34 protein-coding genes and 3 pseudogenes (1 of these 37 only partly in view) are annotated in these 41,284 nt (G+C 56.8%); 20 read left to right on the forward strand and 17 right to left on the reverse strand.

All coding sequences use genetic code 11. The features are described from left to right. Together SFC07_RS05545 and SFC07_RS05550 are read right to left on the reverse strand one after the other, a co-directional pair. Positions 1–1,355: the 5' portion of an AbgT family transporter gene (locus SFC07_RS05545; RefSeq protein ID WP_411207235.1), read on the reverse strand. It extends 253 nt beyond the left edge of the window; the window shows 1,355 of its 1,608 coding nt (coding positions 1–1,355); its start codon is at positions 1,353–1,355; its stop codon lies beyond the left edge, outside the window. Between the two features lie 201 nt (positions 1,356–1,556). Next, positions 1,557–5,069 carry a proline dehydrogenase family protein gene (locus tag SFC07_RS05550; protein ID WP_411207276.1) on the reverse strand — a complete coding sequence of 1,171 codons (3,513 nt, stop codon included), beginning with the start codon at positions 5,067–5,069 and terminating at the stop codon, positions 1,557–1,559. Between the two features lie 392 nt (positions 5,070–5,461). On the opposite strand from SFC07_RS05550, the gene SFC07_RS05555 reads away from it, so the two are divergent. Further along, positions 5,462–6,766, forward strand: coding sequence for an MFS transporter (locus SFC07_RS05555; RefSeq protein ID WP_411207236.1), 1,305 nt, complete (start codon positions 5,462–5,464; stop codon positions 6,764–6,766). A 1-nt stretch (position 6,767) separates the two neighbouring features. On the opposite strand, the gene SFC07_RS05560 is transcribed toward SFC07_RS05555, so the two are convergent. From SFC07_RS05560 to SFC07_RS05585, 6 genes are all read right to left on the reverse strand, one after another. Beyond that, complete coding sequence (locus tag SFC07_RS05560; protein ID WP_411207237.1) at positions 6,768–7,223, reverse strand: RNase H family protein; 456 nt, start codon at positions 7,221–7,223, stop codon at positions 6,768–6,770. Beyond that, complete coding sequence (locus SFC07_RS05565; RefSeq protein WP_411207238.1) at positions 7,205–7,648, reverse strand: hypothetical protein; 444 nt, start codon at positions 7,646–7,648, stop codon at positions 7,205–7,207. The genes SFC07_RS05560 and SFC07_RS05565 overlap by 19 nt, the downstream gene beginning before the upstream one ends. Positions 7,649–7,755: 107 nt before the next feature. Then, entirely contained in the window at positions 7,756–9,417 is a 1,662-nt protein-coding gene (locus SFC07_RS05570; RefSeq protein WP_411207239.1) for a (2,3-dihydroxybenzoyl)adenylate synthase, read from the reverse strand. Between the two features lie 24 nt (positions 9,418–9,441). Next, on the reverse strand, positions 9,442–11,244 hold the full coding sequence (locus SFC07_RS05575) for an acetate--CoA ligase family protein (RefSeq protein ID WP_411207240.1): 1,803 nt from the start codon (positions 11,242–11,244) through the stop codon (positions 9,442–9,444). 2 nt (positions 11,245–11,246) lie between these two features. Continuing rightward, positions 11,247–12,773 carry an FAD-dependent monooxygenase gene (locus SFC07_RS05580; protein ID WP_411207241.1) on the reverse strand — a complete coding sequence of 509 codons (1,527 nt, stop codon included), beginning with the start codon at positions 12,771–12,773 and terminating at the stop codon, positions 11,247–11,249. Positions 12,774–12,891: 118 nt separating this feature from the next. Next, the gene (locus SFC07_RS05585; RefSeq protein WP_411207242.1) at positions 12,892–13,704 is read right to left on the reverse strand and encodes a PaaX family transcriptional regulator C-terminal domain-containing protein; all 813 of its coding nucleotides are present in this window, start codon (positions 13,702–13,704) and stop codon (positions 12,892–12,894) included. Between the two features lie 152 nt (positions 13,705–13,856). Here SFC07_RS05585 and SFC07_RS05590 point away from each other — a divergent pair, with 152 nt between their 5' ends. Further along, a complete protein-coding gene (locus SFC07_RS05590) occupies positions 13,857–15,221 on the forward strand; it encodes an MFS transporter (RefSeq protein WP_411207243.1) in 1,365 nt (454 codons plus the stop codon). A gap of 100 nt (positions 15,222–15,321) precedes the next feature. On the opposite strand, the gene SFC07_RS05595 is transcribed toward SFC07_RS05590, so the two are convergent. The 3 genes from SFC07_RS05595 to amn form a co-directional block, all read right to left on the reverse strand. After that, a complete protein-coding gene (locus SFC07_RS05595) occupies positions 15,322–15,651 on the reverse strand; it encodes a hypothetical protein (RefSeq protein WP_411207244.1) in 330 nt (109 codons plus the stop codon). 134 nt (positions 15,652–15,785) lie between these two features. Next, complete coding sequence (locus tag SFC07_RS05600) at positions 15,786–17,252, reverse strand: aldehyde dehydrogenase (protein WP_411207245.1); 1,467 nt, start codon at positions 17,250–17,252, stop codon at positions 15,786–15,788. Positions 17,253–17,505: 253 nt separating this feature from the next. Then, positions 17,506–18,954 carry an AMP nucleosidase gene (gene amn / locus SFC07_RS05605; protein ID WP_411207246.1) on the reverse strand — a complete coding sequence of 483 codons (1,449 nt, stop codon included), beginning with the start codon at positions 18,952–18,954 and terminating at the stop codon, positions 17,506–17,508. A gap of 87 nt (positions 18,955–19,041) precedes the next feature. Here amn and SFC07_RS05610 point away from each other — a divergent pair, with 87 nt between their 5' ends. From SFC07_RS05610 to SFC07_RS05620, 3 genes are all read left to right on the forward strand, one after another. Next, complete coding sequence (locus SFC07_RS05610; RefSeq protein WP_411207247.1) at positions 19,042–19,635, forward strand: MarR family winged helix-turn-helix transcriptional regulator; 594 nt, start codon at positions 19,042–19,044, stop codon at positions 19,633–19,635. Between the two features lie 126 nt (positions 19,636–19,761). Then, positions 19,762–20,664 (forward strand): esterase/lipase family protein, encoded by a 903-nt coding sequence (locus tag SFC07_RS05615; RefSeq protein WP_411207248.1) that lies wholly within the window; start codon positions 19,762–19,764, stop codon positions 20,662–20,664. Positions 20,665–20,774: 110 nt separating this feature from the next. Further along, the gene (locus SFC07_RS05620; RefSeq protein WP_411207249.1) at positions 20,775–21,761 is read left to right on the forward strand and encodes an esterase/lipase family protein; all 987 of its coding nucleotides are present in this window, start codon (positions 20,775–20,777) and stop codon (positions 21,759–21,761) included. On the opposite strand, the gene SFC07_RS05625 is transcribed toward SFC07_RS05620, so the two are convergent. Then, positions 21,758–22,684, reverse strand: a complete 927-nt coding sequence (locus SFC07_RS05625) for a Sir2 family NAD-dependent protein deacetylase (RefSeq protein ID WP_411207250.1) — start codon at positions 22,682–22,684, stop codon at positions 21,758–21,760. The genes SFC07_RS05620 and SFC07_RS05625 overlap by 4 nt on opposite strands. Positions 22,685–22,814: 130 nt before the next feature. Here SFC07_RS05625 and SFC07_RS05630 point away from each other — a divergent pair, with 130 nt between their 5' ends. The 3 genes from SFC07_RS05630 to SFC07_RS05640 all read left to right on the forward strand — a co-directional run bounded on the left by SFC07_RS05630 (position 22,815) and on the right by SFC07_RS05640 (position 25,391). Next, a complete protein-coding gene (locus tag SFC07_RS05630) occupies positions 22,815–23,333 on the forward strand; it encodes a hypothetical protein (protein WP_411207251.1) in 519 nt (172 codons plus the stop codon). Between the two features lie 85 nt (positions 23,334–23,418). Further along, on the forward strand, positions 23,419–24,027 hold the full coding sequence (locus tag SFC07_RS05635) for a hypothetical protein (protein ID WP_411207252.1): 609 nt from the start codon (positions 23,419–23,421) through the stop codon (positions 24,025–24,027). A 116-nt stretch (positions 24,028–24,143) separates the two neighbouring features. Further along, positions 24,144–25,391: an amidohydrolase family protein gene (locus tag SFC07_RS05640; RefSeq protein WP_411207253.1), complete on the forward strand. Its 1,248-nt coding sequence runs from the start codon at positions 24,144–24,146 to the stop codon at positions 25,389–25,391. A 564-nt stretch (positions 25,392–25,955) separates the two neighbouring features. Here the strand turns inward: SFC07_RS05640 and SFC07_RS05645 are convergent. Further along, positions 25,956–26,561, reverse strand: coding sequence for a cadmium resistance transporter (locus SFC07_RS05645; RefSeq protein WP_411207254.1), 606 nt, complete (start codon positions 26,559–26,561; stop codon positions 25,956–25,958). Then, the gene (locus SFC07_RS05650; RefSeq protein ID WP_411207255.1) at positions 26,561–26,920 is read right to left on the reverse strand and encodes an ArsR/SmtB family transcription factor; all 360 of its coding nucleotides are present in this window, start codon (positions 26,918–26,920) and stop codon (positions 26,561–26,563) included. The genes SFC07_RS05645 and SFC07_RS05650 overlap by 1 nt, the downstream gene beginning before the upstream one ends. On the opposite strand from SFC07_RS05650, the gene SFC07_RS05655 reads away from it, so the two are divergent. Together SFC07_RS05655 and SFC07_RS05660 are read left to right on the forward strand one after the other, a co-directional pair. Continuing rightward, a complete protein-coding gene (locus tag SFC07_RS05655; protein WP_155268199.1) occupies positions 26,921–27,064 on the forward strand; it encodes a hypothetical protein in 144 nt (47 codons plus the stop codon). Positions 27,065–27,286: 222 nt separating this feature from the next. Continuing rightward, positions 27,287–27,913: a recombinase family protein gene (locus tag SFC07_RS05660; protein ID WP_411207256.1), complete on the forward strand. Its 627-nt coding sequence runs from the start codon at positions 27,287–27,289 to the stop codon at positions 27,911–27,913. A gap of 637 nt (positions 27,914–28,550) precedes the next feature. On the opposite strand, the gene SFC07_RS05665 is transcribed toward SFC07_RS05660, so the two are convergent. Both SFC07_RS05665 and SFC07_RS05670 read right to left on the reverse strand, forming a co-directional pair. Further along, the gene (locus tag SFC07_RS05665) at positions 28,551–30,032 is read right to left on the reverse strand and encodes a multicopper oxidase domain-containing protein (RefSeq protein ID WP_411207257.1); all 1,482 of its coding nucleotides are present in this window, start codon (positions 30,030–30,032) and stop codon (positions 28,551–28,553) included. A 70-nt stretch (positions 30,033–30,102) separates the two neighbouring features. Beyond that, positions 30,103–30,678 (reverse strand): CueP family metal-binding protein, encoded by a 576-nt coding sequence (locus SFC07_RS05670; protein WP_411207258.1) that lies wholly within the window; start codon positions 30,676–30,678, stop codon positions 30,103–30,105. A gap of 403 nt (positions 30,679–31,081) precedes the next feature. Between SFC07_RS05670 and SFC07_RS05675 the strand changes: the two genes are divergently transcribed. From SFC07_RS05675 to SFC07_RS05700, 6 genes and pseudogenes are all read left to right on the forward strand, one after another. Beyond that, the gene (locus SFC07_RS05675) at positions 31,082–31,804 is read left to right on the forward strand and encodes a response regulator transcription factor (protein WP_411207259.1); all 723 of its coding nucleotides are present in this window, start codon (positions 31,082–31,084) and stop codon (positions 31,802–31,804) included. Continuing rightward, positions 31,801–33,000, forward strand: coding sequence for a sensor histidine kinase (locus tag SFC07_RS05680; protein ID WP_411207260.1), 1,200 nt, complete (start codon positions 31,801–31,803; stop codon positions 32,998–33,000). Before SFC07_RS05675 ends, SFC07_RS05680 begins: the two co-directional genes overlap by 4 nt. A gap of 59 nt (positions 33,001–33,059) precedes the next feature. Next, positions 33,060–33,392 (forward strand): heavy-metal-associated domain-containing protein, encoded by a 333-nt coding sequence (locus SFC07_RS05685; RefSeq protein ID WP_006284595.1) that lies wholly within the window; start codon positions 33,060–33,062, stop codon positions 33,390–33,392. 50 nt (positions 33,393–33,442) lie between these two features. Further along, the gene (locus SFC07_RS05690) at positions 33,443–35,662 is read left to right on the forward strand and encodes a copper-translocating P-type ATPase (protein WP_411207261.1); all 2,220 of its coding nucleotides are present in this window, start codon (positions 33,443–33,445) and stop codon (positions 35,660–35,662) included. 53 nt (positions 35,663–35,715) lie between these two features. Beyond that, entirely contained in the window at positions 35,716–36,378 is a 663-nt protein-coding gene (locus tag SFC07_RS05695; protein ID WP_411207262.1) for a DUF305 domain-containing protein, read from the forward strand. Between the two features lie 87 nt (positions 36,379–36,465). Beyond that, a pseudogene (locus tag SFC07_RS05700) lies at positions 36,466–36,591 on the forward strand (type II glyceraldehyde-3-phosphate dehydrogenase); the annotation flags it as partial. Between the two features lie 8 nt (positions 36,592–36,599). On the opposite strand, the pseudogene SFC07_RS05705 reads toward SFC07_RS05700, so the two are convergent. After that, positions 36,600–36,857, reverse strand: a pseudogene (locus SFC07_RS05705) (IS6 family transposase); the annotation flags it as partial. A gap of 196 nt (positions 36,858–37,053) precedes the next feature. Between SFC07_RS05705 and SFC07_RS05710 the strand changes: the two are divergent. From SFC07_RS05710 to SFC07_RS05725, 4 genes and pseudogenes are all read left to right on the forward strand, one after another. Next, positions 37,054–37,821 (forward strand): annotated as a pseudogene (locus SFC07_RS05710) (ISL3 family transposase); the annotation flags it as partial. Between the two features lie 427 nt (positions 37,822–38,248). Continuing rightward, complete coding sequence (locus SFC07_RS05715) at positions 38,249–39,076, forward strand: DUF2382 domain-containing protein (protein ID WP_411207263.1); 828 nt, start codon at positions 38,249–38,251, stop codon at positions 39,074–39,076. 137 nt (positions 39,077–39,213) lie between these two features. After that, positions 39,214–40,413 carry a YihY/virulence factor BrkB family protein gene (locus tag SFC07_RS05720; protein ID WP_411207264.1) on the forward strand — a complete coding sequence of 400 codons (1,200 nt, stop codon included), beginning with the start codon at positions 39,214–39,216 and terminating at the stop codon, positions 40,411–40,413. A 333-nt stretch (positions 40,414–40,746) separates the two neighbouring features. Beyond that, positions 40,747–41,145, forward strand: coding sequence for a low affinity iron permease family protein (locus SFC07_RS05725; protein WP_411207265.1), 399 nt, complete (start codon positions 40,747–40,749; stop codon positions 41,143–41,145). Positions 41,146–41,284 lie beyond the last annotated feature (139 nt).

Here is a 41,284-nt window from a genome sequence, read left to right on the forward strand (position 1 = left end):
CCCAGCAAGGCAAACATCGGCACAAATACTGCTGCCATAAGAGTCCACATTGCCGAGCCAGAGATAATGAGCAGGTTCAAACACGAGGCCAAAATAATAAAGGCCAAGATTGCCGGGAATCCCGTCAAACCAATAGCTTCCAAACCGGCGGCACCTTGTACTGCAGTCCAGGTTCCAATGCCAGTCCAGTTAAAGAGCGCCACAAACTGACCCAGAATAAAGGCCAGTACCAAGAAGCCGATCATGTCTTTGATGGATTCACCCATCATGTCCACAACATCATCCATCTTCTTAATGTTGCCGAGCACCATGCCATAGGCCAGGCCCATGACCACAAAGAAAATACAGACAATAAAGACCACTGCATTAAGCAATGGAGATTTAGGCAAAAATCCGCCATCTTCATTGCGCCATGGGGAGTTCGGGATAAGCACCACAATTAGAACAATGATGGCGGTGAACAAGGTTGCCCACAGTGAAACTGCCAAGGCGCGGTTTTCCTGTGGGGAAAGGGTTGCAGAAATCTCTTCTGTTTCCGGCTTTGAGTCCTCAGTAGCCGCATATTCAGTGGTTACTTTTTGCTTCCACAAACGCGGTTCCAGCACCCTATCGATAATAAAACCACATAAAACACCCAAAACAATTGAAGATGCAATGTTGAAGTAGTAATTGGAAACCGGGTTTACTTCGGTGGTTTCAATTCCTGGCAGGGTCTGCATTACTGCATTAGTAATTCCCGCAAAAAGCGCATCCAGGCTGGTGGGAACCAAGGCCGTGGAATAACCAGCACCCACGGCAGCAAAACCACCAAGCAAACCGGCAATTGGGTGTCTACCTGCAGCTTTGAAAACCATGGCTGCCAGGGGTGGCACCACCACAAAAGCAGCATCAGCCATAACAGAGGCTGTCACACCGATAACACCCACGGCATAGGGCAGGACAACTTTCTTGGCCGAGCCAAAAAGTTTGCGGATCAAAGCCGAAAGCATGCCCGAGCGTTCAGCAATACCCACTGCAAGCAAAATGGGCAGGACGGTGAGCAAAGGTGGGAAGCCAATATAGTTGGCGCCCAAATTGGTGGTTAACCACACCAATCCTTCAGCGGTGAATAGTCCTTTTACAAAGAGCTCTTCTTCAGATCCTGGCACAATCACCGAGACATTCATCCACGCCATAATCGATGAGACAAGGGCAGTGATTAGGAAAAGAATCAGAAAAAGTGAAAACGGCGTGGGCAGCTTATTTCCAAGCTTTTCCACACCGTTGAGGAACTTATCGCTCCATTTTCCTAAAGTGCTGCTGGGCGCAGCGATATTGTCCCCTTGGGGTTCTTTTATAACGGTGTTCGAGCTCATATCCCGGACCTTCCGATCGTGCGGGACATCTCGGTTCGATGTCCCGGCGATGAAGCCAGACTAAAAGTTCGAAGAGGAAGAAAACATGCTTCCAGGAAACCGTAATCGGAATGTTATGCCCAGATTCACCCCCACCTGAGACCCTCTTAGTCTTTTTTAAGGTTTAAAGCCCAGGTAGGGGGTGAAAAGGTGTTGGGGGTACTAATGTTCCTTCTTTAATTCAGCTGCGAGCTCATGGAATGCGGCAACTGGATTGCCAAAACGGTGCAAAGACATCGAGACTGCCTGCTCTTTTAGCCAGTTGCGTAATTCCACTCGTCCAGACGCGGTAAAAGGATCATCAAGCAGCGCGATTTCGGGCCGTACAGCTAGCCTTTCCCGCAGCATTGCGCGTGGAGTTCCGATATAACGAATGCGCACGCTGGCTCCATCGTCATAGTCACCACGAAGCAGCTTAGACATAAAGACATCATCCTCCACTGTTTCAACTGTGGCATTGGCTTTAGCAAGCACGTCTCGCACAGCCTCAGATACTCCTGCGGTTTGCAGCACCTGCACCTTGCTCTTGGCCCGGCGCGCAGCCAAAATAGCGCGAGCAACATCGCGCGCAGTGGCATCACTATCAATACGCACTACGACGGTAGCGGGACGGTAGCGGAAGATATTTGCTTCTGCCTGAAGTCCAGAAGGATCGCGTGGGGTTCCAAATTCCGAGCTCCAGGCGGCTTCATCACTTGCATTGGCCTTTTCCAACCACTCCAGCTCAGTAGCTGAAAGATCAAGGCGCTTAAGCAGTGGGCTCTCCAGATGTGGTGCATCAATTTCTGGTTTATCGTGCCAGGTTCCCATGAGCATCACATAGTTGGGTCCGCCTGCTTTAGAGCCCAGGCCAACCGAAGACTTCTTCCACCCGCCAAATGACTGGCGTTGCACGATGGCACCGGTAATACCGCGGTTAACGTAGGCATTTCCCACGTCAACCTGATCCAACCAAGTCTTGATTTCAGCAATATCAAGTGATTGCAAACCGCCGGTGAGGCCGTAGTCATTGCCATTTTGGTAGTTGATGGCTTCTTGTAAATCCTTAGCCTTCATCAGCCCCAGCACTGGTCCAAAAACCTCGGTGAGGTGGAAGAAGGTTCCAGGTTTTACACCTTCTTTAATGCCCGGTGACCACAAACGTCCGGAGTCATCAAGCTGGCGTGGTTTAAGCAACCAGCTCTCGCCCTCCTCCAAGGTGGTCAATGCATGCTGGAGTTTATCGCTGGGGAGCTCGGTAAGTGGTCCCACGGTAGCAGCGGGGTTGGTGGGCCAATCCACAATAAGTGAGGAGGCAGCATCCACCAATTGTCGACGGAAACGCTCAGAGTCATAAACACTGCCCACCAAAATGCCTAGCGATGCAGCCGAACACTTTTGACCAGCATGTCCAAAGGCGGATTTCACCAGGTCAGCAACGGCGAGGTCGCGGTCTGCTGAAGGGGTGATCACAATGGCATTTTTGCCGGAGGTCTCACCGTTAATGCTGAGCTCAGGACGCCAGGAAGAAAACATGGCGGCAGTTTCAGAGGATCCGGTAAGAATCACGCGATCCACACCCTCATGGCTGATCAAGGTTTTACCAGTGCTGCGGGTAGTTGGGTATACGCAGTGCAAAACCTCGCGGGGAACACCAGCATCCCACAGGGCTTCCACCACGGCAGCAGAACAACGCTGGCTGGGCTTGGATGGCTTGTGGATTACACCGGCACCAGCTGCCAGAGCCGCAAAGGTGGAACCAGCCGGAATGGCAATGGGGAAATTCCACGGCGGGGTAACAACAACCACGCGATCAGGTTCAAAGGTGGCATTGTCCACATCATCAAGCTGTAGTGCCAGATGTGCATAGTAGCGAGCGAAGTCAATGGCCTCGGAAATTTCGGGATCGCTTTGTTCAACGGCTTTGCCTACTTCAGCAGCAGCGATTGATACCAGGTGGCCACGGCGCACACTCAAAATTTCGGCGGTGCGGTAGAGAATGCGTGCTCTTTCAATGGCTGGCACTGCAGCCCATTCACGGGCAGCTTCCTGAACTTGCAGAACCAGCGGATCTACCTCTGCTTGTGCCAAGGGTGCAGGTGCTGCTTGAGCTTCCAACCAGCCGGGTTCTGTTGCCCGTGCTAGTGCGTGAGTGGCCCATTCTTGGTTTTGGAGCAGCGCTGGGTTGGTGTCTGGTTCATTGGCAAAAGGTGTAATTTCAACCGTTTTATTTTCGAGTGTTTCCTCGGCAGCACGGTTTTGGGTGTGGTTGGGACCCGGGAGGGGTGCGTCGAGAAGCGTAGAAAGCTCAGCCACTGAGGCGCGGAAGCGACCCTCCTCGCGGGCGAACGCGGCGTTGTTGCTGTCCAGGTCAAAAATGGCGGACATGAAGTTTTCGCTGGCGGCGTTTTCTTCAAGGCGGCGCACCAGATAGGAAATTGCCACGTCGAATTCGGCGGGGCGCACGGCGGGCACATAAAGCAGCAGGTCACCGACGTCGACACTGAGCGCGCGGGCTTGATCGGTGGCCATGCCGTGCAGCATTTCGAACTCCACGCGCTCGGCTACGCCACGCTCCACAGAGAGCAAATGAGCGAAGGCGATATCAAAGAGGTTGTGGCCGGCCACGCCCAATCGCAGGCCTTCCATATTTTCCTTGCGCATGGTCCAGTAAAGAACGCGCTTATAGTTGGCGTCGGTGGCCTGTTTGCTGGGCTCGGTGGCAAGTGGCCAACCCGCAATTTCCGCGTGGACCCGCTCCATCGCCAGGTTTGCACCCTTGACCAGGCGTACCTTGATGCCGGCGCCACCTGCTTGAATGCGCTGGCGGGAGAATTCGACAAGCTCCTGTATGGCTCCCAACGCATCGGGCAAATAGGCCTGCAGCACAATGCCAGCTTCCAAGCCCTTGACCTCTTCAAGGGAAAGCAGGCGCTTAAACACCTCCATGGTCAGGCGCAGATCGCGGTACTCCTCCATGTCAAGGTTGATAAATTTGGTGCCTTGGGGCGCGCGAGCAGCTTCGGTATAAAGCGGGGTGAGCTGCTTTACAACATTGGTAACAGTATCCTCAAAGCCCCACATGGAAATTTGGGAGGTTACCGAGGACACCTTGATGGAGACATAATCCACATCGGGGCGACGCAATAAACGCACGGTATCATCCAAGTGCTTTTGGGCTTCCTTAGTACCCAGCACTGCTTCACCCAAGAGGTTGATGTTGAGACGGTGTCCATCGGACTGGATTTCAGAAACAGCCTTGGCAAAAGGCTTATCGCAGGCATCAACAATCATGTGCCCCACCATCTGGCGGATACGCGCACGAGCGGCTGGCACCACTACTTTGGGAAGCCTGCGACCGAGCAAAGAACCTGCCTGAATTTGAGCACGATCCAAAAAGGACATGGTGGTGGGCATAATTTTGCCCAGTTCATAAAGAGCGCGAGCTGCTGCGTCAGTATCCTCAGTACGCACCACACGGTCTACAAAGCCGACCGTAAATTCCAAACCATTGGGATCTTGCAGGACTGTTGCCAGCCTTTGGGCATCCGCGTTGGGCACACTTTCCTTCTTGCTGTACTCCAACCACTCGCGCACTTTGTGCACCGCTTGATCTGTGAGAGTGGCCAGCTCAACGGGCAGATTCAGGGATGTTGCTGCATTGTGTGACACTTTGGCAAAACTCCTTTTCTTCATGGCAAGGACCATTGCTGCATTGTGTGACAACAAGAATCCTTATCCAGATCTTGAACACGGTGCTTCAGGGGTGTGCGCACCAACATAACCCCAAAAAGGGCTTGGGGAACACCCCTCCCCCACCCACCGGCACCCAAAAATTGGCGTTTATGCAGCGCATAAAGCTGTCAACATATGCGGTCCTACCCCCTTTTCGGCACCCAAAAGCAGATTTTATGCCCGCTGCCCCGCCTTAAGGGCTCGTTCAAATCACGTGCACATCCCGCTCGTTTAGGCAGGGATTGAACTCTGTATAAAACCCCTTGGTTAATTCAGGCTTTGTTGCACAGGTGCGGTAAATGTTAAACCCGTCACCATCCCTGAAATCGCACCTAGAGGCCCGAAAGGCACATATGGACATTAGACAAGCAATTGATACCACCGCCATGAGTAAATACCAGTGGTACATCGTTGCACTGGCAACATTTCTCAATGCACTCGATGGCTACGATGTGCTCGCACTCGCCTTCACTGCCAATCCCGTCACGGAAGAATTTGGCTTGAATGGCAGCCAACTTGGCCTCTTGCTTAGTGCTGGCCTCATCGGCATGGGTATTGGTGCGCTAATTTTAGGTCCGCTTGCCGATCGCTTCGGACGCCGCCGCATCCTCATGTTGGCGCTGGCTATTAGTTTCCTTGGCCTAGCGCTTTCAGCTACTGCTGGATCTGCCACCCAATTGGGCCTGTGGCGAGTAATTACCGGTATTGGCATCGGTGGCATTCTAGCCACTGTCACCGTGATTACCAGTGAATATTCCAATAACCGCAATCGCGGCATGGCGGTGAGCATCTACTCCGCAGGTTATGGTTTGGGCGCTACCTTGGGTGGCCTTTTGGCAGCGCAGTTGATCCCAACTTTGGGCTGGCGTTCCGTTTTTGTTGCCGGTGCAGCAGCCACCGCTGTTGGTTTGCTTTTAGTGGCTTTTACCATTCCTGAATCCGTGGACTACCTGCGCACTAAGCGCCCTGCGGGGGCTGAAGAAAAAGCCCAAAAGATTGCCCAACGTCTGGGCAAGGATGCAAGTGCTGGTTTGGGTGCCGTTAGTGCGGACAATTCCACCAACGCCCGCCTCGTTGATCTTCTCACCAGCCCTTATCGATCCACCACGCTCAAACTCTGGGCTGCTTTCATCTTCATCATGTTCGGCTTCTATTTTGCCAACTCCTGGACACCAAAACTGCTGGTAGAATCCGGCATGAGCCAGAACCAAGGCATTATCGGCGGCCTCATGCTCACCCTCGGCGGCACCTTCGGCTCCCTCATTTATGGTGTGCTGACCACCAAATTTAATGCCCGTCGCACGCTGATGGTGTTCGCTGTGCTCTCCGCAATCACGCTGGTCATCTTCATCACCACCACTTCCATCCCCGCTTTGGCATTTGGCAGCGGAGTGCTCGTCGGCATGCTTATTAATGGCTGCGTTGCTGGCCTGTACACCGTCACCCCTGCTTCATACCCGTCCGCGTTGCGGACTTCCGGCGTGGGCTGGGGAATCGGCGTGGGCCGCTTCGGCGCCATCTTTGCGCCCATCACCGTCGGGGCGCTTCTCGACGCCGGCTGGTCGCCTTTGGCCCTTTACTCTGGCGTAGCCGTTGTTGTGGTTTTCGCAGCTCTTGCCCTAATTGGCATTCGCCCCATGTTGGGTGAAAAGGCCTAAACTAAGCAGCCACGTGCTGTTGAAGGAGCCACTGTTGTGGTTCAATTCCCTGGATCTCCGAGTGCAATTCTGCTCGGAGATTTTTTAATAACTGGGCTTTATTGTCAGTGCCAAATTGTGCACAACGACGCGCAATTACTGCTGCTCTGTCAGCATAGGAATTAAGCACATGCCCATTGTGGCCGCGCACCCAAGAAACAGAAACCTCAATACCAAGGGTGGCTAGTTCATCCATAGCTTTCTTCAGGGACTCCCCCACCTCAGATTTCAGTCTGGTTCTGCCTTGGACATATTGCACGGCTTTTTGTGGGTCAGTGAGAATTTCAAAGCGCTGTGCACGTTTAGCAAAGCTGGTGAGAGCCAAATGAATGGCCGCCAGTTCTCCGTCTAAAATGCTTTTTAGCTCCAGTTCGCGGGCCCGGATGTGTCCCTCGGCCGTCACCGCTGAAATGCCCACGGTTTTCTTGTTTTTCCCCTTTGAGGCATCGGTAGCAACCACCAACAGCGTTGCCAGCGTTTTTCCACCACTGCTGGCTGCGGGCGCTGAGCTTCATGCTGCTGTGAATGGGAGTTGCGGCATACCGTCCAGGTTTCTTGGAAGCGCTTTCCGATAATCACGTCGCGTACTTGCAGGCCAGGAAAAGCCTCACTTTGTTCTTTCAGCAGACGGCTAATGGTGCGGTCTGAAACATAAATAATAAGGCCATTGGCACCGTGAGCATTCCAAATGTCGAGGAAAGCATCAACAATATCCGAACGCATGCTGGCATCAGTAGGGTGCGAACTCCAGCGATCAAAAAGCACCTGGCCATCTACCGCTGCGAAGATCAGAGTTTCGCCATCGCTATAACGGAAATGGTGGATGACAGCAATGGCACTCATGCTGGTCTCCTCTTGAAGTTTTTCTTAGCGCGTGTGCTTCCAGTATGAACCATCACCTGGACACTGGCACGCACGCTGTTCGAAAAACTCTCGAAAACCTCTAAAAACTAGCTGAGCTGCTTGGCTACAAAATCACGCAGTGACTTTTTATCGATCTTGTCGATCTTGGTCATGGGGATATGATCAACCACGATGATCTTGGCTGGGTGTTTAAAGCGAGCTACACCAAAGGCATCAAGGTGATCGGTAACCTCGGAAACTGTGAGTTCTTGCCGTCCCGTTAATTCCACTACCAGGCAGACATCCTCATGCAAGATGGGATGATGCATGGCAACAACAGCTGCCCGCGAAACTCCTTCGATGTAGTAAATGAAGGATTCCACTTCCTCAGCAGAAATCTTTTCACCACTACGGTTAATGATGTCTTTGTTGCGGCCATGAACCACTAAGTTGCCATCTGGGCGGCGGTGTACAACATCGCCGGAGCCGTACCAACCATCATGGAAGGACTTGGCATTGGCTTCGGGTGCAGCGAAATAACCACGGGGAGTATAGGGGCCACGGGTCAAGATTTCGCCTTCTGCACCTGGCGCTACATCTTTATAGTTCTCATCAACCACACGGACTTCATCTGCAGGTGAGATTGGGCGACCTTGGGTGGTGTTAATAACCACTTCTGGATCAGTAAGCCTGGTCATATTCACTAAGCCCTCAGCCATGCCAAAGACCTGCTGCAAATGAGCACCAAGCACACCATTTACTTTGATAGCTAGGGAGTCTGGCATACGAGATCCACCCACCTGCAAGGTTTCCAATGTAATCAGGTCTTTGGTGTGGTTGAGGTGCTGATAATCAATCCATGATTGCGCCACTGCCGGCACAAGTGCCGTATGGGTTACTCCATACTTGGCGATAATCGGGAAAACTTTTACCGGATTGGGGCTTGCAGTAATCACTGTTTTAGCACCAACCAGCAAGGCGCCAAGAACACCGGGGCAAGCCAATGGGAAGTTGTGGCTTACTGGCATAACAGCCAAAAACACATCTGTTTCCAGGAACTCATTTACTGCCAATGAAGCCTTGACGTTGTACACATAGTCATTGTGGGTGCGCACAATAAGTTTTGGAACTCCGGTGGTACCACCCGACAATAGGAATAATGCTGGTTGACTCGCTGGTGGATCAAGCGCATCAAAACGCTTACGCAAAGGCTCAATTTCGGCGGGCTTTGGTGGCGCCAAAAGGTCCATTAAGTCTATTTGACCTGCTAGTGGCTCACCTTCAATGATGATCATCTCCAGGCTAGGAGCCTCTTCTTGGAGGCGTTTGCCGAGGTCACGGTGATCACAGCCTCGCACCACATCGGATGCGATATAGGCGCGAGCACCGGAAGCTATAGCTAAAGTTTTTAATTCAAAGTGGCGGTGGCTTGGCAGAGCAAGTACCGGCAAGACGCTGGCGCGCAACATACCCAACAGCAAAATAACAAAGGATGCTGTGTTGGGTAAGGCAACAATTGCGCGGTCACCGGGTTGGAAACCCAGCGCTAATAAACGTGCCGCTGCTGCGTCGGCGCGTTGGCATAACTGCGCGAAGGTTAATTCCAACCCAGTGTCAGGATCAATAACCGCAATACGATCTGGAAATTGGTCAGCGACGGCAAAAATCTGCTCTCCGAGGCTGCGGTTCTCCCAATAGCCTGCTTCTACATATGCTTTTTCCAGCTCAGCAGGCCAGCGGGTGATACCAGCTTCCAGATCCTCCATCATTGCGTTTAAAGCTCCTTCATTGTGCTAGTCCAGTTTGTTGGTAACTTCTGCGGCCCCAAACTTGAGGCCTTCAGCAGTTACAGCAACTGGCTTGAGCGTAATCTTTTCTACACTCTCATTATCCGCAATATGCTTGCCCAGGGTAGCCAAAATTTCAGCCAGTTCTGCTGGGTCAACCTTGGAGTTACCTTCTGCATCATGCAAAAGTGCTGCACCTGGGATTGTACGGATAACTCGGTCGGCATCAGCCAAAGAAACTTCAGCCAAATGAATGACTGGTTCAGAGACAACTTCGGCAGTTCCGGCCAGACCACAAGTCACAACAGGTCCAAAAACTGGATCGCGGTGTGCGCCGAGAACTAGCTGTACCTCTGCTGCTGCGTCGGTGTTTTCGGCAGTGGCAGCGTCGAAAAGCTTAGCTGCGAGCTCTGCAGATGCAGCAACTGCTGGCTGTGCAATTGCCCACTGTGCGTGGCCATCGCGGGCCAAGGCCTTTACGCCACGTGCAACGGCGGTTGGTCCGAGCACCATTGGGATACCCTTTGCACGTGCATCAGCGATGACCTTGTCGGTGGAGCTGGTGATGGAGTCAGTGCCGAGCACAACGGGGAGCTTGCCCAGGGCGCCGGATTCTTCCACTGCGGTTGGCAGGTGCACGAGGGATTCCACGATGCTGTAGACACCAAGCGCGCTCACACCTGGATCTTCGGTAACAGCCTTCATAACTTCCCAGAAGTTGATGGCCGGGCGACCGGTATCAACAGGGTTGTGCTGGAAGGTCATTGGAGGCAGCAGGGATTCGATCTGTGCGATGGTTTCAGGCTGCAGCTCGGTGAAGCGTGCCTCTGCGTTGAGCAGGTGATCGTGCATGATCAAGCCGGTTCCAGCCTGGCCGGTGAGCAGTGCAATGCCTGGATCGCGCTGCTCAGCGATGCGCTGATGCTCCAGGGCGATGGCCATCTCCACCATTTCCTGCTCATCTTCAGCAATAACAGCGCCAGCCTGCTCCAAAATGGAGCGGGTTGCATGCCAGGAGGTGGCCAAAGATCCGGTGTGGCGCTCGGCGAATTCCTTCACGTCATGCTTGCCGATAACCATGCCAATCACTGGCTTCTTCTGAACTGCGCGGCGTACCGATGCAGCCAGACGAGGGCCATCTGGGATGGTCTCGAGGTGCAGGATGATGACTGAGGTGTTGTCATCTTCGGCAAGGTAATCAACAACATCTGCGGAGTTCACGCCCACGCCGCCACCGATTCCGACGCCGAGGCTGATGCCTACTCCGGCACGCTGCAAACGGAAGCAGGTGGAGTGGTTAACGCCACCGGAAGCGGAGACCACGCCGATTGCACCGGTAGGGATTTCAGCAACACCTGGCACGAAGCTGGCGTGCAGGCCAATTCCTGGCACAAAGTAGCCTGAGGTGTTTGGTCCCAGAATGATAATTCCGGTTTCCTTAGCTGCCTGCTGCATTTCTTCTTCGTACTGGTAGCCTTCGCCCTGCGCTTCGGCGAAACCGCCGGCGCATAGCAGTGCAGCCTTAACGCCGCCCTTGGCACAGTCTGCCAAAGATGCTGCGGTGAAGGCTGCGGGGATGCACAAGATTGCCAGGTCAATGGGGTGGCCTGCGGCTTTGGAGGCTTCTTCAACGCTGGTGTACATGCCTTCGCCACCGCGAGGGTTGATCAAAAATACTGGTGCATCGTAGTCAGACATTGCTTCTGCCATGACGGAGCCAAGCTTGCCTGGGCTCTTGGATGCGCCAATGATCGCCACGCTGCGTGGCGCGAACACTGGCTGGAACTTTTCAGTTACTGAAGCAGTCATGATTAGATTTCTCCCTGGGCGACGGCGTCTGCACGGCCGGAAAGGACAGCGGTAATTGCGGCATCTTCATCCGCTTCTTCAACAAGTACAACGGTGAGCTTGCGCGCAAAGCGCGCTTCTTCAGCCAAGAGACGACGGTTAAGTGCGTCGCCACCATGAATCACAACAGTGCCGGTAGCAGGAAGCTTTTCGACGTCTGCATCGATGCTCTCAGCAGCATCAGGAGCTGCGAGAATAGTGATTCCTTCAGCATCGAGTGCAACCTTGACATCGCCTGCTACAAGCGCGTTATCTGCAACCTGGAAAATACGGCTTGGGAACTCAGTACCAGCGATGGTGATCGGAGTTGCCTCAACATCAGCGCCGTACTTGTCCTTCCATGCAGCTTCAGTCTTGGCTACCAACTCAGGATCGCGCTGGGCAATACGAGCGCGGTTGATGGAGCGGGAGAAGAAGTGGAAGGTGAACTGTACTGGATTCAGGTTGTCGTAGTAGCGACCGAAGTGCTCCCACCAGCTCAAACTTGGACGGGCTGCATTTTGGACCTTGGCTACAGCTGGCTTACGAATATCCTGGTAGGCCTGCAGTGCAGCTGGGATATTGTCTGGCTGCTTGGCGACTTCCTGGGCCAAGATGATGGCATCTTCCATAGCCATCTTGGTGCCGGATCCGACAGAGAAGTGAGCAGTGTGGATGGCGTCGCCCAGAAGTGCAACATTGTCCTTGAACCAGGTCTTGGTGCTGCGGGTGTTGAAGTTTGCCCAACGCGAGTTGTTAAAAACAATCTCGTGGCCTTCAAGCTCTTCAGCAAAAAGTGCCTCGACATATTCCTTGGACTTCATATCTGAAGGACCAGGGGTCTGGGTGACATCAAATTCATCCAGGCCGGCTGCACGCCAGGTTGCCTCATCGGCTTCGACGATGAAGGTGGAGAGTTCATCGCTAATTGGGTAAGCGTGAGCAGCGAAGCTGCCGTGCTCGCTCCTGCGGTGCAGGAAGGTCAAGCCATCAAAAATGCGGGTGGTTGCAAACCAGATGAACTTTGCGCTGGCTTGAACAACCTCGTGTCCGAGCACGTCCTCGCCGATTTCCTTGCGGGTGGCGGAGTTGGTGCCGTTAGCAGCAACGATCAGGTCAAAGCCTTCAAGTTCCTTGTAGGAAGCAATGTTGGTGGCAAACTTTAGCTCCACGCCAGTTTCGGCAGCTTTTGCCTGCAGTGCGCGCAACAATGCCTTGCGGTGAATTGCGGACATGCCATTGCCTGCGAAGGAGTGCTTCTCATCCTTGCTCCAGACCTCAATGGCATCCCAGTGGCGACCCTTTTCCTTAAGGACGTCATCCAAAACTGGGTCAGCCTCGGTGATGCGGCGCAGGGTGGCATCAGAGAAAACGACGCCAAAGCCGAAGACATCTTCTTCGCGGTTGCGCTCGAAGACAACAACTTCTGCGGTTGGGAGGTAGCGCTTGATGAGGGTCGCGGTGAAGAGGCCACCTGGGCCGCCACCGATGCAGGCAACACGAATGCTCATTTGATCAACTTTCTTCTTAGCCTCAAATAGTTTAGATCACGAGCTTTAATGCCCGGTGATCCAAGTCACCTCATAAATATAACAACCTAAGCCCAATTCGTCCATCTTTTGTTACAAATTATTTTTCAGCAGATTCCTCAAACAACACTTCCGCCACAGCCTCCATCGCTAGAGGACCCAAATCACGGTGCATATCGGTGAGGAAAGAAAAGGCCTCATCTCCACACCAATCTTCAGGCAACAGAGCCTTGGGCATCATGGGATCACGGTAGATAAAAGAGCGATATTCATTAACCATACGCACGCGGACAATAAGAGCTTGTTCAGCACTTAGAGATTCAATTCCGCCGGCCAATTTCCGTTCCCAGCGCTCAATGAAGTTTTTATAGACTTCGGAAATTCCCGTCAGATCCCAGCAGGTTTCCGCCAAACGCTTATCTTCATCAAGCGATCCGCTCCACAAATTGGCCACAAAAACAGAGCCATCTTTAGTGGCATATTTAGCACGAATTCTTTCCCTCACATCGCGTGGACAAATCCAGCTACTACCATTGAGCTGGGCAAATCCCTCCCACTGCAAGCCAGTAGTAAGCAGTTTAGATTCCACCTTCCCCAGCGCAGCAGCATCAAAAATCACCGTGGTCCACCTGCCCACCCAAACAGGCTGCGCCTTGGAGAAAATGCGTTCGCGGCCATCTTCCAGAATCTGCATCAGTCGGTCGGTGGCATGGTAGGAAATCTCACGGCCATGGCGCTCAGTTTCAAACCAACCATCTTTACGCATACGGGAAATGGTTACGCGCGCCGTCGCTGGTTCCACCTCAAAAAGCTCGAGAAGTTGGGTAAGTTGCCCCACCCGAATACTGCCCCCCATATAGCGCACATAGTCGCCAAAAAGGTCCATAACCAGATCTTTAGGCTTGGCCATCATTTGCAGTTCCTCCGCTTTTTATAAATCTTTTCCACAAAAGACTTGTGAAACACTTGATATTCTGATTTCATCATTCATGTTACATGTTGCACTAATCACAGTTTGGTGTTGATTAGAGCCACCTCATTGCCCCCTTCTTGTTTGGAGCACTCATGACGATATCCCCTGAGAATACGACACAGACACCATCATCCACACACAACAAACCCAAAAAATCTGCGGCTTGGGTTATTGTCCTCTGCTTTGTCACCATCATCTTTGATGGCTACGACTTGGTGGTTTATGGAGCTATTACTCCCGCCCTGCTGAAATACGAACCATGGGGACTAACCCCAGTGGAAACCGGTGCATATGGCAGTTACGCCCTCGCTGGTATGTTCCTCGGCGCCATTTTGGTTGGTTACCTCACAGATATCATCGGCCGAAGGAAAGTTCTACTCTTTAGCATCACCGCTTTCTCCCTTCTTATGCTGGGATCAGCACTTGCTCCAACTCCAGTCATTTTCGGTATTTTCCGCTTCTTGGCAGGTATTGGCCTGGGTGGCGTTATTCCTACCGCTATCGCAATTACCGTTGAGTTCTCCAAGCCACATCGTCGAAACTTCAACAATGCACTGATGTTCTCCGGCTATGCGTTCGGCGGCATCATGGCGGCGTTGCTTGCAATGGCACTTTTGCAGCACATCGGATTCCGCGGCATGCTGGCAATCGGTGCACTGCCTGTGGTAACCATCGTTCCGCTTATTTTCTTCCTCATGCCTGAATCCCCTGCATTCTTGCGTGCACGTGGTCGAATTGCAGAAGCTGAAAAGGTGGAAGATGAATATGGACTTGCACATGCAAGCCCCGCTCCTATTGCTAACGCTGCGGCAGAGCCACGTCGAGAAGCTAAAAAAGGTCGCCTGGCCACCATGTTTAGCGGCGTGACCGCGCTTGCCACCATCTTGTTCTGCCTAGCTGGCATTGCAGGCCAGACCTTGGTTTATGGCCTTAATACGTGGATGCCACAGCTTATGATCCTGGCGAACTACTCCCTGGCGTCTTCACTGAGCTTCTTGTTGACCGTGAATATCGGTGCGGTAGTTGGTGTGGTTATTACTTCCTACCTGGCCGATCGCTTTGGACCGCGCATTATCACCTTCTTCTCTTTTACCTCCTCCGGTTTAGCATTGCTGATCATGTCCACTGGCGTGGTACCACTAGTTGGTATGTACGCACTGGTTGCTGTTGTTGGCTTCGGTTCCATCGGCGCTCAGATCCTACTTAATGGCTTTGTGGCTACCTATTACGACAACGAAACTCGTGCTTCTGCACTGGGCCTCACCCTCGGAATTGGCCGTATCGGTGCGGTGCTGGCAATTGCCCTTGGCGGTGTGCTGGTTGCTGCTGGTTACCCAACCTTCGTGAACTTTGCAGTCTGGTCTGTGCCTGCAGTTGTCGGCATGATTGCCGTCGGCCTGGTACCTCGCCGTAAAGGTGTAGTTGGCAGGCAGCCGCTAGACCTATCTCACCACTAAAGCTCCACAAACCACTCCCCGGAAGTAGCCTAAAAATAGGCACTGTCCGGGGAGTTTTTGCTGCGCGCACGGAGTTCAGGTGGTCGACGTGAAAATGAAATCATCCACGACGTAAATCACGCACACCAGCCCAGTAGAAGATGACCCCACCAATTACTGATGCCGCCAAAGCCCCTATGGCACCTGCATCTCTAAACGACAGAGGTAAAACAAGGGCAGAAAAGATAATCAGCAGTACATCCAAGCCCTTGTGTTCACCAGTGGTGAGGGCTCCATTCTTTTGTCTGGCTTTATGCCAGTTGACCCCTGCGATAACCAGTACCAGCCCCAGAGTTAAAACTGAGAGCAACTGACCGAGTTGTAGCCACCGCAAGCGCGCTTGCGAAGATGAGAGATAGCAGCAGAAGTTGAAAGAGGTTCCGAGTTTCACGCTTGCTCCCATTCAAAAGCCCCATGCCAATTCACCGTAGCAAAAGTAGAGGGCATGATCTCGAAAATGCTTCGAGACCATGCCCTCTAAACGCCCCACCTAAAGGTGGAACTTAAGCAGAACTACCTACTTATTTACAGTGCGTACTGCTGCTTTGGATCTTCAATGGTGATCCACTTTTCTTCGGTGAATTCACGGTAGACGGTGCGACCATCAAAGCGACCATAACCACTGTTCTTCATGCCGCCATAAGGAGCGTTGGCATCATTTTGCACGGTGGCGCCATTGATGTGGACGTGGCCGGCATCAATAGACATTGCAGCCTGGAGGGTGCGGAAAGAATCGGTGCCGTGAACTGCTGCAGCCAGGCCGTATTCGGTGTCATTAGCCTTCTCAATTGCCTCATCGTAGCCATTAACGCGGATGATAGCGGTGATTGGAGAGAAGGTCTCCTCGCTGTAAATCTGCATTTCTGGGGTGACGTGGTCAAGGACGGAAGGTCGGTGAGCTGCGCCATCAGCATGGCCGCCAACTGCGATGGTGGCACCCTTTGAAACGGCATCATCGATCATCGCGTTGATACGCTCGCCGTTGCCAGCGTGGTAGACGTAACCGATTTGGACGGAAGGATCCTTGATTGGATCGCCAGTCTTGAGCTGAGCTACACGAGCTGCGAACTTTTCGACGAATTCATCAGCGATCTTCTCATCGATAACGATGCGCTCGGTAGACATGCAGATCTGGCCTTGGTACATGAATGCACCAAATACTGCAGCATTAACTGCGCCATCAACATCTGCGTCATCAAGAATTACCAGCGGAGCCTTGCCACCGAGTTCAAGAAGCACTGGGGTGAGGTTACGAGCTGCCTTTTCAGCGATGATGCGGCCAACCTTGGTGGAACCGGTGAAGTTCACACGACGCACAGCAGGGTGCTCGATCATGGCTTCAACAACCTGATCGGAATCCTCAGGACGGTTGGTAATGAAGTTGACTACACCAGCTGGCAGGCCTGCATCGATAAGAACCTCGACGAGCATTTCGTGGGTGCGAGGGCTGCCCTCGGAAGCGCGGAAAACAACAGGGTTTCCGCAGACCAGAGGATAAGCCAAGGCGCGCATACCCAAAACGCCAGCACCATTCCATGGTGCCATGCTCAAAACAACACCAGCAGGCTGGCGCACAGTCATAGACAACACACCGCGATCATTTGGCATGGTCTCACCCATAAGCTGGGATGCCATACCAGCAGCTTCACGCAGCACCTGGGTGGTGAGATATACGTTGAACCCAGACCAATCGGGAGCAGCGGAAACCTCGGCGGTCATGGTGGCGATGAATTCTTCAGCGCGCTCTTCTAGAAGATCAGCGGCCTTTAGCAAAATGCGACGACGCTCAGTTGGGCCGGTCTTGGCCCAGCCTGGGAAAACCTTGGCGCAGGATTCAACAGCAGCAATGGCATCTTCGACGGAAGCTGCAGCACCAGTAGTGACAACGTGGCCATCCTGTGCATGCAAACGATCAAAGGTGGCGCCATTGCTGGCTGGACGCTTTTCATTGTCAATAATGAGTTGGGATTTCATTGGTTGAGCAGTGGTCACAGTGTCTCCCTTTCCAAGGAAATGTATAACAGAGAACGAGTTTCCAACGATTCTAGCGTTACATCACACTAATGTACATGACGTGTTTCAAGTTACAAACTTATTATTTTTAACCGTAAAAGTCCTGGCCAATCTTTAAATCAGTAGTTATTTATAAATAAAAATTAGTCTTTATCCACCAACCAATGTCACATGTTGAGATGTCAACCTCACTACTTTCAGACGCTAAAAGGCGACGTCGAAAAGCATCTTTTTAGCGGAAGGGCACCTCGCCGAGCGTGCGACGCAACTTGCGGGTGCGCAGGCGCTCAGGGTCAACCGCCAGGTATTCCATGGCGCGAACAGCGCACATCAGGTGCGCCTCCTTGGAATTTGAGTAAAAGGCCTGAGCCTGCGCAGGCAGCTTGGGAACCGCATGCAAAGGCAAATCCGACACACTCAACAAGGTGCCATAGGGAATTCGGTAGCGGTAGCCATTGGTGGCAAGTGTTGCAGATTCCATATCCACGGCTACGGCAGTTGAACCCTTAAGCCAATTCCACAGGTTGCGCGGGGTATGCCACTCCCAGTTGCGGTCATCGGTGGAAAGCACGGTTCCGGTACGCATGAGCTCATTATCATCGCCGTAAATTTCATTCACACTTGATTCCAGTGCTTTTTGTACCTCAGGAATGGCCGGGATGGGATTGCCCAAAGGAATGCGATTATTCAAAATATGATCTTCACGCTGGTAGGCGTTGCCGAGGATGAGGTCGCCGATTCGCATGCGCGCATCAAGACCAGCGCAGTGGCCGATCATTACCCACGCCTCGGGGCGCAAAACGGCAAGGCAGTCGGTGATTGTCTTCGCGTTAGAGGGGCCGACGCCGATATTGATAATGGTGATGCCATCGCCTGCCTCGGTGATCAGATCATAACGGGGCATTTGGAAACGGCTCGCCAGATCAAGGGCGCCAGCTCCGCCTTCTTCCTGCAAGGACACAGCGGTTTCTGCATCAATCAGCTGGCCATTGGGCAAAGACAGCGCCACATAACGTGAGCTGCCAGATGACAGTTCATTCATGGCAAAATGCACAAACTCCGTGGTGTGCATGGCGTAGTTAGTAAATAAGATGTACTTCTGTACGTGATCTACCTGGATGCCAGTGTAGTGCTCAATACGCGCGCAGGCGATATCAAAACGCTGCGGACCAAAGTGGAATAGTGGCTGCTCCTCGCCATTAAATGCTTCCCATTCGCCATCAATAATGGCATCTTGCACCTCATCGAGGGTGGGGCGAGGAATAATATCAGCCACATCACCAGCCCGGCGCGCTTCAGAGGCCGAGGGAGCGTCGCGGATATACTCAGGCGGAATTCGCACATCGGAGGGGCCGACCTCAATTGAGCAAGGATAATTGCTGGTCAAGCGGGTGAGCTGTTCCCGCAAATAAGGCTCAATAATGTGGGGCTTGGAAAGAATTGCAGAATAACGGCCGGCTTTATCCACATAACCAAAGGGCTCAGTGCGGTCAATGGGCTTCCACTTCAGCACGTCCACGATGAGTTTGGGATAAACCACATCCGCATAGGCTGCATAATCTTCATTTTCTAAGGTTTGTTTAGCCAGTTCGGTGGAGCGGTTATAAATCTCAATGAGCGTGTTAATCGCTTCGTCGATACTGCCCATTTTTTGCATGCCTGGTGCCACGTTTGTTTCCATGCGCCCTAGACTAACTGTGCTGGCGCACCGGCGCCGTGGATGTGGAATCCTGGATGGGAAATTAAGAGAAAAAGGCAGGACACAGCAGTGCTATCAAAAAAGACATCTGGGAAAAAGACGCAGCCAGCCACGGCAGATGTAGCTGCAATGCCACCTGTTGCTGGAACTGTCGAGGCGCCTGGAGCTGGGATTGCCCGAGGACCCGAAGCTGGACTGCCCCAGACTCCCGCACCCACTGCCACTCGTTTGGTCGAAGCACTAGAGCACAGCGCCCATCTGGTTTCCTATGATTTTGATTCCACACTTCACCGCCCCCAGCACTCCACGTGGGCTGCCTTTAGGGTGCTCAGCATCATTGGACAGCACGGTCCCCTCTCCCCTGCTCATGTGGCACAGCTCAGTGGCATGAGTAATTCTGCACTATCCAATATTCTAAAACCGCTGCTTAAACTAGAATTTGTGGATCAACAAACTGCTGCTACAGATAAACGCTCCAAACTCCTCAGCATTACCCCAACAGGTGCAAACTACCTTGCAGAAATGGCCCCCAAGCAGCAAGAACTTGAAGAACAGTGGGCCAATGAACTTACTCCCATTGAACAAGACCTGCTTATTTCCCTGCTTAATAAGCTGCTGGCTGGATCACGCGCAACGCTGAGCCGCGAAAACCACACTTCCTAAACCGACGGCTTTTAACCCGCGGGTCCTAACCCGCGGGTCCTACCCGGGCACCCTCGGCCTAGCGCCCTAACCCAGCGCCCCATTTTTCAGCGCGCGCCGTGGGTCAGTAAGGGTTAATGTGATCGCATGTCCCAGGAACATTCTGGAATGCTGCGCCGTGCAGTTGACCGTGGCATCGCTAAAATACGCCGAAATCCCCGCGAAGATTTCGCCGAAGAGCTCACCCAAGAGCTTTATGATCACGCTACAAATATCACCTTGCCACTCACCGCTCGTCTAAAACCCAAAGGTTTTTTCCAAGACGATTGGCGGGCTCGTCCCACCAATGCGCGACCCTGGCCAGTGGTGTTAATTCACGGTTCTGGCGCTAGCAAAGGATCCTGGGAAGAAATGGGCGGTGAACTGCGCGCCAAAGGTTGGGCAGTTTTTGCTCCCGATTTTGGACACCGTGCCACTGCCCCCATTGCAGAATCAGCAGCTCAAATCGGCGCCTATATTGACGCCGTCCTCCTTGTCACAGGTGCTGCGCAGGTAGTGCTGGTGGGCCATTCCCAAGGTGGCGTGGTGGCACGTTATTGGATGCGTTCCTACGGCGGATATATGAAGGTGCGGCATATGGTTTCACTTTCAGTACCGAACCACGGCACCCTCATGGGCGGAATCTTGCACCCTTTAACCAAGGTTCGGACCGGTGAAGGAACCATGGAAAGAATCATGCACAGCATGTTCGGTCCAACCGGCTTTGAACAATTACGAGGCCACGACATTATTGAGTTTTTGGCCGAGGGTGGAGATCTTGACCCAGGCGTGACTTATACCTGCGTGGGCACTCATTTTGATCCCTTCATTCAGCCACCGGAGGTGGCATTTTTGGAGGTGACCGAAGACGATGATCCCAACCGTGTTCACAACATTTGGGTAGAGGATGATAATCCGCGCGCCATGATTCGCCACAATGATATGGTGCGAGATCCGCGGGTTATTGAAATTGTGCGCGCCGAGCTGGACCGCGTAGCCCGGCTCGGCTAATCCCCGGCCAGCCCAACTCGGTTACCCGAGCAAACCCGGCCGCCAGAACCAACCGAGCCAACAGCCCTAACCACCTAGCCCACCCCGCGTACTTGGGATAAGTTGGGGCCATGGTTGAAGCCTTTAGCGATCTCCGCAGAGAACTTACAAACGCACTCAGAGCAGTGTGGAAGAACCTCCCCACAGATGATGCGCCCCAGGCAGACTCCCTGTCCGAGGATGTGGTGCGCGAGATCGTCAGCAACTATTACCGCGATCACAAAAATCGCTCCAAACTTAATGAAGACACCACCGGTTCCCTCCCAGTTCTTGCCCGCCTCAAACCTCGCGGGCTTTTTGAGGATGATTGGCGGGCCCGCCCCACTGCTGACCGCCCTTGGCCAGTGGTTTTAGTACATGGAACCGGTACGACTAAAGGTGATTGGCAGGAATTGGGCGCAGAGCTAAGAAAAGATGGATGGGCAGTTTTTGCTCCAGATTTCGGGCAGCGTGCCACCGGCCCGGTGCCGGAATCCGCAGCTCAAATTGGCGCCTATATAGATACAGTCTTGCTGGCAACTGGCGCATCTCAGGTGGTGTTGGTGGGCCATTCACAAGGCGGAGTGCTGCTGCGATATTGGATGCGTGTGCTGGGCAATGCTGACAAGGTAAAACATATGGTCTGCCTGGCAGTTCCCAATCATGGCACCACCATGGGTGGGATTATTAGTCCCCTACTGCGCAGCAATCGTGGGGAAAGCGTGGCCAACTCGGTCGTCCAGAGTTGGTTTGGCAGCGCTGGTTTTGAGATGATCCGTGACAACGAGATCATCAAGGCCATCAATGAGGGTGGCGATCTTGATCCTGGGGTATCTTATCTGTGCATCGCCACTCATTTTGATACGGTCATCCAGCCCCCAGAAACCTGCTTCTTGCAGCCAGATTCCCCAGAAGATGCCAGCCGCATTCGCAATATTTGGGTAGAAAATTTGGACCCAAACTCGGTGGTACTGCACGAAAATATGCCCTATGATTCTCGGGTTCGCGCCCTGGTGCGCGCTGACCTCGCCCGCCTCTGCAAAGCCGAAACCCCGACCGAAACCCCAGCTGAGAACTAAAGCTCCAAAGCGTCCAAAATGTCGTCAAAGGCAGGGGCAACGCGAGTGCGCCATAAAATTTCCACACGGTAGTCGGCCCGCCCGGGGCCACCATTAATCACGGCCACGGGTTTCCCGGCGCGCTGAGCTTCAATAACAATCCGATACCCACTCATGACCGCAAGGGAAGAACCTGCGACGAGCACCGCGGTGGAGGCGTCGAAAAGCGTTTTCATTTTTTCTTTGCGCTCTATAGGCACAGGTTCGCCGAAATAAACTACATCGGGTTTGAGCAGCTGAGAGCCACAATTGACGCAGCCGATCATATTAAACCGATCAACATGAGCCTGATCAAGGGTCACATCGCCGTCGGGATTCACGGCGTCTGGATCAAGCTTGATGGAGGCCACATAACCGGGGTTAGCCTGCTCCAAACGCTCATCAAAAAGGTGGCGGTCTTCTTTATAACCGCAGTTCAGGCACACCACCGTGGCCAAATCTCCATGCAGAGCCACAAGATTTTTGGTGCCTGCCGCCGCGTGCAAACCATCCACATTTTGGGTGACCACACCGCTTAAATATCCATGCTGTTCCAACTCAACCAGGGCATAATGGCTGCGGTTAGGCGCCGCTTGATCCATCAACCGCCACCCCACAAAAGACCGCGCCCAATAGCGGTGCGAGGCCTGCGGATCATGACGAAACTCCTGGTAAGTCATCGGCCGATGCTTGCTCAAACTGCCACCAGGCCCGCGATAATCGGGGATGCCGGAGTCCGTAGACACCCCGGCCCCGGTCAAGGCCAGCACGTTCCCGGCCTTTAAGAGCTTTACGACGCCGGCTAGCGCCTGATCTTTTGGCAGGGGTTTGGTGGTTTCTGAGACAACTCGAGCAATTGATCGCAGTGCAGAGTTATGAGCCTGGGCGATTTGAGGATCGAACACAAAAACAATGCTAGACCATAGTCAAAATGAAGTGCTTTGGGAGAATTTCAAGAGTTTTCTTAATTAATTATGAATGAACTCCCACTGTTAACACTTGTTTACTTTTATAACTCCCGTATTCTTATTGCCTATGAGCATTCTCAACTCCGCTAAGTCCCGTTCCTTCACCCTGACCGCTACCTTCGTTGGAGCTGCCGCTCTAGCTGCACCTGCAACCGCATCCGCTGACGCAATTGATGATGCCCTCGCTGCAATTCCTTCCGGCCAGATCTCCTGCTCCCAGGCAGAAAAGTACTGGACCACCGAAGCTGATTACAACAGCAAGGTTGCCCAGGCTAATGCCCTCGCACTTTTTGATTCCCGTGGCCCTCAGATCAAGGCAGCTCTCGCTCGCGTTGATGAAGCAGCCAACCGCTGTGGCCTCAAGGGTGGCACCACCAACACCGGCAACACTGGTGGAAATACCGGCGGAAATGCTGGCGTCACCAACAACACCCCAGCTCCTGCAGCAGCTGCTCCAGTAGTTTCTCTAGCACCAGCTGGCACCCCTTCCTACACCGTTCAGGTTCCAGGTGTTGGCGGAATTCAGCTTCCTGATCTCTACCAGATCGTCAAGCAGTTCTTGGCTCAGTTTAGTATCCACATCTAAATAACTTGTGGTTTTGGCCTTGTAAGAGTTGGTTTTTCCGGCTTTTACAGGGCCCCTTTTTACTTTGAGGTGACATACTCTAAACATGCGCACGTTTCCTGCTCGACTTTTAGCCCCAGTCCTCCTTGGCACCGCCGTGCTTTCGCTCTCCACAGTTCCTGCATCTCATGCTGCAGTTGGCGCCATGCTTGCCCAGGTTCCCTCGGGTGACATCTCCTGCGATACCGCAGCAGCCTACTGGACCTCTGATGCTGATTATCAAAACAAAGTAGCTCAAGCCCAGGCGCTGGCTGCTTTTGATTCCCGTGGTAATGAAATTTTGGCTGCTCTCGCGCGTGTTGATGCAGCAGCTGAAAGCTGTGGACTTAAAGGAACAGTCGGCAGCGCAGCTACAGAATCTGCCACCGAATCAGGTACTGGAGCCGGTACTGGCACCTCGGACAGCACCGGCACTACCGGAACTGGAGCTGGAGCAGCATCCGGAGCCGGAAGCACCACCGCCACCCCAACCCCCGGCGCGAGCGGTACCGTTGACTCCCCCATTACCGATGCTGCAGCCGTCTTAGGATCCGTGCGTTCAAACACCGGAACCCCGATGAAGACCATTGAAATTCTGGGACAAGGCCAGGTTGAAGTTGCTGACGCAGATGCCATGATGGCTAATTTCCTCCGCCAATTCACCATGATTGTCTAACCTGCCAAGAGCTCCTCGCCCCCATTGTGAAAAACTACCTATCGATCTATAGAATATTAGGGGGCTGGTTTTCCCAGTCTTAAAAATATAGATTTAGCTGAGCAAATGGAGTTCTTGTGCGCATTCTTAACGCCCAAATTAGAAATAACGCCGAGCTGGTAGACATTCAGATTGAGGGTGAAAAGATCACCTCCATCACCCCCTCTTCCCTAAGGGCAGCAGACGATACCCGCGCAGATGATTATGACGCTGTCGGCCGCATTGCCACCCCACAATTTGCCGAGGCCCATATTCACCTCGATTACGCCAACACCGAAGGCGTACCTCGGGTCAATTCCTCCGGCACCCTTTTTGAGGCCATTGGCATTTGGGCAGATCGTAAAGCCCAGGGCTTCCACATCAAGGAAGACATCAAGGCAAAGGCCCTGGCTGCAGCTCGCCGTGCCGCCGAAAATGGAGTGGGATTTATCCGCACCCACGTTGACGTCACCGATCCCACCTTCGCTGGTTTTGAGGCTCTCGCAGAACTACGCGATGAAGTTCGCGAATGGTGCGATATCCAAATTGTCGCCTTCCCTCAAAATGGCATTTATGCCTATGAAGGTGGCGATAAGCTCATGGTTGATGCCATGGCAGCTGGTGCCGATGTTGTTGGTGGCATTCCTCACTTGGAGCCCACCCGCGATGATGGCGTAGCTTCCCTCAAGTGGCTTTTTGATCTGGCTGAAAAGTACTCAAAGCCCATTGACGTGCACACCGATGAAATTGATGATGCCCAATCCCGTTTTGTCGAGGTCATGGCAGCCGAAGCCAATAAGCGTTCCATGGGTGAACACACTGTGGTTTCCCACTCTGTAGCAATGGCATACTACTCACCCGGCTACATGGCGCGCCTGTTGCCTAAGATTGCAGCATCCAAGATCCGCTTTGCGGTTTGCCCCAATGAGAACCTGCACCTCCAAGGCTTGGGCTACAACGGCCCCATCCCCCGCGGCGTAGCTCCGGTAAAACAACTTAGCGAATGGGGCATCCCAGTCAGCTTCTGCCAAGACTCCCTCAATGATCCTTTCTACCCCATGGGCGACGCAGATCCACTACGCATCCTCGACTCCGGACTCCACGTCTCACACATGCTCACCGCCAACCACCTAGATACCCCCTTTGACTTCATCACCACCAACCCCGCCGGCAACCTTGGCCTCGCCGATTATGAAATCGCCGAGAACGCCCCCGCCAACCTCCTCATCATTGACGCCCCCAACGAAAAAACCGCAGTCCAACGCAAGTCCGACGTGCTGCTAAGCATTCACCGCGGCAAAACCATTATTTCCCGCCAGCCAGCACAGGTTAATTGGGGCCTTTAAGGCCCCGCTTTTCGACGCCGCGCTGCTGGTTGGGGCGTCGAAAAGCAATTTAACTATCCAGTGAAAATTTCTGGCAATAATCCCAACACTACCTGCGCGCGTGGAACAGGTTTTCAGAAACTCCACACTTGCCGCTTGGACATGACCTGGCAAAACGATCGATTGAATCTACCGCTTGTAGGCAAGTTCCATAGGGCCTGCAACCACAGATGAGACTGGTATCAACCGATTCTGTTTAATGACCCCAGTCTCGACCGTAATTTATGGTGTAGTGAAAATGCGGGTAGGGCCACCCACCTCGCAAAGGAGGTTCCGAGTCATGTAATGATGTTCCCTTTGCCTCATTATGGCTATTGGCCTTAATGAGAAGTGCATCAAAATTAAGGATTAGGACATGGTGATACAGGGAAAACGTTTCTGAACAACATGTCTCATTAGGGTATACCCCAGAGCAACAGGTGGCACACACCCTAAAACCGCTGTGACTTGCAGCTTCGTTTGGCGGTTCAGTCGACGCCGATGGCAACACCTGGATAGGCCCCCCGGGCGCTCGGGATGGGCTTATTAGAGGCCGAAGGCGCCGCCGCTGACGAGGATGAAGATGCCCAGGCCGATCAGGACGATCGGGAACAGCACGTGCTCCCAGCGCTCAAGGACTTCTGCGATGGGCGGGCGGGTGGCCACGAACTTTGCCAGCAGGACCAGGCCTGCCACCAGGACGAGGAAAACGATGCAGTAGATGATGACGGCGGCAGTGTCCACGTTGAGGAAGACCGGGACGTAGACGCCGATATTGTCGCCACCGTTGGCAAACGTCACACCGGCGACGGTCAGCACACCTACCTTTTTCCCGGCGATCTTCGCATCATCATCGTCGTCATCATCGCTTCGCCAGGCCTGCCAGGCCTGCCAGGCCGCCCATAGTCCCAGGGCCAGGGGAATTAGTCCGAAGTACGGGATCGCCTCAGCAGGTAGGAATGCTCCTGCCCCCAGCGTGACCAGGACTGCGGCCGCGAGGATGCCCATGAAGCCGAGGTACTGACCAGCCAGAATCCGAAGCGTGGTCCCTTTTTGCCCCGCCCCGCGGGCAAAAAACAGCGAGAGCACGATGATATCGTCGATATTGGTGGCGATAAACAGACCAATCGCCGACAGTAGACCGGTTACCACTACGCACTCTCCTGTCCAGTGACACACCCAGGTACGGCGCATCCGGCGTCGATGCATTCGGCGTTGTCATCGACGGCCAGGGTGATATCCAGCAACGCGTTCAACGCCTGCGCCAGATGAGCATCAACGATCTCGTAGCGGGTCTGTCGCCCCTGCGGTTCGGCGACAACAATTCCGCAGTCCCTCAGGCAGGCGAGATGGTTCGACACGTTCGAGCGCGTCAGTTCCAGATCCTGGGCGAGAGTGGCCGGGTAGGCCGGCCCCTTCAGCAGCGCCAGGAGAATGCGGGAACGAGTCGGATCCGCCATGGCCCGACCCAACCGGTTCATCACGTCTAGACGAGAAGCAATAGTCAGCATGTGCTGAACTATACAGCTGTTGCTGAACTAACTTCGACATGGGGTGGCGTCGTTGCCAGAGGTCGTCTGCACTTTCAGGCTGAGGCCTTCACTGCGCAGGAAGGAAGCGGCTGCCTAGTTGGCGGTGTTCCCGACGTGATTTAAAGGTGAGGGCTATTGCCGGCAGCTTCCGGCCCAGACCAGTGGCGGCCCAGACCAGTGGCGGCCCACGTACCGATCAGGGTGTCCCACTTCCTAGGAAGTGGGACACCCTTAATGAAACCAAGTGAAAATGCATAGTCCCAAGAGAAAACTGTTCCATAAGCTATTCCAACGAACTGACTCACGAAACCTGCTGCAGAATAGACTTCCGGTATGCTGTGGGTCATGGATATTGGTTACGCCCGGGTTTCCACCGCGAAACAAGACCTCGACCGTCAGATCGATGCGCTCCGTAAAGAAGGTGTTGCGGATAAATATATTTACGTCGATAAGAAATCCGGATCCACCACCAATCGGCCCGGACTCGAGCAAGCCCTTGAGCAAGCCCGCGCGGGTGATGTCATCGTCGTTCACACCCTCGACCGGCTGGGCCGCACCGTCCGGGACACTCTTAACCTGATCCATGATCTTCAGGAGCGTGAGGTCGGGGTGCGCACCCTGGCCGATCCCATCAAGGTTGATTCCTCGAATCCGAATGATCCGATGGCGCAGTTGGCGGTGGTGATCCTCTCGCTGTTCGGGCAGATGGAACGCACCTACGCCGTCGAGCGTGCAGCCCATGCTCGGGCGGTGGCCGAGGCGAAGGGAAAACGGGTGGGCCGGCCCAGTGTGGTGGACCCGGACAAGCTTCGCTACGCAGCACACTTGCGCAATGAGGGGTACTCGATGAGCAAGATTGTGGAGAAGACCGGCATCACTCGCTCCAGTCTCTACCGGCACCTGCCACCGCGGCCGGTGGAGACCCACACCGCCGCAGACATCCCTGACACCTCAAACCCCAGCCTGCGGTGAGGGTTGGTGAACGGGACTTCTGACATTTGTCGTCTTGTGCACGCGGGTAGTGACCAGATAGTGGTCAGAAGGCGTGTGCATAGCCCTGCTGGCCAGGCAGGGTCTGTGCACACGCCTTCTGACCCTGATAACGATATTTTTTCGATGCGTGTCACGTAAACGATCGTTTGTGTGACACGATTTTGGAAGAATGTCATCCAAGGTCGAAAAATCAAGGATTGTCACTTAACGCGTTATTTAATCTACGTTACGTAGAGGGTAGGCAAAACGGATAGTGTGACAAAAATCCGGGAAACCTTTTTTATGGAAATCTCTTGGTTACCCCCGACTTTCCTTCCGCAACCTCCCGTGAGAGAAGGAGCATGATCCAGCCAACTCGATCTTCCTACTGCCCCAACTTTGCAACAGCACCGAACAGGCCACCAGGGTCACGGCGGTGAGCACCGCGGCAACCGCGATGGCGGCTCTGCGGGGTGTGCTCGGCATGGATTAGATCTCCTTATTCCGGGGCGGTGGGGAAGAAGACGGTGTTCTGGTTGTCCCGGAAGACCACAACACCGAGGAAGGTCATCGTGCTGCCCGGTGGGTGGTCTGCAGCGACTCTGCCCACCTCGGCACTCAACCCTGCTGTGGGGGGTTACTCGTAGCGAAGCGAGCTGACCATCCTGGTTTCCATGTGATAGGCGTTATGGCAGTGAAATGCCCACTCACCGGGGTTGTCAGCGATCAGGTCGGCGATCATGGTTTCACCGTGGCGGAGAAGGACGGTGTCCTTGCGTAGCCCGCCGCTGCCGGGCAGCGCCCACGTGTGGCCGTGGATGTGCATGGGATGGGGCATCATGGTCCTGTTGCGCATAACCATCCGCAGGCGCTGGCCCTCCTGCACGGTCGCGGAGGAGGATTGGCCGTCGGTGAGAATGCTCCATTCATACGGCATCATCTGCCCGCCCAGGTCGATGCTGACTTCTCGGTCTGGTGTGCCCTCGGGCAGGAGTGCACGGTCTGCTGGCTTCAGGGAGGACAGAAGCAGTCCGGTGGACGACAACTCGGGGAAGTCGACATCGGGGCGGGGGGCCTGGCCGCCGGCGGTGCGGATGACGGCGAAGGCGCGGTCGTCCTTACCCACCGCCAAAGCCGTGAGCGGGAAGATGCCGTCGCCGAGGATGACCTCGACGTCGACACGCTCGCCCATCGACAGGTAGATCGATTCGGTCTCCCAGGGCTGGACAGGGAAGCCGTCGGTGTGGGTGACAGTCATGCGGTGACCACCGAGGGCCACCTTGAAGATGGTGTCACCGCCGGAGTTGATAAACCGCAGGCGGGCCTTGTCGCCCGGGCGAGCCTCGAAGGTCCGGTGAGCACGGGGGATACGTCCGTTGATGAGGTAGTGCGGATACATCACATCGCCGACATCCCCGCCCAGTACCCGGTCCGGGGTGCCGTGCATCATCTGGCCGTGACCTCCCATTCCCATCCTCCCGTTATGGTCGCCCGAACCCATTCCGGTGAGCTTGTCGAGCTCATCGTCGGGAGTGCCCTGAATGCCATCGACCCAGTCGTCGAGCACGATGGTCCACTCGACGTCCTGGTCCTCAGCGTCTTGCGGGTCACGGATGATCAGTGGGGCGTGGAGGCCGCGATCAAGCTGCAGGCCGGTGTGGGAATGGTAGAAGTAGGTGCCACCGTGGGGGACTTCAAAAACATAGGAGAAAGACTCGCCAGGTTCAATGGGGTCCTGGGTCATGCCGGGCACACCGTCGGCTGCGTTGTGGAGTGCGATGCCATGCCAGTGGATGGAGGTGCTCTCAGGCAGTTCATTGGTGATATCGACCTGGAGGACGTCGCCGGCGGTGGCCTCAATGGCCGCATCCCCGGTGTCAGAGACGTATCCCCACGTCTTGACTTCGATGCCGCCGATATCCAGGGAGAGGGGCCGGGCGGTCAGTGTCCGGCGCACCGTCGGCTCACCGAGCGCAGTGGGGGTGGGAGTGGGGCGAAGGGAGGGACCTGGTGCCGAGGCAGCGGGTCCAGGGTCGCTGGTGCAGGCGGCCACGGCCCCGGTGCCGGCGAGTACGAGCCCGCCGAGCAGAAACTGTCGCCGGGAAAAACTACTTGTCATGGTTAAACCGTCCTTGGTGCAAGTCTGAGTGACACAGGGGAATGATCAGGGGAAACCCACTGCTGAGGCATCAGGTCAGGCGCAGGTCCGTGACACAGGTGGCCCCGTCCTCGGTGGTGGAGAACTCGGTGACACCGGTGCGCCCCTGATGGGTGATCTCGATGGTGCCGGTGGCATCACCGGGAAGCCAGAAGCCGACAAACCCGTTGTCGAAGGTGGTGGTTTGCTCATCGATCAGGACCTCGCCGGTCGCTTCATCGGTGATCGTGACCTGGATATCCTCATTGTCGAGTTCCCCCAGGCAGGTCGTGAGGCTGTGGTAGAAGCAGTCGTGGGTGGAGGTGATATACGGAGCAACCGAGACATACGTCTGATTGTCGGGAAGATCGACCACGACTTCCTGGTCATCGCTCGACAGCAGCAGTTCATCGGCACGCACGGAGGCGATCAGATCCGTGGGACGCTCAGTGACCTTCTGCCGGTCGAGGTGATCAATGATCTCCACCGCGTCCATGGCGGCCAGGCCATGGGTAGTCAGGAATGTATCCTGGGACACCGTCCCGTCGGCGGTGGGTTCCGGGTCGGCGGCCGAACACCCCGTGAGGGCGAGGGCAAGGGTGGCGGCTGCGATCGCTGCTCGTTTCACGTCAATCTCCTTGGATCGTGGTAAGACCGTGAGAAGACACCGCCTCAAGGTCGATGCCATACCTTTTCTAGCACGGGTGCCTGACGGCCCAGAAATCAAAAACCCTGCTCACAGCCTTATAACAGGGCGAAAAGGGGGTGACTCCGGTGGGCTGGGTCACCACCGGGACACCACCCCACAGCTGTGGGCGATGTCCTTCTACCCGCCCCGGGTATGCGGTGCAGGCAGTGAAATGCCTGGTGGCGCCTGCTGAGCTGACCAGGGGAGGCGATGCCGCCGGCCCGGGGTGGGGCACAGGGGTGACGGCGGTCGAAGGGTGATGTTTGAAGATTTGATGAAGATTTCCCCGCCGGGCACTGAACGAGGGTGGTATTCCCCCCCGGCCGAAGCGATACTGGGGTCTATGGCTGACCGCACACCGACCACCGCCACGCCCCCGGGGCGGGTGCTGGTCGTCGATGATGAACAACCCCTGGCTCAGATGGTGGCCTCCTACCTCATCCGGGCCGGCTTCGACACCCGCCAGGCGCACACCGGCACCCAGGCCGTGGACGAGGCCCGTCACTTTTCCCCCGATGTTGTGGTGCTGGATCTGGGACTGCCCGAACTCGACGGCCTGGAGGTGTGCCGACGGATTCGCACCTTCTCGGACTGCTACATCCTCATGCTCACCGCGCGTGGCAGCGAGGACGACAAGATCAGCGGTTTGACCCTGGGGGCGGATGACTACATCACCAAACCTTTTAGCATCCGGGAACTGGTGACCCGGGTGCATGCGGTGCTGCGCCGCCCGCGCACCAGCACCACCCCACCGCAGGTGACCACCCCCTTGATCGTTGGTGACCTCATCCTTGACCCCGTCGCCCATCAGGTGCGGGTGAGGGAGACGACCGTGGAGCTCACCCGCACGGAGTTCGAGCTGCTGGTTGCCCTGGCCCTGCGCCCCGGCCAGGTGCTGACCCGCCACGACCTGGTCACCGAGGTCTGGGACACCACCTGGGTCGGCGATGAACGCATCGTCGATGTCCACATCGGCAACTTGCGTCGCAAGCTCGGCACCGACACCCGGGGCCGGGGGTTTATCGACACCGTGCGTGGCGTGGGCTACCGGGTGGGGCAGCCATGAATCACAGACCCGGCCTGACCTTCCGCTTCCTGGCCGCCCAGGTGTTGGTCGTGGTGATTAGCCTGCTGGTGGCCGCGGCCGTGGCCACGATGGTGGGCCCGACCCTGTTCCATGATCATATGTTGATGACCGGCCGGGAGGACCCCTCGCTGGAGCTGTTCCATGCCGAGCAGGCCTACCGGGACGCCAACCTGATCACCCTGGCCGTCGCCCTGCCCACCGCCTTGATCAGCGCCCTGCTGGCCAGCCTGTGGTTATCGCGTCGCCTGCGCACCCCCCTGCAGGATCTCACCCGCGCCGCTACCAGCCTGACGGCCGGCAACTACCGTATCCGCGTGCCCGCCGGAGAAGCAGGCCCCGAGGTCACCACCCTGGCGCATGCCTTCAACACCATGGCCGACCGGCTGGAACACACCGAACAGGTCCGCCGCCAGATGCTCTCTGATCTGGCCCACGAAATGGGCACCCCCTTATCGGTGCTCACGGTCTACCTCGATGGTCTCCAGGACGGGGTCGTGGACTGGAATAATGCCACCCACACGATCATGGCTGACCAACTCACCCGCCTGACCCGGTTGATGGAAGACATCGACGATGTCTCCCGGGCCCAGGAACACCGGATCGATTTGGACCTGGCGGAGGAAGGGCTCGGGGATCTGCTCCATACCGCCGCTGCTGCCGCGGGGGAAGCTTATGCTGATAAAGGCGTCGATTTACAGGTCGAGACCATTACGGACACCGCCCGGGTGCTCGTGGACCGGCAACGCTTCGGCCAGGTGATGAGCAATCTCCTGTCGAACGCGCTACGGCACACCCCGGCCGGCGGGCAGGTCCGGATCAGCGTCCACCGACAGGGGGCGTCCACCGCGCTCATCCACGTCGCCGATGACGGCGAGGGCATCCCACCTGGCCAGCTCGGACACATCTTCGAACGCTTCTACCGGGGGGATGCCGCCCGCAGCCGGGACAACGGCGGGGCCGGTATCGGTCTGACCATCTCCAAGGCATTGATCGAGGCCCACGGCGGCACTCTCACCGCCACCTCTCCTGGCCCCGGTGCCGGATCGGTCTTCACCATCCGTCTTCCCCTGCACCAGGAAAACGTGTCCCTGATGCTCAGTGACCCCACTCCCGGGGACAATAATTCTGATGACCTCGGCAGCAATCCGTATCAACCCCTTGACAATACCCCATAGGGGTATATTGTGGGAGGGGAAACCCCGCCTGATCCCCCCGATCCCACAGGAGCGATCCGATGACCACCCCGACTTCCCCCTTGCTGCCGCTGGCCTCCGACGGTTGTGGATGCTGCGCGCCCTCTACACCGTCCGCGACCGTCTCCGCCCCGGCCGTGGCCGCGGCAACCGACGCAACACCTGAAGGTCCCACCACCTACCAGGTCACAGGCATGACCTGCGGACACTGCGCCGGCAACGTCACCGAGGCGGTGAGCGCTCTGCCCCAGGTCGACGACGTCCAGGTCGACCTCATCGCCGGTGGGGTCTCCATCGTCACGGTCACGGGTTCCGTGCCCCTGGAAACCGTCCACCGGGCGATTGAGGAAACCGGCTACACCGTCTTGTCCTGATCGATTCGCCCATCATCTCGACCCCGACCGGGTTGAGCGGAAGGAACCTCATGAGCACTCCCCACCACCACGGTGATCACCCCGCTCCGGAAACAGACCACACCCACCACCCGAATCATGCCGGTCACGAGCACCATGCGGATGCCGCCACCCACGGCCAGGCCATGCCGCACGATCATCCGCATTCCACTGTCGATGAAGAACACCAGGTCCACAGTCACGGTGAACACGCCGGCCACAGCGCCGCGATGTTCCGGGACCGCTTCTGGTGGTCGCTGATCCTGTCGGTTCCGGTGGTGTTCTTCAGCCCGATGTTCGCCGACCTGCTGGGATATAATATTCCGGAGATTCCGGGAGCTTACTGGATTCCTCCGGTCCTGGGCACGATCATCTTCCTCTACGGCGGCACCCCCTTCCTCAAAGGCGCAATGACCGAGCTGAAATCCCGCCAACCGGGCATGATGCTCCTGATCGCCATGGCGATCACCGTGGCGTTTATCGCCTCCTGGGTCACCACCCTGGGGCTGGGCGGGTTCCACCTGGATTTCTGGTGGGAACTGGCCCTGCTGGTGACCATCATGCTGCTAGGCCACTGGCTGGAGATGCGCGCTCTTGGTGCAGCCTCCTCCGCGCTTGACGCGCTGGCAGCGCTCCTGCCCGATGAGGCCGAGAAGGTCGTCGACGGGACCACCCGCACCGTAGCGATCTCAGAGCTGGCCGTCGACGATGTCGTGCTGGTCCGAGCCGGTGCCCGCGTCCCGGCCGACGGGACCATCATCGACGGAGCGGCCGAATTCGATGAGGCCATGATCACCGGCGAATCCCGACCCGTCTACCGGGATACCGGTGAGACCGTGGTGGCCGGCACCGTGGCCACCGACAACACCGTCCGTATCCGGGTGGAGGCCACCGGCGGGGACACCGCCCTGGCAGGCATCCAGCGCATGGTCGCCGATGCCCAGGCCTCCTCCTCCCGGGCCCAGGCCCTGGCCGATCGAGCCGCAGCCTTCCTGTTCTGGTTCGCCCTGATCGTGGCCCTGATCACCGCGGTGGTCTGGACCATCATCGGCAGCCCCGACGATGCGGTAGTCCGCGCGGTGACCGTGCTGATCATCGCCTGCCCGCACGCCCTGGGCCTGGCCATCCCGCTGGTCATCGCGATCTCCTCCGAGCGGGCCGCGAAATCCGGGGTGCTCATCAAGGACCGCATGGCACTCGAGCACATGCGCACCATCGACGTGGTCTTGTTTGATAAGACCGGCACCCTGACCGAAGGCGCACACGCCGTCACCGGCGTGGCTCCGGCCACGGGTATCGCCGAGGGTGAGCTGCTGGCCCTGGCCGCCGCCGCTGAGGCCGATAGTGAGCACCCCGTGGCCCGCGCGATCGTGACTGCCGCGGCCGCACACCCGGAGGCCTCGCAGCGTCAGCTGCGCGCAACCGGTTTCACCGCCGCCTCCGGCCGCGGGATCCGGGCCACTGTCGACGGTGCCGAAATCCTCGTGGGCGGGCCGAACATGCTACGCGAGTTCAATCTGACCACCCCGGGTGAGCTCGCCGACATCACCGGTTCCTGGGCACAGCGAGGTGCCGGAGTGCTCCATGTCGTCCGCGACGGTGAGATCATCGGTGCGGTGGCAGTGGAGGACAAGATCCGCCCCGAATCCCGCGCGGCGGTACGCGCCCTGCAGGCCCGCGGGGTGAAGGTGGCGATGATCACCGGTGACGCCACCCAGGTCGCCCAGGCAGTGGGCAAGGATCTGGGGATCGATGAGGTCTTCGCCGAGGTTCTGCCGCAGGACAAGGACACCAAGGTCACCCAGCTGCAGGAGCGCGGTCTGAGCGTGGCCATGGTCGGCGACGGTGTCAATGACGCCCCGGCCCTGGCCCGGGCCGAGGTCGGTATTGCGATTGGCGCGGGTACAGATGTGGCGATGGAGTCCGCCGGGGTGGTCCTGGCCAGTGATGATCCCCGGGCCGTGCTGTCGATGATCGAGCTCTCCCATGCCAGCTACCGCAAGATGGTCCAGAACCTGGTCTGGGCGACCGGGTACAACATCGTGGCCGTTCCGCTGGCCGCCGGTGTGCTCGCCCCTATCGGTGTGCTGCTTCCCCCGGCGGCCGCCGCCATCTTGATGTCCCTGTCCACGATCATCGTCGCCCTCAACGCCCAGCTGCTACGCCGGATCGACCTGGACCCGGCTCACCTGGCTCCGACCGACGGGAAGGAGGAGAAGGCTGCTGTGAGCTCTGCAGCCCCCGTCCGCTGACTTTCAATCCTTCATCGACTCCCCCCATACACAACCTCCGAAAAGGAACCCCCATGAAGCGCACCATCACCATCGCCGCTCTCGCCTTGACCTCCACCCTGGTTTTGTCCGCCTGCGCAGATAACACTGAGGGAGAAAACACCGACACCACGACCATCGCCACTACGTCCGCCCCCGACACCACCGAAACGACCGGGGCCACCACGGATCCTGAGACAGAGACGGGGGCGGCCGGAGAGGTCTCCACCGAGCACAATGACGCGGACATCATGTTCGCGCAGATGATGATCCCGCATCACCAACAGGCCGTGGAGATGAGTGAAATCCTCCTGGCCAAGGACAATACCCCGGCCGAGGTCATCGAGTTCGCCCAGGGTGTTATCGATGCCCAGGGCCCGGAGATCGACCGGATGAATACCATGCTCGAGACCTGGGAAGAAGATCCGGTCACCGGTGATATGGGTGAGATGGACCATGGCGGGATGAGTGGAATGATGAGCGAGGAGGACATGACAGCCCTCGAGGACGCCCAGGGCACCGAGGCTGCCCGGCTCTACCTTGAGCAGATGACCGCCCACCATGAGGGCGCGGTCGATATGGCCCGCGATGAGGTCACTGATGGCCAGAACCCGCAGGCCATCGCTCTGGCTGAGCAGGTCATTGAAGATCAGGAGGCCGAGATCGCCGAGATGGAGCAGATGCTCAACGAGCTCTGAACAAGGACATTCCCCGACCACCCCAGATGAGAAACACGACCATACGACCATCGGGCCAAACCAGGATTTCCGGGAAGGACAATCAGCATGCCGAATAAAATCAAGGTTGCAGTAAACGGGTACGGTGTCATCGGTAAACGTGTAGCCGACGCGGTGAGAGCCCAGGAGGACATGGAACTCCTCGGGGTCAGCGACGTCACCACCGATTACCGATGACACCGTACCCGGATATAGGTCTCATCCACCCGCCAGGAACTGGCCTGCCAGTCAGGTACCTGCCGGTACCACCGAGTGTGCTTGTCCAGCTCAGGGGCGTATTTCTGGACCCAGCGGTGAGAATCGTGGTGTGATCGACCGGCACGCCCTGCTGAAGTCATCATTTCCTCCAGATCGCGGTAGCTCACCCCGTAGCGGCAGTACCACCGCACTGCCCACAGAATGATGTCACGGGGGAAATGACGACCGGAGAAGGTACCCATGGCTGTGATTATTTCACGTCGCTCTTCCTACTGCCCCAACTTTGCAACAGCACCGGATGAAGCGCCGTCAGCGAGCTCCTCGAAGTACAGGCGCACCGCCCGCTGACGGGTCTCCTGGTCGTAGGGGCTGATAGCCATGATGTTCCTCCTGCATTACATCATGCCCTCTCACCAACCCAGGCCGGTTTAGCCGTCGTTCGTGACGGTGCTGGTGGATTTGACCCCACTGGTGGACGGCCGTGGGCCCGCCCGACTGCTGGACATGCGCCCGGGACGCAGCGCAGAAGTCCTACGGACCTGGCTCAATCAGTGCACCCCAGGATTCCGGACCAACGTGAAGGTGGTGACCATGGACGGCTTCGCCGGCTACGCCCCCGCGGTGGACGAGGCACTACCTGCCACCACCAAAGTGATGGACCCCTTCCACGTCGTGCACCTGGCTGCGGACAAACTCACCGGCTATCGGCAACGACTCCAGCGAGAGACCGCCGGGCGTCGGGGACGCAAGGACGATCCATTGTACAAATACCGTCGCACCCTATTGACCAGGACGAACTACCTCACGGTCCGGCAGAAGCAACGACTGGACCTGTTGTGGGCCACCGACGATGAGTACGTTGCTCTGGAGGTGACCTGGATGTTCTACCAGGACATGATTCAGGCGTACGGGCATCCGAAGAAATCAGAGGGGAAGAAGCTGATGGAACGAAGCATTAACACCCTGCACAAGGGGCTGCCCGCAGGGCTGGAGGAGCTCGCCCAGCTGGGTCGGACGCTGTGGCGCCGGCGTGAGAACGTGCTCGCCTACTTCGACATCGGCGCATCCAACGGCCCCGTGGAAGCGATCAACGGCAGACTCGAGCACCTGCGTGGTATCGCTCTGGGCTTCAGGAACCTGGACAACTACATCTTGCGGTGCCTGATTCACTCCGGACAGCTGCAAAACCGGATCAACGCACTCTAGATCGTGAAGAGCCGATAATCCCACCGACTCCCGGGCCACCTGCAGGCGGATACCGAAGGCATACAACACATCCTGATCAGTAAGCATCCTCCTCACCCTCCTCCACGAACCCGACAATATCAATAGATCACATCTAGGAAATTATGGTGGCCCGGACCCGGGCCGTCTTCCTCCGGCGCCGACCACCGGGTGGGTTCTACTCCGACGGCCCCAGCGCGGGGATGGAAGGGCATGTCGGCACCGTGTTGCTGTGAGAACACTGAAGGAAGGCCGTCAACTGACAACCAACTATGTCTCTGATCACACACGCGGCCGGATGACTCGCTAGACTGGGGCAGGTCCGTATTCAGGTGGCGATTAGGATCTTGCTTTCGTGGCAGGTTCTGATCGCCCAGCCTGACAATCGAGAACACCCAAGGAGCATATCATGGTCAACCGCAACATCCAGGAGCTTGCCAACGCCACCGCTTACGACAGCAACGGGGACAAGCTCGGTTCCGTCAAGCAGGTCTACATCAACGACGCCACCGGCCAGCCCGATTTCGTTGAGGTCGGCCACGGTCTGTTCGGCATGAGCTCCAGCCTGGTGCCGCTGCGCGGCCACCAGCTCACCGGTGACGAGCTGCGCCTGGGGTTCACCAAGGACCGCATCGCCGATGCCCCGGATTTTGATTCCGAGGCCCACCTCTCCGACGAAGACCAGGCGGTCATCTACCGTCACTACGGCCTGGAGAGCACCGACAACCTGGAAACCTACGACGCCGACTACGACCGTGACCGCGCTGATCTGGCCGGCGGAGTAGATGTGGAGCGTAAGCACGAGCGTGTCGACACCGGTGTAGACACCACGGACGCTGATTCGATGACGCTGTCGGAGGAGAGGGTCAACGTCGACAAGCAGCGCGTGGAGACCGGCCAGGTGCGTCTGCGCAAGTATGTCGTCCACGACACCGAAACCGTCGAGGTCCCCGTCCAGCGCGAAGAAGTCCGCATCGAACGCACCCCCATCGACGCCGATGATGCGCACGCTGTGCGCGGCGGCGATCTCACCGAAGACGAGGCATCGATCACCCTGTCCGAGGAGCGGGTGAGCGTGACCAAGGAAACCGTCCCGGTCGAGGAGGTCAGCCTGCACAAGGAGACCGTCCGGGAGACCGAAACCGTCCGCGAGGACGTCGCCCGTGAGGAACTCGAGATCGACGGCGACCGCGAGATCACCGGCGACATCGACGAGGATCCCACCCTGCGCCGCTAAGCACCGCGCCCTGCTTTTGTCCAGGCCCTGCCCGACCCCGTGTGGTCGGTCAGGGCCTGACTGCATCCCCGCCTCACCCCTGCCACCCCCCGACATATTCACTCACCGTTATGTGACTGATGAGAGGATCTTCCTTCATGGCTGTCCAGGAAAACATCGACGACACATTGGACGCGGTTGACGCCCCCGCCCCCGACAGTGACACAAAACCCGATTCTCCGCCGAAGCTCACCTCCGCCAGCTGGAAATACGCCGTGAAGAGGTCCGGGCAGGAGTTCCTCGCCGACGGCGGCACGGACCTGGCGGCCATGCTCACCTACTTCACCGTGCTGTCCCTGGCACCGTCGATGCTTGCGGTGTTCTCCCTGCTGTCCCTGGTGCTGGCCAGCAACGCGGGCGCAGTGACCACCCTGGCCGAGGACTTCACCACCACCTACGTACCCACCGACTACCAGGACCTGGTCATCGATCTGATCGACACCATCACCGTCTCCACCACCGGCGGCATTGTTGCCCTGATCATCGGTGTCGCCACCGCCCTGTGGTCAGCCTCTGCGTACGTGAAAGCGTTCTCCCGCAGCACCAACACCATCTACGAGCGTGCTGAGGGCCGCGGGCTGATCACACTGACCGGCACCATGCTGGCAACCACCCTTGTCCTGCTGCTGGGGATCGTGCTCATCCTCATCTGCCTCGTGCTCAACGAGACCGTGGTCTCCGGGCTGCTCGGCCCCGTCGCGGCATCTTTCGGCCTGGGCGGAGTCCTCGACTTCCTCATGGGCACCTTCCTGCCCGTCTGGGCGTGGGTGAAATGGCCGGTGATCCTGGTCCTGCTCGTCCTCCTCATCGCCGTGCTCTACTACTTCACCCCGAACGTCCGGCAGCCGAAGTTCCGGTGGGTCAGCCTGGGCTCGATCGTCGCGATCATCGGCATCGCCGCAGCCTCGGGCCTGCTCTACCTGTACTTCTCGTACCTGGGCGGGTACAGCTCCTACGGCACGATCGGCGGTGTCATGGCCCTGCTGTTTACCCTGTGGGTGTTCAACATCGTCCTGCTGCTGGGCGTGGAGATCGACGCCGAGGTTGAACGCGCCCGCCAGCTGCAGGGCGATATTGCGGCAGAAGACAACATCCAGCTCCCCCCGCGCGACACCGCCAAGGTGGAAAAACAGCAGAAGATACGCGAACGGCTCGAATCCCAGGGCCGGGAACTGCGCGCCACCCACAATCAGGACTCCCACGCTGCCACCTCGGAAAAAGCCGATGACCCCCAGGACCATGATGCGCCAGTCCCCGACGACAGGGGTTCTTCGGGCAGTACCGCCCACCGGCCGTAGTCCTCTTGTTCCCCCCCTCTTTATCCGGGTCCCTGCCTTCCTCTTGGCCTTGTCCACCCCGCCAGGTAACCGGCGGGCCACCAACCGTGCCGCCGACCCAGGGTGGGCAGATGATCCTGACCGCCTCGCCGCGTCGGTGCACCACTGAGACACCTCCATCACCTCCAGGGTGTGTGTCAGCCTAGCGAGGGCAACCAGCCGGGAACCGCAAGGTGGTGCCCCCGGGACTGTCCCTGTGACCTGGGCATCGAGTTACGGGAGGAGCCGGGTATGATGAATAGGTTGTATTCACTGTCGGTTATAGGTTGGCCGACCTTATGTCAGGAGGCTGTCATGCCGGATCATTTATCCCCGGCCGGTGCCCGGAAAACTTTTACCCGGTTTACCACCGCCACCGCTGATTACCTCGGCAAACCCGGGGTGTTTATCGTGGCGGTCATCGCCATCGTGCTGTGGGCTGCCAGCGGGCCGGTCCTGGGGTTTTCTGATACCTGGCAGCTGATCATCAACACCGGCACCACCCTGGTGACCTTCCTGATGGTGTTTATCATCCAAAACACCCAGAACCGTGACAGCGCGGCGATACACCTCAAGCTAGACATCCTCATGCGTGAGCACAACATCACCGACTCGGTGGTCTATGACGCGGAAAACCGCGGAGAAGCCGAACTCGAGGCACTCAATGAACAGATCACCCCACCCCAGGACAACTCTTCCCAGCGCAGGCGGTGACACCCAGGCCGTGGACTCAGAAAGTGAAAGAATCGGTGCTGTTGCAAAATTGGGGCAGTAGGAAGCCCTGCGTGAAATAATCACAACCATGGGCATCTTCTCCGGTCGTCATTTCCCCCGTGACATCATCCTGTGGGCA

Origin of the sequence: Corynebacterium callunae (assembly GCF_046592015.1) — a bacterium.
Lineage (GTDB): Bacteria > Actinomycetota > Actinomycetes > Mycobacteriales > Mycobacteriaceae > Corynebacterium > Corynebacterium callunae_A.

Excerpts from the sequence above, each read along its gene's own strand:
- SFC07_RS05720 (WP_411207264.1), top strand. The coding sequence starts at position 39,214 with ATGGCTGTCCAGGAAAACATCGACGACACATTGGACGCGGTTGACGCC.
- SFC07_RS05660 (WP_411207256.1), top strand. The coding sequence starts at position 27,287 with ATGGATATTGGTTACGCCCGGGTTTCCACCGCGAAACAAGACCTCGAC.
- SFC07_RS05615 (WP_411207248.1), top strand. The coding sequence starts at position 19,762 with ATGTCCCAGGAACATTCTGGAATGCTGCGCCGTGCAGTTGACCGTGGC.
- SFC07_RS05620 (WP_411207249.1), top strand. The coding sequence starts at position 20,775 with ATGGTTGAAGCCTTTAGCGATCTCCGCAGAGAACTTACAAACGCACTC.
- SFC07_RS05725 (WP_411207265.1), top strand. The coding sequence starts at position 40,747 with ATGCCGGATCATTTATCCCCGGCCGGTGCCCGGAAAACTTTTACCCGG.
- SFC07_RS05650 (WP_411207255.1), bottom strand. The coding sequence starts at position 26,920 with ATGCTGACTATTGCTTCTCGTCTAGACGTGATGAACCGGTTGGGTCGG.
- SFC07_RS05715 (WP_411207263.1), top strand. The coding sequence starts at position 38,249 with ATGGTCAACCGCAACATCCAGGAGCTTGCCAACGCCACCGCTTACGAC.
- SFC07_RS05630 (WP_411207251.1), top strand. The coding sequence starts at position 22,815 with ATGAGCATTCTCAACTCCGCTAAGTCCCGTTCCTTCACCCTGACCGCT.
- amn (WP_411207246.1), bottom strand. The coding sequence starts at position 18,954 with ATGGAAACAAACGTGGCACCAGGCATGCAAAAAATGGGCAGTATCGAC.
- SFC07_RS05555 (WP_411207236.1), top strand. The coding sequence starts at position 5,462 with ATGGACATTAGACAAGCAATTGATACCACCGCCATGAGTAAATACCAG.
- SFC07_RS05690 (WP_411207261.1), top strand. The coding sequence starts at position 33,443 with ATGAGCACTCCCCACCACCACGGTGATCACCCCGCTCCGGAAACAGAC.
- SFC07_RS05565 (WP_411207238.1), bottom strand. The coding sequence starts at position 7,648 with ATGAGTGCCATTGCTGTCATCCACCATTTCCGTTATAGCGATGGCGAA.
- SFC07_RS05550 (WP_411207276.1), bottom strand. The coding sequence starts at position 5,069 with ATGAAGAAAAGGAGTTTTGCCAAAGTGTCACACAATGCAGCAACATCC.
- SFC07_RS05675 (WP_411207259.1), top strand. The coding sequence starts at position 31,082 with ATGGCTGACCGCACACCGACCACCGCCACGCCCCCGGGGCGGGTGCTG.
- SFC07_RS05585 (WP_411207242.1), bottom strand. The coding sequence starts at position 13,704 with ATGATGGCCAAGCCTAAAGATCTGGTTATGGACCTTTTTGGCGACTAT.
- SFC07_RS05570 (WP_411207239.1), bottom strand. The coding sequence starts at position 9,417 with ATGATGGAGGATCTGGAAGCTGGTATCACCCGCTGGCCTGCTGAGCTG.
- SFC07_RS05635 (WP_411207252.1), top strand. The coding sequence starts at position 23,419 with ATGCGCACGTTTCCTGCTCGACTTTTAGCCCCAGTCCTCCTTGGCACC.
- SFC07_RS05575 (WP_411207240.1), bottom strand. The coding sequence starts at position 11,244 with ATGACTGCTTCAGTAACTGAAAAGTTCCAGCCAGTGTTCGCGCCACGC.
- SFC07_RS05580 (WP_411207241.1), bottom strand. The coding sequence starts at position 12,773 with ATGAGCATTCGTGTTGCCTGCATCGGTGGCGGCCCAGGTGGCCTCTTC.
- SFC07_RS05695 (WP_411207262.1), top strand. The coding sequence starts at position 35,716 with ATGAAGCGCACCATCACCATCGCCGCTCTCGCCTTGACCTCCACCCTG.
- SFC07_RS05665 (WP_411207257.1), bottom strand. The coding sequence starts at position 30,032 with ATGACAAGTAGTTTTTCCCGGCGACAGTTTCTGCTCGGCGGGCTCGTA.
- SFC07_RS05680 (WP_411207260.1), top strand. The coding sequence starts at position 31,801 with ATGAATCACAGACCCGGCCTGACCTTCCGCTTCCTGGCCGCCCAGGTG.
- SFC07_RS05590 (WP_411207243.1), top strand. The coding sequence starts at position 13,857 with ATGACGATATCCCCTGAGAATACGACACAGACACCATCATCCACACAC.
- SFC07_RS05685 (WP_006284595.1), top strand. The coding sequence starts at position 33,060 with ATGACCACCCCGACTTCCCCCTTGCTGCCGCTGGCCTCCGACGGTTGT.